General features: G+C 59.7%; 53 protein-coding genes, 6 pseudogenes and 2 other annotated features (2 of these 61 cut by a window edge). Of the genes and pseudogenes, 19 read left to right on the forward strand and 40 right to left on the reverse strand.

The annotated features are described in order from the left end of the window. The 6 genes from ACT2FV_RS16715 to ACT2FV_RS16740 form a co-directional block, all read right to left on the reverse strand. A protein-coding gene (locus ACT2FV_RS16715) for an error-prone DNA polymerase (protein ID WP_444504428.1) crosses the window boundary here: on the reverse strand, positions 1-732 show its start. Its footprint begins 2,418 nt before the window's first position; only the first 732 of its 3,150 coding nucleotides appear in the window; it begins with the start codon at positions 730-732; its stop codon lies beyond the left edge, outside the window. 192 nt (positions 733-924) lie between these two features. After that, positions 925-2,604 carry a phage integrase family protein gene (locus ACT2FV_RS16720; RefSeq protein WP_444504429.1) on the reverse strand — a complete coding sequence of 560 codons (1,680 nt, stop codon included), beginning with the start codon at positions 2,602-2,604 and terminating at the stop codon, positions 925-927. A 579-nt stretch (positions 2,605-3,183) separates the two neighbouring features. Continuing rightward, on the reverse strand, positions 3,184-4,344 hold the full coding sequence (locus ACT2FV_RS16725; protein ID WP_444504430.1) for an alpha-hydroxy acid oxidase: 1,161 nt from the start codon (positions 4,342-4,344) through the stop codon (positions 3,184-3,186). Continuing rightward, complete coding sequence (locus tag ACT2FV_RS16730; RefSeq protein ID WP_444504431.1) at positions 4,344-5,006, reverse strand: RraA family protein; 663 nt, start codon at positions 5,004-5,006, stop codon at positions 4,344-4,346. The genes ACT2FV_RS16725 and ACT2FV_RS16730 overlap by 1 nt, the downstream gene beginning before the upstream one ends. Positions 5,007-5,071: 65 nt before the next feature. Then, positions 5,072-6,430 carry an MFS transporter gene (locus ACT2FV_RS16735; protein WP_444504432.1) on the reverse strand — a complete coding sequence of 453 codons (1,359 nt, stop codon included), beginning with the start codon at positions 6,428-6,430 and terminating at the stop codon, positions 5,072-5,074. Positions 6,431-6,481: 51 nt separating this feature from the next. Further along, on the reverse strand, positions 6,482-7,135 hold the full coding sequence (locus ACT2FV_RS16740; RefSeq protein WP_444504433.1) for a 4-carboxy-4-hydroxy-2-oxoadipate aldolase/oxaloacetate decarboxylase: 654 nt from the start codon (positions 7,133-7,135) through the stop codon (positions 6,482-6,484). A 90-nt stretch (positions 7,136-7,225) separates the two neighbouring features. Between ACT2FV_RS16740 and ACT2FV_RS16745 the strand changes: the two genes are divergently transcribed. The 4 genes and pseudogenes from ACT2FV_RS16745 to ACT2FV_RS16760 form a co-directional block, all read left to right on the forward strand. Beyond that, positions 7,226-8,119: a LysR family transcriptional regulator gene (locus tag ACT2FV_RS16745; RefSeq protein ID WP_444504434.1), complete on the forward strand. Its 894-nt coding sequence runs from the start codon at positions 7,226-7,228 to the stop codon at positions 8,117-8,119. Between the two features lie 339 nt (positions 8,120-8,458). Further along, positions 8,459-9,696, forward strand: a protein-coding gene (locus ACT2FV_RS16750) for an IS3 family transposase (RefSeq protein WP_444504435.1) whose coding sequence is annotated in 2 segments (ribosomal slippage) — positions 8,459-8,750 and positions 8,750-9,696 — 1,239 coding nt in all. Because the reading frame shifts where the segments join, the coding sequence is not laid out codon by codon here. After that, positions 8,740-8,856: a sequence feature (AL1L pseudoknot), on the forward strand. (Overlaps the previous gene by 117 nt.) A gap of 713 nt (positions 9,697-10,409) precedes the next feature. Beyond that, positions 10,410-11,555 (forward strand): AI-2E family transporter YdiK, encoded by a 1,146-nt coding sequence (ydiK, locus tag ACT2FV_RS16755; protein ID WP_444504436.1) that lies wholly within the window; start codon positions 10,410-10,412, stop codon positions 11,553-11,555. A 314-nt stretch (positions 11,556-11,869) separates the two neighbouring features. Beyond that, positions 11,870-12,136, forward strand: a pseudogene (locus tag ACT2FV_RS16760) (transposase domain-containing protein); the annotation flags it as partial. 230 nt (positions 12,137-12,366) lie between these two features. Here the strand turns inward: ACT2FV_RS16760 and ACT2FV_RS16765 are convergent. The 3 genes and pseudogenes from ACT2FV_RS16765 to ACT2FV_RS16775 all read right to left on the reverse strand — a co-directional run. Further along, positions 12,367-13,194: pseudogene (locus tag ACT2FV_RS16765) on the reverse strand (glycosyltransferase family 4 protein); the annotation flags it as partial. Between the two features lie 341 nt (positions 13,195-13,535). After that, on the reverse strand, positions 13,536-13,847 hold the full coding sequence (locus tag ACT2FV_RS16770; RefSeq protein ID WP_444504437.1) for a BON domain-containing protein: 312 nt from the start codon (positions 13,845-13,847) through the stop codon (positions 13,536-13,538). Between the two features lie 151 nt (positions 13,848-13,998). Beyond that, a complete protein-coding gene (locus tag ACT2FV_RS16775; protein WP_111021768.1) occupies positions 13,999-14,157 on the reverse strand; it encodes a DUF3309 family protein in 159 nt (52 codons plus the stop codon). Positions 14,158-14,825: 668 nt separating this feature from the next. On the opposite strand from ACT2FV_RS16775, the gene ACT2FV_RS16780 reads away from it, so the two are divergent. Continuing rightward, complete coding sequence (locus ACT2FV_RS16780) at positions 14,826-15,278, forward strand: type II toxin-antitoxin system HicB family antitoxin (protein ID WP_444504438.1); 453 nt, start codon at positions 14,826-14,828, stop codon at positions 15,276-15,278. A gap of 146 nt (positions 15,279-15,424) precedes the next feature. After that, positions 15,425-15,643: a hypothetical protein gene (locus ACT2FV_RS16785; protein WP_444504439.1), complete on the forward strand. Its 219-nt coding sequence runs from the start codon at positions 15,425-15,427 to the stop codon at positions 15,641-15,643. 96 nt (positions 15,644-15,739) lie between these two features. Here the strand turns inward: ACT2FV_RS16785 and ACT2FV_RS16790 are convergent, their stop codons facing one another. The 4 genes and pseudogenes from ACT2FV_RS16790 to ACT2FV_RS16805 form a co-directional block, all read right to left on the reverse strand. Continuing rightward, the gene (locus tag ACT2FV_RS16790; RefSeq protein ID WP_444504440.1) at positions 15,740-16,459 is read right to left on the reverse strand and encodes a Crp/Fnr family transcriptional regulator; all 720 of its coding nucleotides are present in this window, start codon (positions 16,457-16,459) and stop codon (positions 15,740-15,742) included. Positions 16,460-16,870: 411 nt separating this feature from the next. Beyond that, positions 16,871-17,137: pseudogene (locus ACT2FV_RS16795) on the reverse strand (IS30 family transposase); the annotation flags it as partial. A gap of 187 nt (positions 17,138-17,324) precedes the next feature. Further along, on the reverse strand, positions 17,325-17,561 hold the full coding sequence (locus ACT2FV_RS16800) for a hypothetical protein (protein ID WP_444504441.1): 237 nt from the start codon (positions 17,559-17,561) through the stop codon (positions 17,325-17,327). Between the two features lie 166 nt (positions 17,562-17,727). Then, positions 17,728-17,862, reverse strand: a complete 135-nt coding sequence (locus ACT2FV_RS16805) for an entericidin A/B family lipoprotein (protein ID WP_444504442.1) — start codon at positions 17,860-17,862, stop codon at positions 17,728-17,730. Between the two features lie 508 nt (positions 17,863-18,370). Between ACT2FV_RS16805 and ACT2FV_RS16810 the strand changes: the two genes are divergently transcribed. From ACT2FV_RS16810 to ACT2FV_RS16840, 7 genes are all read left to right on the forward strand, one after another. After that, positions 18,371-18,973, forward strand: coding sequence for a J domain-containing protein (locus ACT2FV_RS16810; protein WP_444504505.1), 603 nt, complete (start codon positions 18,371-18,373; stop codon positions 18,971-18,973). Between the two features lie 1,356 nt (positions 18,974-20,329). Continuing rightward, positions 20,330-21,175 carry a hypothetical protein gene (locus ACT2FV_RS16815; protein WP_444504443.1) on the forward strand — a complete coding sequence of 282 codons (846 nt, stop codon included), beginning with the start codon at positions 20,330-20,332 and terminating at the stop codon, positions 21,173-21,175. A 54-nt stretch (positions 21,176-21,229) separates the two neighbouring features. Beyond that, positions 21,230-22,798 carry a tetratricopeptide repeat protein gene (locus ACT2FV_RS16820; protein ID WP_444504444.1) on the forward strand — a complete coding sequence of 523 codons (1,569 nt, stop codon included), beginning with the start codon at positions 21,230-21,232 and terminating at the stop codon, positions 22,796-22,798. An 86-nt stretch (positions 22,799-22,884) separates the two neighbouring features. Further along, positions 22,885-23,202: an SMI1/KNR4 family protein gene (locus tag ACT2FV_RS16825; protein WP_444504445.1), complete on the forward strand. Its 318-nt coding sequence runs from the start codon at positions 22,885-22,887 to the stop codon at positions 23,200-23,202. A 768-nt stretch (positions 23,203-23,970) separates the two neighbouring features. Continuing rightward, positions 23,971-24,252 (forward strand): hypothetical protein, encoded by a 282-nt coding sequence (locus tag ACT2FV_RS16830; RefSeq protein WP_444504446.1) that lies wholly within the window; start codon positions 23,971-23,973, stop codon positions 24,250-24,252. A 201-nt stretch (positions 24,253-24,453) separates the two neighbouring features. Beyond that, a complete protein-coding gene (locus ACT2FV_RS16835) occupies positions 24,454-24,786 on the forward strand; it encodes a barstar family protein (RefSeq protein ID WP_444504447.1) in 333 nt (110 codons plus the stop codon). Between the two features lie 213 nt (positions 24,787-24,999). Continuing rightward, complete coding sequence (locus ACT2FV_RS16840; protein ID WP_444504448.1) at positions 25,000-25,326, forward strand: hypothetical protein; 327 nt, start codon at positions 25,000-25,002, stop codon at positions 25,324-25,326. Between the two features lie 1,034 nt (positions 25,327-26,360). Here ACT2FV_RS16840 and ACT2FV_RS16845 read toward each other — a convergent pair. Next, positions 26,361-27,598 (reverse strand): IS3 family transposase gene (locus tag ACT2FV_RS16845; protein ID WP_444504435.1). Its coding sequence is split into 2 segments (ribosomal slippage): positions 26,361-27,307 and positions 27,307-27,598, totalling 1,239 coding nucleotides; the frame shifts between segments, so codons are not numbered across the junction. Next, positions 27,201-27,317 (reverse strand) — a sequence feature (AL1L pseudoknot). Its footprint overlaps the gene before it by 117 nt. Positions 27,599-27,657: 59 nt before the next feature. Here ACT2FV_RS16845 and ACT2FV_RS16850 point away from each other — a divergent pair. From ACT2FV_RS16850 to ACT2FV_RS16860, 3 genes are all read left to right on the forward strand, one after another. Continuing rightward, positions 27,658-28,683 carry an RHS repeat-associated core domain-containing protein gene (locus ACT2FV_RS16850; RefSeq protein WP_444504449.1) on the forward strand — a complete coding sequence of 342 codons (1,026 nt, stop codon included), beginning with the start codon at positions 27,658-27,660 and terminating at the stop codon, positions 28,681-28,683. A gap of 31 nt (positions 28,684-28,714) precedes the next feature. Beyond that, positions 28,715-29,122, forward strand: coding sequence for a hypothetical protein (locus ACT2FV_RS16855; RefSeq protein ID WP_444504450.1), 408 nt, complete (start codon positions 28,715-28,717; stop codon positions 29,120-29,122). A gap of 158 nt (positions 29,123-29,280) precedes the next feature. Further along, the gene (locus ACT2FV_RS16860) at positions 29,281-29,511 is read left to right on the forward strand and encodes a hypothetical protein (RefSeq protein WP_444504451.1); all 231 of its coding nucleotides are present in this window, start codon (positions 29,281-29,283) and stop codon (positions 29,509-29,511) included. A gap of 14 nt (positions 29,512-29,525) precedes the next feature. Here ACT2FV_RS16860 and ACT2FV_RS16865 read toward each other — a convergent pair whose 3' ends face one another. The 10 genes and pseudogenes from ACT2FV_RS16865 to ACT2FV_RS16910 all read right to left on the reverse strand — a co-directional run. Then, on the reverse strand, positions 29,526-29,669 hold the full coding sequence (locus ACT2FV_RS16865; RefSeq protein WP_444504452.1) for a PDDEXK nuclease domain-containing protein: 144 nt from the start codon (positions 29,667-29,669) through the stop codon (positions 29,526-29,528). A 378-nt stretch (positions 29,670-30,047) separates the two neighbouring features. Beyond that, positions 30,048-30,674, reverse strand: a complete 627-nt coding sequence (locus ACT2FV_RS16870; protein ID WP_444504453.1) for a helix-turn-helix domain-containing protein — start codon at positions 30,672-30,674, stop codon at positions 30,048-30,050. A gap of 463 nt (positions 30,675-31,137) precedes the next feature. Continuing rightward, on the reverse strand, positions 31,138-31,419 hold the full coding sequence (locus ACT2FV_RS16875; protein WP_444504454.1) for a hypothetical protein: 282 nt from the start codon (positions 31,417-31,419) through the stop codon (positions 31,138-31,140). Positions 31,420-31,871: 452 nt separating this feature from the next. Beyond that, positions 31,872-32,258 carry a hypothetical protein gene (locus ACT2FV_RS16880; RefSeq protein WP_217092525.1) on the reverse strand — a complete coding sequence of 129 codons (387 nt, stop codon included), beginning with the start codon at positions 32,256-32,258 and terminating at the stop codon, positions 31,872-31,874. A gap of 59 nt (positions 32,259-32,317) precedes the next feature. Then, positions 32,318-32,611 (reverse strand): hypothetical protein, encoded by a 294-nt coding sequence (locus ACT2FV_RS16885; protein WP_444504455.1) that lies wholly within the window; start codon positions 32,609-32,611, stop codon positions 32,318-32,320. 18 nt (positions 32,612-32,629) lie between these two features. Next, a complete protein-coding gene (locus tag ACT2FV_RS16890) occupies positions 32,630-33,064 on the reverse strand; it encodes a hypothetical protein (protein ID WP_444504456.1) in 435 nt (144 codons plus the stop codon). Between the two features lie 35 nt (positions 33,065-33,099). Further along, positions 33,100-33,276 (reverse strand): hypothetical protein, encoded by a 177-nt coding sequence (locus ACT2FV_RS16895; RefSeq protein WP_444504457.1) that lies wholly within the window; start codon positions 33,274-33,276, stop codon positions 33,100-33,102. A gap of 16 nt (positions 33,277-33,292) precedes the next feature. Then, positions 33,293-33,559 carry a hypothetical protein gene (locus ACT2FV_RS16900; protein WP_444504458.1) on the reverse strand — a complete coding sequence of 89 codons (267 nt, stop codon included), beginning with the start codon at positions 33,557-33,559 and terminating at the stop codon, positions 33,293-33,295. 628 nt (positions 33,560-34,187) lie between these two features. After that, positions 34,188-35,108 carry an AbiTii domain-containing protein gene (locus ACT2FV_RS16905; RefSeq protein WP_444504459.1) on the reverse strand — a complete coding sequence of 307 codons (921 nt, stop codon included), beginning with the start codon at positions 35,106-35,108 and terminating at the stop codon, positions 34,188-34,190. 161 nt (positions 35,109-35,269) lie between these two features. Continuing rightward, positions 35,270-36,282: pseudogene (locus tag ACT2FV_RS16910) on the reverse strand (IS3-like element ISBcen15 family transposase); the annotation flags it as partial. 66 nt (positions 36,283-36,348) lie between these two features. Here ACT2FV_RS16910 and ACT2FV_RS16915 point away from each other — a divergent pair. After that, entirely contained in the window at positions 36,349-37,368 is a 1,020-nt protein-coding gene (locus tag ACT2FV_RS16915; RefSeq protein WP_124906457.1) for an IS110 family transposase, read from the forward strand. Positions 37,369-37,593: 225 nt separating this feature from the next. On the opposite strand, the pseudogene ACT2FV_RS16920 reads toward ACT2FV_RS16915, so the two are convergent. The 6 genes and pseudogenes from ACT2FV_RS16920 to ACT2FV_RS16945 form a co-directional block, all read right to left on the reverse strand. Next, positions 37,594-37,710, reverse strand: a pseudogene (locus tag ACT2FV_RS16920) (IS3 family transposase); the annotation flags it as partial. Positions 37,711-37,867: 157 nt separating this feature from the next. Then, a pseudogene (locus ACT2FV_RS16925) lies at positions 37,868-38,047 on the reverse strand (IS110 family transposase); the annotation flags it as partial. 31 nt (positions 38,048-38,078) lie between these two features. After that, entirely contained in the window at positions 38,079-39,053 is a 975-nt protein-coding gene (locus tag ACT2FV_RS16930) for an NAD(P)H-dependent flavin oxidoreductase (protein WP_444504460.1), read from the reverse strand. Positions 39,054-39,168: 115 nt separating this feature from the next. After that, the gene (locus ACT2FV_RS16935; protein WP_444504461.1) at positions 39,169-39,957 is read right to left on the reverse strand and encodes an enoyl-CoA hydratase/isomerase family protein; all 789 of its coding nucleotides are present in this window, start codon (positions 39,955-39,957) and stop codon (positions 39,169-39,171) included. A 10-nt stretch (positions 39,958-39,967) separates the two neighbouring features. Then, a complete protein-coding gene (locus tag ACT2FV_RS16940) occupies positions 39,968-40,735 on the reverse strand; it encodes a 3-hydroxyacyl-CoA dehydrogenase (RefSeq protein WP_444504462.1) in 768 nt (255 codons plus the stop codon). Positions 40,736-40,752: 17 nt separating this feature from the next. Beyond that, positions 40,753-41,973: an acyl-CoA dehydrogenase family protein gene (locus ACT2FV_RS16945; RefSeq protein WP_444504463.1), complete on the reverse strand. Its 1,221-nt coding sequence runs from the start codon at positions 41,971-41,973 to the stop codon at positions 40,753-40,755. 230 nt (positions 41,974-42,203) lie between these two features. Between ACT2FV_RS16945 and ACT2FV_RS16950 the strand changes: the two genes are divergently transcribed. Together ACT2FV_RS16950 and ACT2FV_RS16955 are read left to right on the forward strand one after the other, a co-directional pair. Next, positions 42,204-43,778 carry an AMP-binding protein gene (locus ACT2FV_RS16950; RefSeq protein WP_444504464.1) on the forward strand — a complete coding sequence of 525 codons (1,575 nt, stop codon included), beginning with the start codon at positions 42,204-42,206 and terminating at the stop codon, positions 43,776-43,778. A gap of 164 nt (positions 43,779-43,942) precedes the next feature. Then, positions 43,943-45,490, forward strand: a complete 1,548-nt coding sequence (locus ACT2FV_RS16955; protein WP_444504465.1) for an acyl-CoA synthetase — start codon at positions 43,943-43,945, stop codon at positions 45,488-45,490. A gap of 173 nt (positions 45,491-45,663) precedes the next feature. Here ACT2FV_RS16955 and ACT2FV_RS16960 read toward each other — a convergent pair whose 3' ends face one another. From ACT2FV_RS16960 to ACT2FV_RS17005, 10 genes are all read right to left on the reverse strand, one after another. Further along, a complete protein-coding gene (locus ACT2FV_RS16960; RefSeq protein ID WP_444504466.1) occupies positions 45,664-47,142 on the reverse strand; it encodes an aldehyde dehydrogenase family protein in 1,479 nt (492 codons plus the stop codon). A 223-nt stretch (positions 47,143-47,365) separates the two neighbouring features. Beyond that, entirely contained in the window at positions 47,366-48,034 is a 669-nt protein-coding gene (locus ACT2FV_RS16965) for an OmpW/AlkL family protein (RefSeq protein WP_444504467.1), read from the reverse strand. A 280-nt stretch (positions 48,035-48,314) separates the two neighbouring features. Further along, entirely contained in the window at positions 48,315-49,499 is a 1,185-nt protein-coding gene (locus tag ACT2FV_RS16970; RefSeq protein ID WP_444504468.1) for an acetyl-CoA C-acyltransferase, read from the reverse strand. Between the two features lie 51 nt (positions 49,500-49,550). Next, positions 49,551-49,901, reverse strand: a complete 351-nt coding sequence (locus tag ACT2FV_RS16975) for a hypothetical protein (protein ID WP_444504469.1) — start codon at positions 49,899-49,901, stop codon at positions 49,551-49,553. A 91-nt stretch (positions 49,902-49,992) separates the two neighbouring features. Next, on the reverse strand, positions 49,993-51,135 hold the full coding sequence (locus tag ACT2FV_RS16980; RefSeq protein WP_444504470.1) for an acyl-CoA dehydrogenase family protein: 1,143 nt from the start codon (positions 51,133-51,135) through the stop codon (positions 49,993-49,995). Then, the gene (locus ACT2FV_RS16985) at positions 51,132-51,941 is read right to left on the reverse strand and encodes an SDR family NAD(P)-dependent oxidoreductase (RefSeq protein ID WP_444504471.1); all 810 of its coding nucleotides are present in this window, start codon (positions 51,939-51,941) and stop codon (positions 51,132-51,134) included. The genes ACT2FV_RS16980 and ACT2FV_RS16985 overlap by 4 nt, the downstream gene beginning before the upstream one ends. Positions 51,942-52,116: 175 nt before the next feature. Further along, a complete protein-coding gene (locus ACT2FV_RS16990) occupies positions 52,117-54,267 on the reverse strand; it encodes a 3-hydroxyacyl-CoA dehydrogenase NAD-binding domain-containing protein (RefSeq protein ID WP_444504472.1) in 2,151 nt (716 codons plus the stop codon). Between the two features lie 34 nt (positions 54,268-54,301). Beyond that, positions 54,302-55,510, reverse strand: coding sequence for an acetyl-CoA C-acetyltransferase (locus tag ACT2FV_RS16995; protein ID WP_444504506.1), 1,209 nt, complete (start codon positions 55,508-55,510; stop codon positions 54,302-54,304). Between the two features lie 82 nt (positions 55,511-55,592). After that, entirely contained in the window at positions 55,593-56,699 is a 1,107-nt protein-coding gene (locus ACT2FV_RS17000) for a 2Fe-2S iron-sulfur cluster-binding protein (protein WP_444504473.1), read from the reverse strand. A 16-nt stretch (positions 56,700-56,715) separates the two neighbouring features. Continuing rightward, a protein-coding gene (locus ACT2FV_RS17005) for a fatty acid desaturase (RefSeq protein ID WP_444504474.1) crosses the window boundary here: on the reverse strand, positions 56,716-56,918 show its 3' end. The gene runs 919 nt beyond the window's last position; only the last 203 of its 1,122 coding nucleotides appear in the window; the start codon falls outside the window, past its right edge — the gene reads right to left on this strand; its stop codon occupies positions 56,716-56,718.

A 56,918-nucleotide genomic window follows, 5' to 3' on the forward strand; every position in this document is an offset into this window, starting at 1 on the left:
ATGCCGCTCCGCGTTCGGAGCGAGCTCGTACCCGCACTCGGACACCGGCCGGCCGACCCGGATCCCGGTCAACACGTCCTGCAGCGGCTTGCGCGATCGAACGTGCATGAGCGGCCAGCTGGTGGCCACCACCGGCACGGCGTGGCGCGCAGCGACGCGTTCGACCACGCCGCGGTGGATGTCGTCCATCGCGCGGGCGTGCAACGTCAGCGCGACCCATGCGCGCTCGCCGAACACGCGCGCGATCCATTCGACCTGGGCGTCGAGCCGCTGCTCATTGGCCGGGAAGTCGGGCGACAGGATCGCGATGCAGTCGGGCAGGCCGCGGAGGTGGGTGTACGGCGCTTCCGGGTGCTCGATATCGAGCGGCGCCAGCCGGTACGTGCCTTTCTTGCCGCGCATGCGACCGAGCGAGATGAATTCGCAGAGGTTGCCGTAACCGTCCCGATTCATCGCGAGTGCAGTGAAGGCGAGCGCGGGCGCGCCGTCCGCGGCCGTCAGCCGAAAGTGCGAGCCGATGATCAGCGGCATGTTCGCGGCCTTCGCTTCGACGTGCGCGCGCACGACGCCCGCGAGCGAGCATTCGTCGGTGATCGCGATCGCGCTGTAGCCGAGCTGCGCCGCGCGCGCGACGTATTCCTCGGCGCGTGACGCACCGTGCAGGAACGAAAAATCGGAGGCGACTTGAAGTTCCGCGTAGGCGGGCAAGGCGCCGAAACTGCCGGCGTCCATGACAGATCAGCCGAACAGGCCGTGCAGGAAGAAGCGCGCTTCGCTTTCGTCGCTGGCTGGGGTGACTTTGCTTTCTGTGCCGTTTTACGGCTAGAGCGATCTAGGGGGACGAACAAGGTAAGCGTAAATTCCTATCATAAGCGCCGAAGTTATGAAAACTGATGGGCTTATGTGGAAGTCCGTATAAACGGTCTACCGCTTGAAGTCCCGTGCGGCAAACGCCCGATCGAACTGACGAGCTCGCTGCACTTCGTCGCTGTAAAGATAGGTTGACGTCGTCGAGATCGATGCGTGGCGCAGGTTGTCGCGCACCATGACCAGTTCGGCGCCTCGCGCCAGCGCATGCGATGCATGCGTGTGCCTCATCCAGTGCGGGCTCGCTCGGCGCAGCTTGTCCGCCGTCGCGGGCCGCTCGTCTTGAATCGCATCGGCCGCCAACACGAAGAACCTCCTCAGCACGCGCCACAGCCGCGTGCTTTCGATGCCCGCGCCGTCCTCGTCGAGACTCGCGACGAGCGGCGTCGCCGGGTTCCACCGCACGGGCGTGACCGGTAGGCCGCGCTGTACAAGATACTGGTCGAGCGCCGTTCGCGCCAGCGCCGGCAACGTCACCTTCCCGCGCTTGCCACCCTTGCCGAGCACGTGCAGCCAATGATCGCCGTGTTCGTCCCGGCGGATATCGGCAAGCGTGGCGCAGACCAGTTCGCTCGCACGCAGGCCAGTCGCATAGCCGAAGTCCAGCAGGAACCGCAGCCGCTGGGCGGCCGGTACGCTCCAGCCATAGGACCATTCGAGGCCGTCAGCCAGTGTGCGGATCAGCAGCCACTCGCCCTCGGAGAAGCCGCGCGACACATCCAAGCCGGCGCGCGGCGCCTGGCTCTTGACCTTCACACCGGCGAACGGATTTGCGAGCACGTAGCGCTGCTCGATCAGCCAGCGGAACAGTGCCGACAGGACGTTCAGCGCGTAGGCTGCGGATCGGGCGGACAGCGCGCCGGTGAACGGCCGCCATTCGATGCTGTGCCGCGGCCGCGATGGGCCAACCCAGCGCTCGCGCGGCGTCGGCCGCCGCAGGAAACCGCGATAGGCGATCGCATCGTCGGTGGTGAGTGACGACAGTGCGCGGCCGTGCTCGACAATCGCCCAGAGGATCAGGCGCTCCGCTTCCTTTCGGTACGCGCGCTGCGTGGCGGCCGACTCGTGCAGCGACAGCCAGGACTGGATCGCCTCGTAATCGTTGGACGCGTTCAGCAGGCAGGCGGCCCGCGGGGCGCGGAACTGTCCGTGCGAGCCGTCGACTTCGTGCGGCACGCGCAGTTGCTCCCACGGCACGACGTCCCCAGCCGGCGCCGCGACGATCAAAGCCCTTGCCCGTTCGGTCAGTGCGGGGTGTGTGGAGAAGAACGCCTCAATTCGGCGCGCGCCGGCGACGCCGAGTCCGTCGATTGCGGTCCACCAGCGGCGCCGACGCGGAATTCGCACGGTCAGGTCGGCCAGCGTCCGGATGCCGTGCGCCTGCAGGGCGACCACCACGCGCGGCGGCAACCACTGGTCGATGTTGTCGGCAATCTGTGGCACCGGCGCTGGCAGGCTGCGCAAAGTCTCAATCGCGCGCGCGAGGGTGTCGGCCGATGCAGCGGACCGCTCGCAGAATGCGTCTGCCATGTCATCGCGATGGCGGCTCCTCGCATACGCGATCAGCGCTCGTCGGATGCTCCCGAGCACACCGCGCGCGGAGGCTCCTGGCGCCTTGCGGTCACCCAGATAGCGGGCGACGGCCACCCGGGCGTCGAGCCCTGCGTACCAGGCACGCAGCGCGGCCAGTTCGGCATCATCGGGGAAGGCAACGGGTTCGGTCCGGCGCGTTTTCATACTCGCCAGTTTAGATCAAAAACGGATCAGGACAGATAATATTGGTTATCTGTCCAGACTCGTTCAAATACAAACGGCTACCATTCCGTCGATGCGGTCACTTGCCCGCTGCGGCGGCGATAGGCGAGCGCTTGCCCGCTACGATGTAGTCTTGCAGCCGTTCCCAGGCAGTCAGGTATCGATGCCACGGAATTGTGGCAAGCTGCTCGAGCGCCGGTTACTTCAACGCGGCGCACGCGCGAGCAATTCGCTTGCATCCATCAGAGTGCTGAAAAAAATCCCGCGACAGCGTTACCCCCCATCGCAGGCCTTATTGGAAAGACCACGCCGAGTGGCATGGTCCTCGAATCTGTCAAGTACCACATCGAAGAAGCAAAGGTGGCGACGCTGGACGGTAGTGCCTATGGACTGTCGCCTCATCTGCGCGTTTCCTCCGCGACCTCTGAAGAGGCGATTCGCGAAGGCCGTTGCAAAGTCACATTGAAACGGTGTGTCCAGGGAATCCTGGGAACTCCAGGCAGGTCAAGGAAGCTCTTTCATAGGTGAGGTCTATATCGATGCGGAATAGTCGTCGCGCTCTCACACGGAGACAAGAGCCTCGGGCTTCAAGTCCGCGATTCTGGTGAGGCCGAGTAACGCCATGTTTCGCGTGATCTCGTCGTGCAGCAATCGTGCCGCGTGGCATACGCCCGCTTCGCCAGCGAACGCTGCCGAATAGCCGAATGGTCGCCCGATAAAGACAAACTTTGCTCCGAGCGCAAGCGCCTTGAGCACATCGGTACCCCGGCGAATTCCGCCATCCAACATGACAGGCATGTCGCCTGCAGCTTCGACAATCCGAGGCAAGACAAGCAGCGGTGGTACTGCCGCATCGAGTTGCCGACCGCCATGATTGGACACGATGATGCCGTCGACGCCAAGCCCACGCGCTTGTGTTGTATCTGTCGGGTTCAGGATTCCCTTTACTATCAAGCGACCGCGCCATTGACTGCGAATGCGGTCCAGCGCCATCCAGTCCGTGCGCCCGCGATCGGAGAAGTCCCGCAATATGTGCTTCGAGAGAATGGGAGCGCCGCGGTGCGCATAGTTGTTCTCGAAATGCGGTAGTCCGTGCCGTATGCAGGTCTTGAGAAAGGTGCCGCACAGCCAGCGAGGATGCGTGATCCCTTCCCAGGCCAAGCGCACGCTGGGCCGCAGGGGTGTGGAGAAACCAGCCCGGATATTATTCTCGCGGTTAGCCGCAACCGGGGTATCCGCAGTGATGACCAGTGTGTGGAAACCTGCCTTCGCGACGCGTTTGATCAACGCGTCACGCTGATGTTCACCCCCAGGCAGATAGGCCTGAAACCATGTGTCTCTATTGACTTCGGCAACGGTTTCGAGCGGTATTAGCGACGATCCGCTCATAATCATCGGGATATTAGCGGACATAGCACCACGTGCCAGGACCACGTCGCCACGATACGCCGAAAGCGCGCTCAATCCCAAGGGCGCGATCCCAAATGGGGCGGCAAACTGTTGCCCGAAGAGCTCCGTATCGGGCTTTGTCGACGACACGTCAACGAAAACGCGCGGCACAAATGCGTAGCGGTCGAACGCGCTACGGTTCGCCTCTCGCGCGAGGTTCTCTTCCGAGCCCCCTGCAATGTACTCGTACACCGGACGCGGAAGGTGCCGTCGCGCAGCGTCCTCGAAATCCCGCAGGCTCAGAATGCGGGCGAGGCGCGGCCGTGTTGCCATTAGCCCCTCCTTTGCAGGTCGTGATAGCCGAGCATCGCGCGCACCTCGCTGAGCGTCTTGCCATTCGCAATATGCTCGCGGATCTCCGCCTCAATTGCTTCGATCCGCCGTGCGGCGGCGGCTACATCGTGAGCGTGACTACGGGGCACCACGACGACACCATTGGCGTCGGCGACAACGATATCGCGCGTCTCAACCCGAGCCGTGCCAACAGACACTGGTCCATTGGTGGCTTCAACCTGTACGCGGTCTTTGCCCGTGCGCATGAAGCGCCCACGCGTAAACAGCGGATAGCCGTCGGCCAAGGCGCGGGATACATCACGACATACGCCATCGATGACCGTGCCGGCAATCTCCCGTATACCCGCGTACTGCGTCATGATGTCGCCCCAGACAGTGCAATCCGTACGGCCATCGTTGTCGATGACCACGACGTCTCCTTGCGCCACGTCGTCGATGAAGTCGCCCACCGTGCCGGGAGGCGTGCTGGCGGGCGCATATTTCACCGTGAATGCTGGACCGACGATCGCCTTCGAATAATTATCCAGCGGGGCAATTCCCAGGCACTGCCCCGAAAGCCCCAGCTTGTCCATCGCATCCGATACCGCTGCCGTATCGAGCCCATCGAACAGTGATACGAGTTCCTTGTCTTCTTGCTTCATTTGGCTGTCTTGTGAGTGCTGCGTTCCTGGACGTGCCGCAATCGAGCTTGGCCCGGCCGGCTCCGCTATGCGTCGACCCGCTCGATCTTGAGCGGCTCGGATATTGTTAGCAGGATGAGGAACGTCAGGGCGGAGATCGATGCCATGAATGCGAACACCCAATCCCACCCATGGCTGTCCAGCAGCAAACCCGTAATGAAGGGTGTGGCTGCGCCGCCTAGTTGCCCGCCCATATTGACAATGGCATTCGCAACCGGGAATTTTTCCTTGGAAACGAAAGGCATGGGATAAGCCATATAAGCGGAATAGCCGATACTAAGCAGCATGCCTGTCGTAAAGATCAGCGCACTGTAGAGGACTGGGTCGGCTGGCGACCGGATGAGGGCATACATCATGCCGGCGGTGGCGAGTGCGGAGATCATCATCCCCGGCTTGCGTCGCTTCCCGACCAGGCGATCCGAAAGCAAGCCACCCAGGATGTTGCCGACCACGGCGCCAACCCACGGTGCTGCTGCGACAAAGCCCATGTTCATGATCGAGAACTTCTTGACCGTCAGCAGGTAGGTAGGAATCCATGCCAGCAAGACACTCGATATTCCTAGCTGAAAGCAGTAACCCAGCGCACATCCCCAGACATTCCACGATTTCAGCACGCTCGCGGTGGTGTCCAATGTCTTCTCGTCGCGCACCCGGATGATCCTGTCGAGCCACGGAATCGGTTTCGACTGCGTTTTCATCCTTACGCCGGATTTTCCATCAGGTGCTTCGGTAATATAAGCAACCTCTCCTTTATTAACGAATCGACTCGCATCTGGCTTATCGGTAACCAAAAAATGCCAAAAGAAGGAGAGAACAACCCCGGGTATGGCGAAGAAGATGAAAATTTCCCGCCACCCCCACGCCGTTACGATTGCGGCTCCCAGAATCGGCGTGATTACAGGCCCGAATTTGACGGCAGAAAGAAAGATGCCAGCAGCGGTACCCTTTTCTTTCGACGGAAACCAGTTGTTGATGGTCGTCGCGATGCCAATTGGCAGGGGCCCTTCTGCAAGGCCGAGAGCGATGCGGCAAAGCTTCAGCGGAAGAAGTGCTCCGACTAGACCAGTCAGCCCCGTCGCAATTGACGTGAGAATCATCGAGATGGAGAACGTTTTCCTCACACCAAATTTCGAGAGGAGCCATGCAGACGGCAATTGTGCGGCACCGTAGGCCAACAGGAATAGGCTAACCAATCCCCCCGCCTCGGCGTTGCTCATCGCGAACTCTTTTCTAAGGAAAGGCAAAGCGACGCCCAGGTTCGCCCGGTCGGCTGCCGCGATCGTATAGATCACAAAGAACAAAGTCGCGACGATCCAACGGTATTTCGTCGATTTCGTTTGCGCGGAGATTGCCGCGCCCTCCAGTTTTACGGATTGCGGTTCCATTGTCTCGCTCCACATACATCTTTTTATTTTTCTAAGATGAGTTGCTATTAATTAGACCAAATTCAGTTGATCCAGCATATCGCCGAGTCCTAACAGCTCGACTGTCGTGGCACCGTTCTTGATCCGCGCTCTGAAATCAGCTTCTTTCTCTTCGCGTGCCAGGCTATCTGCGAGGGTCCTATCGGCCAGCTGCCGAGGCACGACGACAACGCCGTCGCGATCTCCGACAATGATGTCGCCAGGATTAATTTGGACATCACCGATACAGATTGGCACATTCAATTTGCCGGGCTGATTCTTGCCTGTTCCTTTGATACTCAAGCCTCGGCAAAAAACGGGAAATCCCATGTCGGTGATCGTGCTTGCATCCCGGACTGCGCCGTTGATGATCAGTCCGGCGACGCCGATCTTCATCGCTTGCTCGGTCAGTACGTCTCCCCAAGGGCCCGCTTCAACGAACCCTTTCGCATCCACAACCAAAACATCCCCAGGTTTCGCCTTCAGCAACGCGTAGTGCAGCATGAGGTTGTCGGCGGGACGGACATCTACCGTAAGCGCGGGTCCGGCGATCCGCATGCTCTCGTGGATCGGCTTGATTCCGCTATCCAGTGCGCCTCTCGCGCCTTGCGCTTCGTAGACCGTCGCACTGCCGCAATCACCCAATGCGCGAACGATAGACTCTGATAGGACTTGAACTTGATCCACGCTGCGTCTCCATATATTGAGCTTGGAAACAGTATTGGATAAAGTAAAATTGATGACAACCATCGATTTCTTACTATTAGGTCAGAAAAAATGAACTTGAGGCAGCTTAGGTACTTCTGCGAAGTGGTGGAGGCGGGAAGTGCCGCACTGGCCGCCCAGAGACTTTTTGTGGCGCCCACTGCGGTCAGCATGCAGTTGACTCAATTGGAGGAGCATCTCGGGGGGGCGCTGTTCGATCGATCGAGAAGACCGATGGAACTGACATCACTCGGGAAGTACTTTTATCCGAGGGCGAAGGAACTGTTGTCCCAGGCGCGACGTCTGGATGAGGAGGCCCGCGGCATTGCAACGGGAAATAGGGGATGGTTAGGTGTCGGTTTTGTGCGGTCGGCGCTGTTTTCAATTTTACCGTCTGCCATCAGGAGATTTCGGGAGTCCTTTCCTGACGTTCATCTTGATCTCGTTGAGGTCCTATCGGAGTACCAGCCGGAGCAGCTACACCAGGGGCGTATCGACTTGGGAATCTCGCGGTTCATTGGCCGGTTTGAGCAGTCAACGGATCTGAATTACAAACTTGTGCTCGAAGAATCGTTCCTGGCTGCTCTACCGATCGGCCACCCACTCGCCCAACAGAGTTCAGTATCAGCTGTTGAATTTGCGAGCCTTCCCTTCATTCTTTATCCCAAGGATCCCAAAAGCCCATTTGGCCAGCAGATGGTCTCCGTGCTCAGAGAGGCTGGGGCCAGCCCAGTCGTGGCTCACGAGGCAATTGAGATCCATACTGCATTGGCGCTTGTCGGCGCTGGTCTTGGCGGCACGCTTGTTGGTCGCTCAATTGCCGTGAACAATCGAGGAGATGTGGCGTTCGTCCCCGTGCGCGACATTCAAGAGAGTGCTGCAGTTGTGGCAATCACGAGAAAGGATGAAGAGAACAAGCTGGTCGCTTCGTTCCTGGAAACACTGGTCTACTCGCAGTCGGTGTAAGAGGCGGCAAGGAGTTGGAGACAAAACTCGAGCATGTGCGATGATCGTTCGTGTCAGGATGCGAACGATGTGTTGATGTCCACGCAGAACTGTCCCACCGGGGGCGGCTACAATCTTGAACCGCGCAAGGCACTAAACTTCGATACGCCGGCTGAGCGATTTCATCAATTCGTTGCATCGACAGGTTGAATCCGCAACCCAAAGCAGACAATTGGCGCGTTGTGCACCTTGCCGGTAGTTGGTGGGAGCCGGCCATCCATCTGGAATCGATATTGATGAGCGCCACCGTTGAACCGCACCGGATTTTGTGGAGGCTCGTATTCTTGAGAGAATCGAGTCATGAACAAGAAGGCAAGCAAATTTTCCCCGGAAGTGCGGGGGCGCGCAGTGCGTCTGGTACGCGAACAGCGTAGCGAACACCCGTCGATGTGGGCAGCAGTCGAATCGATTGCGCCGATGATCGGCTGTACGCCGCAGACGCTGCTGGATTGGGTCAAACGCGACGAGGTCGACCGCGGGGAGCGCGATGGCGTGAGCACGGCCGAGCGTGAACGCATCAAGGCCCTGGAACGCGAGGTCAAGGAACTGCGCCGGACCAACGAGATTCTCAAGCTGGCGAGCGCGTTTTTCGCCCAGGCGGAGCTCGACCGCCGTTTCAAGTCCTGAAGGCCCTCATTGATCAGCATCGCGACACCTTCGGGGTCGGGCCGATCTGCAAGGTCTTGCGGATTGCCCCGTCGGGCTACCGACGCCATGCTGCGCAGCTTCGCGATCCGTCCAAACGCTGCGCCCGCGCCAAACGCGATGAGCTTCTGCAGCCGGAGATCAAGCGTATCTGGCAGGCCAACATGCAGGTCTATGGCGTGCCGAAGGTCTGGAAGCAGATGAACCGGGAGGGCATCTTGGTCGCACGCTGCACGGTCGGGCGGTTGATGAAGCTGCAGGGCTTGCGAGGCGCAGTTCGCGGCAAGCGAGTTCGCACGACGACTCCCGATTCGAGCGCGCCGTGCCCGCTGGATCGGGTCAACCGGCAGTTCAAGGCTGAGCGACCGAATCAGCTTTGGGTGTCGGATTTCACCTACGTCTCGACATGGCGGGGCTGGCTTTACGTGGCGTTCGTCATCGACGTGTTCGCCCGTCGCATCGTTGGCTGGCGCGTCAGTTCGTCGATGACCACGGACTTTGTTCTGGATGCACTTGAACAGGCGCTGTACGCTCGCCAACCGGGTGACGACGGGACATTGATACATCACTCCGATAGAGGGGCGCAATATGTCGGAATTCGGTACAGCGAACGTTTGGCCGAGGCGGGTATCGAGCCGTCCGTCGGCAGCCGTGGCGACAGCTACGATAACGCGCTGGCTGAAACGATCAACGGTCTGTACAAAACGGAACTGATTCATCGGCGCGCCCCTTGGAAAACGAGGGAATCCGTCGAACTGGCAACGCTGCAATGGGTGGCCTGGTACAACCATCATCGGTTGATGGAACCGCTCGGCTATATCCCGCCCGCTGAGGCTGAGGCAAACTACTACAGGCAACTCAGAAATGCCGCTGACTTGCCTGCATTAACTTAAACCAACCGGCCTCCACGATTCCCGGCGCGGTTCAGAGATGAATGTGCCAGGCACGTTCATCTCCGAAATCACGGTTTCGGTGGTGCCGTTCCAATGACGCCGAAGAACATCAATCGTGCTGCGCCACTGGCCATCCTGGCTGAAATTTGCAGAGACTCGATAGAAGTAGCCGCGATATGGCTTGAATCCGCCCAGGTCCATTGCTCACCCCCGCTCGCCCAATAGCGATCGTAGCACGTGACGGAGGCCGGGATTGCAGGAAGCAGCACAAGGGATATTGGAAGTGCCCCGAAAAGTGGGGACAGATTTGACCGATTCTTTTCCGTCGTCCGATGAGATAGCAAAAGTGACTGTATTCCGCATGTGGTTTGCAACCTTGATTTGCGTCAATCCGCCGCGGCCGCGGCCGCCCACAATTAACACCTGAGCGCAGCGTTTGCGGATTGCGTGCGTATTCCGGAAGCGATGATCACTCATTTCGGACTCCGTGATCGCTTTGAAAAGCGGTAATCGGTGATCATGGTCGGCGGAATAGCAAATTTTGCACGATGGCCGTCTCCCAAACGGGCCGGTACTTTCGGCGATTGCTGATTTACATCGGTGGCACCGGGAAGTGATCAGGCAAAGCCGAAGCACGCGATCATTCGGACCGAAATTTGCAGGTTGCGCAAGGTCAGCCGGGACAAGCCGGGGTAGAGTTTGGAGGCCGCGAATTGAACCGCCAACCTCATGCAACAGTTGTCAGAGCCCGGCAGATCGTGCACGTACGTCCGACCGTCGATCTCGTTCGCGTCATACTGGGCATTGTGACGCTGTCGCTGCTGATTTGCGGTAGCCTGTATATCCTGCGCCCGTTTCTGCTCGCGCTCGTCTGGGCCGCCACGATTGTCGTCGCGACCTGGCCACTCCTGCACGAAGTGCAGCGCCGTCTGCGATGTCGCCGTGGGCCGGCAGTGATCGTGATGTTGCTGGCATTGATGGTCGTGATCGTGCTTCCCATCTATGGCGCGGTGTCGACGCTGGCAGCTCATGCAGACGAGATCATGACGCTCCTGAACGGCTTGCCGAACTACACGCTGCCGCCGCCGCCGGGATGGCTCGCCAACCTGCCGCTCGCCGGCACGCATGCCACGCGCGAGTGGCAAACGCTGTCGGACGCAGGACCGGGCGGCGTCCTGGCGACGCTGCAGCCGTATGTGAGCCGCCTGGCGAGCTGGCTTCTCATACGCGCTAGCGCGATTGGCGTGCTCGTGCTTCATCTGCTGCTCACAGTCATCATATGCGGCATTCTTTTCGCGAAGGGGGAAGCGGTCGGGCTCACCGTGACCCGCGTTGCACAGTGCGTGGCACCTGCAAACGGTGCGGCCATGGTGCGGCTGGTCGAACACGCGATTCGCGCGGTCGCACTGGGCGTCATGGTCACGGCGCTAGCCCAATCCGCCTTGGGCGGCCTCGGCCTGTGGGGCGCGAACGTCCCGTATGCCGGCGTCCTGACAGCGATCTTGTTCATCTTCTGTCTTGCTCAGCTCGGCCCACTGTTACCGCTATTGGCTTGTGTTGCCTGGCTGTTCGTGCACGATGCAAAGCTCGCGGCGATCCTGCTGTTCGGCTGGTCCCTCGGCGTGACTGCACTGGACAACAGCTTACGTCCGATTCTGATCCGGCGCGCCATTGCGATGCCGATGATCCTCATACTCGCCGGCGTGCTGGGTGGCCTGATTGCGTTCGGCATGGTCGGGCTGTTTATCGGGCCGGTGATGCTCGCCGTCACCTACGCCCTTATGCAGGCCTGGCTCGACACTCAGGAGGCCACGCCCGACCCGCCTATCGCCGCGAACGATCCTGCGACCCATGAGTAACTCCCGCCGCTGTTCCTGATGGCAGCCGGCCTGGTTCGGCCGCCATTGAAGGCGCCGACTCTTGAGCGACTGTAAGGGTCGTTCAGAGTCGTTCGCGTCGCCCCGGAACCGCCATTCGCTGTCGAGTGCAGTTCCCGGCATCGGGATCGACGCGACAGCAAGATAGGGAACCTTATCACTATAGCCCGACGCGTGTTCAAACTCGGGTTTCGCAAATCGCGTGACAGGGGCTACCGGCACTGCAACGGCAGGGCGTGTGAGTTTGAGCAGCCCCCTGAAGCGCCGGACACAGTCACCCACTTACAATAACGGGTAACCTGATCGCCGAGCGAGCGTTGCGCGGCGTCGCCCTGGGCAGACGGAATTACTTGTTCGTTGGCGCCGACTCCGGCGGCGAATGTGCCGCCGCGATATATAGCCTGATTGGCACGGCGCGCATGAACGGCCTCGATCCCGAGGCGGACCTTGCCTATGTCCTCGAGCGCATCGCAGCCCATCCGATAACATCGCGAATCTCTCACCGTCAACGATCTACGCTACGGTCCTGGTCGAGTGCTTACACCTTCTCTGCCCCGCATTAGCGGAATAACGGGACACGATTAGCGCTCGAACGGACACCATTAGCAGAATCTACGAACTTCAACATCAACACATGCACATACGGCATGCCCCGGCGCTCGTCGACAGCCGCGATGATTCGAGCTTGGCGATCGACCACCGGGCATCGATGATCTACGTCAACAAATTTTCCAGCTGCGGATGCACATTTCGGTTCGAAGTGGCGAGGCATGTGGACGAGCCTCATATTGGCATCAACATACTTCCGCGTCATTAATTGCGCGCTGAAACGACTTTTGAAATGCTCGCGGATCACCGGGCGCGAGAGCGCATCGAGGCGTTTCAGGGCTTCGACGGCGCCATAGACATCATCGACGATATAGCCCGTTACCCCGTGTTCGATTACCTCAGGGACCGAGCCGCGGTTGAATGCGATAACCGGGGTACCGCATGCCAATGCCTCTTTCAACACTAGGCCGAACGGCTCCGGCTAATCGATCGGAAACAACAACGCCCTGGCACCTGACAGAAATGCGGACTTCTGTGATTCGCCGATCTCCCCGACGAACTTGACAGGCGGATGTGACAGCAAAGGCTCGATTACGGTCGTGAAGTACGCATGGTCGGCTTTGTCCACCTTAGCGGCAATTTGTAGCGGTAGACCTGCGAGCGCCGCGATCTCGATAGGCAGATCGCGGCGCTTTTCTGGACAGATGGATGCGACCGAGAAATGCTAGATAGTCCGGCTGAGCTTCTGGTTGCGGTGTCAGCAGATCGTCAGGCAGCCCATGATGGATCGTGCCAAGCCAATTTGCGAGCGGTAACGGCAAGCGCTGGGCATTCGAAATGGACACCAGCGGCGCATGCGGGAACTGACCAAACACCGGTCAGATCAAGTCCCGGCTAATACACATGACGGAATGAGATGCGCGGTCGTCTTCGAGTCACCCCTGGCGAACAGTGTGACGTCGTGGCCGAGATCGACCAGCGCTTCTGTAAGGTACGATACGACTCGTTCCGTCCCGCCATAGAGTTTCGGCGGAGCGGATTCATACAGTGGAGCAATCTGTGCGATGCGCATCGACGTAGCACTCCTTCTCGCGGCAGTCAGCAACATCTGGCGCCAACAGCGGGGGCAAGCCGTCGGCGATGCATAACAGGTGCTTCGCCGCTTTCACATGGCGGCCAATTCGACACATACAGATCTGGCACGCGGTATCTGTCCGACGAACGACAGCTTCAGCTAGGCCCGTCACGCGCGGTCGTGATAATAAGCATGCCGTTGCAATGTTCGTCATGTCGGCATGCGTTCTCATCAAAGCCATGACGGCTTCCTCGGCATGACAGATTATCGGGCCAACCGTCTCGCTCGCAGGAAGCCGTCGTACCGAACACGCGGTACGCGGCGTGATTGATCATTCATCATTTGAGCCGCATCTCGTTCTTAACGGATTTGACTCCCCCAACGCGTCGCGCCACCTCGACGGCCTTATCGATATCGGTCTGTGACCGGACAAAGCCGCTCAGTTGCACGACGCCCTTGAACGTCTCCACATTGATTTCGGCGGATTTTAGCGAGGGCTCATTCAGCACGGCCGCCTTCACCTTGGTGGTGATGACAGAGTCGTCGACGTATTCCCCGGTTCCTTCATGTATGCGAGAACCTGCGCAGCCGAGGAAGAACGTCAGAAGTAGCATCATGAAGAATGCAGAAATGCGGTTGAGTTTTGTCATTTCCTGCTCCGTATGTAAACGTGGGTTGTTGCGGCAACTCTGGATGCGGAGACGCCGGAAAGCTTTGCAGTCCGTCGGTCTGGCCAACCCAAGGTCCATGATCACGGACCGGACAGGCACGTTCCGCCGTGACTTTTCAACTTCGGTGCGCTCACAACCTGCCGAGCAGTAGCAGGATGACGACTACAACGAGAATGAAACCGAGGATGCCGCTCGGTCCGTAGCCCCATCCTCTGCTGTGCGGCCACGTTGGAACCACTCCAATGAGCAGCAGCACCAGAACGATCAGTAGAATTGTTCCTAGCGTCATGTTGTATCTCCTCGACTGGCCCGACTCGGGAATGCCGTGCGGAAGGCATGGTCTCGAGATTCCTCATCACAGATGCAGCAGAGACATGTTGCTGAACCCGTGTAATAATTTTTAGTGTGGCCAAGGGTGGCCCCGTTTGATCTAACGCAACTGTGTATTTCGGGCTCGGGTCTGTGCTTAGTAGTCAAGGATGCGGCGAGATGGCGGTCCAACGATTGGCTGAATTGCGATCCGTACGCGTCACACCGCACTCGATGTATGTGCCATCTGCCGCATTGTGCGTTACACGATATGGTTGCGCTTTTGTGCGGTGGCGGTGAACCTGACGTCATGCGGACGTGACCGGGTGGCATGGCGAATCCAGTCGGCAATGACATGACACATGGTGACAGGTTCGCGCGTCCCGGCGATCCATGACGTTGTCCGGACGGTGGCCAACGTCCGGACCATGCAGTCGCGTCAAAAAATCATACATTTCCGAACCACAGCGCCAGAATTTGCACGAAATATTCGAATACCCCGGGTAGCGGGGCATCGGACGATCCGGTGAGTGAACGGCGGCAGGGCATCGCGAAACGTGTCCGGAAGACTGTTCTTCAGCGTACCGACTCGTCGAGCCGCCGCGATGCACGATGGCGTTCGTCACATTCCTCTGTCGGGAGTGGTTCATGAAATATCCGATCTATATCACGCGGCACGAGAATCCCCGGTATCGCGGCGCGCTTCCGGATTTTCCCGAAGTCGATGTGGAGGGTGAATCGTATGGCGAGTTGCAGGCGGCCGCTGCGCAACGGGTCATGGCCCGCTATGACCGGTCCGTGCGTCTCATTCCGCCACCGACCACGGACATGTCAGTATTGCAAGCGTCGGATGTCGATACCGGCGACGGGATCTGGCGGTTCTTCGACATCGACCTGACCCAAATGACGTCGAGTTCCGTGCGGATCGAGCTATGCTTGCCGAAGCGCATCGTGCACGACATCGATCGGACGGCGAACGCGCTGCACACCACTCGCGATGCGTTCGTGTCGATGGTGTGCGAGAACGCCGCCGACCGATCCGCGCAGCACGGCGCGGTGCGTGGCGAACCCGTCACGAAATCGCTGTCGGAAGTGGTTTGACGGCTCGAGCACGGTGGACGGAGGAGTCAGCCGTGATCCGGGACTCGCGGATCTGGATGGCGCCGGGTTCGGCACGCCTGGCGACACCCGCGTGTCGAGAGCGTGAAGCCTGGGCGGATGGTGCGGATTATTTGGAAGTAGGTGTCTTGAAGATTCACATCGTTCGTGTTTCGCGACACCGGACGTCGCCATTGAGCAATGCCGGGCCGATTCGTGAGGAGATCGTCGGCGAGGAGCGACTTGTGCAGCATGTCAAGGGCAGCCCGGGCTTCGACGACGAGCATGGGCCGGTTATGACGCAATCGCAGTGGGGATTGTCACTTCATCACTACTACAACCGGACACCGCACTGGGTCGCCGGATGAGACGATGTCGGGTTGGGATTTCGGCGCACCAGCAGTCGCACGGTGACGGAACGGAGCATGCGGAGTCGTTCGCGCCACGCTGCGATGCAGTGGCGGCTAGAGTCGCTTCAGATCGGGAAGCAGGCGATCGAATTCACGTTTGACCACGCCATAGCATTCGCACACGCGCTTTTCGAGCCCTGGCCGGTCCAGCACCTCGATATGGCCGTAGTTGTAGCGAATGAGGCCCGCGTCCTGCAGCTTTAATGCCGCTTCCGTCACGCCCGATCGGCGCACGCCCAGCATGTTGGCGATCAGCTCCTGCGTCATGCGCAGCTGGTTCGAAGGCAGGCGGTCGAGGCTGAGCAGCAGCCAGCGGCACAGTTGCTGATCGATCGAGTGATGCCGGTTGCATACCGCGGTTTGAGCCATCTGCGTGATTAGCGCCTGGGTATAGCGCAACAACAGGCGCTGCATCGCGTTGCCGCGCCGGAATTCCTCTTTCAGGATGCTCGCGTCGAGCCGGTAGGCATGCCCCGCGCTTTGCACGACGGCTCGACTCGGTGTCGTCTCGCCGCCCATGAACAGCGATACGCCGATCATGCCTTCATGCCCGACGATCGCGATTTCGGCGGACGAGCCGTCCTCCATCACATAAAGTAGGGAAACGATCGACGTAGTCGGAAAATAGACGTGATGAAGCTGGCCGCCCGACTCGTACAGCACTTTTCCCAACTGCATCTCGACGAGCGTCAGGTGTGGGGCGAGGGTTGCGCGCTCGTTTTCCGGCAGCGCGGCAAGCAGGTGATTTTCGGTAACGGGCGGGTTGTCCTGCATGCATGGCTCCTACGCTTGCGCTCGGCTGACGATGGAGAATCCGGCCGATGTGGGCGCAGCGGGAATCGGCGAGAGCGTCAACCATCATATCTTACCGATCCGACCGGACGGGAGGGTGGCGGCAATATGTCCCTTTTCCCCGATGAGTTCGGAATGACCGTTCGAATGCGAATCACCCTTCGAAAATTATAGTGCCGGCACATGTCTCATCAAGGTGTGCGCAATGACGCGCGCTCGATACGGAGCCGATATTTCACGGCGCTATTGACGGGAAATCGAGGTCGCCAGGCCGGTGCGGCGTCGACTGCGCAATGATGCGAACCAGTGACTCGCGTGCGTTCGGTATGTTGGCGGACAAGCGCCTAGCACGGGCACGCCGACGTGCGGATCAGGCGAGTTTAGTTCAGATCCGCCACCGTGCCGTCGGATCGACGCGTTGGCCGACTTGCTCGCCCGGCCGGCTTCGAGCGAGGCCCGTTCAGCAAAGGTCAGTGCCAATCTCGAACTCTGCCGTTGCCTCGGTTGTATGCCGCCTGTTTCGGCCAGGATCCCTTGTACCGAAGAATGGTTCCGATCAAACAACTGGGCGATCTGCTGCGGCGATTCGCCCTTGCGCCAGCGCTCCCACATTAACGCCTTCTGACCGTCTGTATAGTAGATCCGTCGATTCTGTTTCATTGCAACACTCCTCGCTGCTATGCAGCCTCAAGTGTGTTGCATCGACGTTGAATCTGCAGCCAACTGCAGACGTCGGCTCGCGCTCTTACTCGGACATTCGAACGTCGGCTTTGCACCGTACAACGTACCTCCGTACACGGTTCCGTACTAAGACCACAAACAGCAAAGAGCGCCCCGAAGTCTGCGCCTACTCAGCGGGACCAAGAATCACATCGATAGCGGCTTGGCCGGCGATCTCCGCGACCAAATACGCCCAACGACGAGAAAACGGCCCACCTCGCATCTTGATGCGTTCACCCAGCGCTGCTACGCCGGGAGTTTTGATTGGCCCTTTGATTCGAAACCAGACGTCGAACATGTCCTTTGATGTGGACTGCAAATCGATGTGAATCTCGAATCCGCGATATTCGATCGTTCGTTGCACGAAAACCTCCAGTTCCCGCAGCGTCACCACCCGAACATAGCTTCCGCTTGCCGATGTCATCCGGTGAGTTCAGTTCGTCGCGACGAGCGATGGAATCGGATTTCGATCCCGAGTCAAACGACATAGTGGACCATGTTGGACGATTCACCCGTAGCGCCCGCGTCGGCTATTTGGCTTGTTCGGCCGTGTTATGGATCGCCTGACCGCCCTTCGAAATGTCTTCGCCCGCACCCGCAACGGTGTTGCAGCCCGCGAAGAGTGCGGTACCAGCGATCAGAAACAGAGCGATGAGTCGCGTCATATTGTCCTCCTCCCACAGATGTTTGGCGGCGGAATACGGTAGCGAGCCGCAACATGCGCGGCCGTCGCGCACCTATCCGATCCGGCGCGGACATCCGTACGAGTCTTATTGTAGGGGAGAGTCCGCCAACTACGCGTCGAATCCGTGCTCGCTTCGCAATCCCGCCTGAACTGAGCCACGAATGTGTGCTTCATCTCGGACGCTGCCGTGAGATGGCGCTTGAACGAACGGCCGCAGTCGGTTTCAGCCTGTCGCGGACCGCCGGGACGGCCACCGACCGGGTTCGGCCATGAAGCGCCGTTCGCCTGCATGCACATTCGGACAGTCGAGCGACCGCTCCAGTCGGCAGACGGCCGTTCCGATGAGAATGATTCAGACTCCGTCATCTGCCAAAGCGCTCCTGAGCTGCACTCAGGGTGTTCAGAACCCGGTGAATTCTCAACCCGACGGATTGGCGCTGCGGCGACATGCTACGATCAACGCGATCCGACTTTCATCCCGACGCACAATGACGACAATGTATGAATTGCTCGGTGTGTGCGAGAACGCGACCAACGAGGAAATCAAGCGAGGCTACCGAAAGGCGGCGATGAAAGCGCATCCCGACCGCAACGTCGGGTGCGAAGCGGACGCGCATGCGCGATTTCAGGAGATCAAGGAGGCATACGCGATTCTCTCGGACCCGGAGCTGCGCCGCGTCTATGACACCGCTTACGCAGAGGAAATGCTCCGTCACGCACGGCTTCGCGAAGAAGAGGAGCGCTTGAACGCGGAGCGCGAAGCGGAATATGCGCGGTTCGTGGCATGGGCGATGCGCTTCGCCGAGCAAGGGCACAACCGCGACGTCGTGTTCGGTGTTCTGCTCGGCCGTGATTGCGATGTTCAACTCGCCGAGCGCATTGCCGGTAGCGTGGTCGAGTTGCATGCGTCGCGCCAGCCGGGCGCATCGTGGGACGGGGAGCGTGATGAGCAGATGCCGCAATGCGACGAGAGGGCGACACAGGCGGCATCGGCGCAGCCGTCAAAGAGCGACGCGCGAAGGAGTGGCGAACACGCGCATACGGACTTTTTCAGCGCTCTCTGGCACGGCGTGTTCGGGCTGCGCCGGTGAGCCTTGGTGTGTGACCAGTTCTGCGAACGCAGAACTCGAATGCGATCGGTGCCAACTTCGGGGGAGGTTTTTTGATCGACTGCTTCATGAATTGACGGCTAATTGGGCAGTATTCGGCCAGTTGCGGTCAGTCGACGGGGGCGCCTATATTGATGACAATCGATCAGGTCCACCTTGCACTCGACATCCCCTACCAAGTTGAACAACATCCAAGATGAAATCGCCCATAATAGTCAAGCCACTTGAACATCCCTTGGCTACATTCTCGTCGAACATCGATTCCGCGCGCGACGTCGCTGTGGCTGGACTACGCTGGCCAACTCCATATTGGTGTGATCTTGCGATCGGTTGGTTGGAACAAGGCTTGGCCGTTGACGACGAGATAGGCGACATACTGCAAGAAATTTCCCGGAACCGACGTTTTCCGCAGAGGCTGCGACATCGCGCGTTTGCGCTACACGTGCGATTCACGAGGAACAGGGAAGCTGGATAGTCGGTAGATCTGCAGTGGACCGATTTTTTTTGGGCGGAGGCGCGGAGGCCCCGTTCTGCGTTGGATGCAACGGAATGTCTAGGTCGACAGTCTGCCAGTTCAGGTCGTTCGACACGATTGCCTAGACCGCCGACAATCCGGGGAGGCAAGCGAACAACCCTGATCGACGCACGTGAAAACGCTACGTTCAACGGACACGAGCCACCTATGCTGATTTGGGTGCCAACACAGAAATCCCTTGATGGCCGCAGCGAAAGTAAAGGCACGACCGCGAAGGTCGAGATCGAGCGGAGTCTTTCTACTTATGCGGTACGAATCCACGGACGCATCATTTCCGACTTCGGATCACATATTTATGTCACTCGAAGAAGCATACGATGAATGTGATCGCGTCTACGGCATCGGTCGCGGATTGGCTTCAACGGTGACCGCGTAATTTCACCGTCGCGGGCAGTCATGGGACGCAGTACGGCCATGAAGCGTCGTTCACGCGCGCCGTCGGTTAGACATTCAGGCATCGGTTCCACTTCGTGAACCGCCCATTCATTTCGCGATCTGGTAGTGTTGCTCGTCGGCCTTTGCGGACTGTCGGATATCGTATCTAGCGGACAGAGTTTTACGCGTGCCGTGAGAATTTTGATTTGGCGCTCCAGCGCCACTAGAACAGGTTACGAGCTGGTGTGGTTGACGCACCATCAACATCGATCGCATATGACAATCGTTGACCTTCGCTAAGACAATGTGACGTTTCCCTGGGTTGAATTTTCAAAACCCGTGGGAACGTCAATGCAACAGCCACAACATTCTGATTTCAGCCAGAACCCGGTGACCGGGCACGGCACGCCTAACTCTTCAGCAGCATCATGATCAAAAGACCTACTGCACTCTACGTGATGATCCTCACATCGATCCTTCAATCGACCATGTCGCTCATCTCGCTCGCCTCGTTCACGCGTTTTTTCTGGCAGGAATCGGCCGCCATTGCTGCAACATATACACTTCAGCAGCGCGGCGCCTGGGCCGTCGCAGCGCTATGGTCAATTGCGTCCCTCGTCGCAGGTATAGGGATGCTTCGCCGGCGTCCGTGGGCACGCAAGCTCTACGCGGCTGGTGGTGTGACAGCACTCCTAGCATGGTTCGCGTTGCTCCCCTGGCCGCTCGTTATTGTCGCGCTGGGACCGATCGCAGCCACGATCGCGGTGCTCTATAGCAGCGCGGCAGACTTGCACTTGCAAGCCGCCCCAGCCGACGCCCCGACAGGACGGCGGACGGTAACTGCCCGGGTGCTCTTCGCATTGGCTAACGCGCTGCTGTATAGCACATATCTCGGCATGATTCTCCGCCACGGCTGGATGTACGCTCAGTTCGGTGAACACGCCCCGCTGTACCACTTCATAGTCTGGTTGGTCGTCCTTGTCGCAGCGACCCTTGTTTCGCCACCTGGCATACGTGCATGGCAATGCGGTGTGACCTTGATGGTGAGCGTTGTTTCTCTCACTGCGGCTCTAATTGGACTTCTCCCATACACGGTTGTGTTCTCCCACTATCTCGGCGCCACATTCAACCCGTTTGAAGTCCAGTGGGGTCCCGCTGGCGTTGGCGTTGGGGTGATTGCCGTGGTCGCTTGGTTGCTGCTTTTCATAGCGACGATTGGGCAAGGTCCGAAAAGGCCACTCCCTCCGCATGGCGACCTGCCGGATTTCGCCTGAACCGTGCTGTCACGACACAACGTACTGCCACACCCATCATGCGGCCGAATCCCCATGACCTATCGAACTGTCCTTCGCCTCGCAGGAATTTTCCTTGCCGGCAATCTTGCCGCCACGACCAGTCTCTCTCTCGCTGCCGACTCTGCGTCGAGCAATTCCTCGAGCGTAAGCACCGCAGAACTGGCCATCAACCAACAGCGGTACCGAGCAGCTGCGATGCTGTTGCAACCGCTTGAGCGCGGCGGCGATGCGCGCGCGCAGGCCGACCTCGGGATCCTCACATTGGCCGGTTTGGGCGTGCCGCGCAACGAGGCCGTCGCACGGGCGATGCTCGAGAAATCGGCTCGACAAGGTAATCCATACGGCGAACTTGCCCTGGCTGCGCTAGACATGTCAAGCAACCCTGGGGCCAACTCGACCGCGAAGGCCCTCGCAGTCAACCGCAAATACGCTGAGAAAGGCAACGCATACGCCGAGTACGGACTTGGTGTGCTCTATCTTAACGGTCAGGGTGTGGAGCAGGATCCTGTACAGGCCGCCGCATGGTTTCAGCGCTCCGCCGATCAAAACAACCCTTGTGCCCAGAGCGCGCTCGCGTACCTCTACGCTAACGGGATCGGCGTTCCACGTGACGGTACGCGCGCGGCTCGACTCTACGAAAGGGCCGCAGACCAAGGGTTCGCCATTGCACGCAATAACCTCGGCGATCTGTACGAAAATGGGCGCTACGTCCCGCTCGATTATAAGAAGGCACTCGACCTATACAGGCAGGCTGCCAGCCAGGGGGTGGGACAGGCAAACTCGAACCTTGGCCGAATGTATCTTTACGGACTAGGGGTGCCTGTTGACGAGAAGACCGCCCGAGATTGGTTGCTCAAAGGTATGCGCGCGGGAGACACGCATGCCTATGTCGAGCTCGGCAATCTTGCGTTCCGCGGAAAAAACGGCAAGCCTGACTACGAAAGCGCGCTTGGTTTGTACCGCAAGGCCGTCGCAATGAATGAACCAGCCGGCATGGCCGCGATGGGTTTCATGTACGAGTGGGGCTACGGGGTGCCGAAGGACTACAACGAAGCATTCCGATGGTACAAGCAAGGCGCGGAGGCCGGCAACGGACCGTCAGCGTCTGCGCTCGGGCGGTTCTACCTACTCGGGCGGGGCGTTTCCCAGAGCAATGCTGAAGGCATGCGCTGGCTGGAGCGCGCCGCTTACCAGGGCGAACACGATGCTCAGCGCAACGTCGGCTGGGCATATCAGTTCGGCATGTACGGCGTGAAGGTCGATTACAAGACGGCGCTTCGCTGGCTCATGCCAGCAGCAACGGCCGGGGACTCGGCAGCACAATACGATCTCGCCCTGGCTTGGTACTACGGTCAAGGTGTCCAGCTCGATCAGCGCCGTGCGCTTGCATGGAGCTGGCTTGCGGTGCGCAACAAATATCAACCGGCCCGAGAGCAATTTGCGGAGATATCGAGGTATGTGACCTACGATGAACAAGTTCAAGCCAAGCACGCAGCAGAACAGTGGCAAATCGGCCACGACATCGTACTCCCTAATAGGCCGCCTGGTTATATTGGGCTCTCCGCCTTCAATCTGAACGCACCTTTCTCTCCAGGTCACTAAGTGGCGGTCGCCTGTGGTCACTCGGGACCGCCACCTGAATCGTCGACAATCAACAGTGAAATCTTCGAATAACCGAGGACGCGCACATGCCGCCACCCATCCCGATTCAATACATCGACTATCTATCCGCACACGGGATTTTTGAAGGATTCACACGGGATGGATCTGAACCAGGGTACATAGTGCTTTGGCCGGTCAATGAAATCTCTCAAAACAACGTAGACATGGAGATCGCAACGCTCGCACCAGGGTACCTGGCATTTGCAACGAACGGTGGCGGAGAATTGTTGGTCTTTGACTCGACCGGAGCCGTGTTCATGCTACCCATGATCGGTATGGCATCAGAAGGCGCTATGCGAATCTCGGACAGCTTTCTAGATCTGGCTGCGCAATTCGAGACTTAACGAACGGTCAAAACGAAGGCCCTCACACACGGGGCGCGGCGGGCAAACGGAAGCGGTATTTGTTCGAACGAAAACCAGCGTTTGAAGTGCCAGCGATGGTCTGTACGGCGTCGCCAAACAGTACTCGCCATTTGACTATTGTTGACAGCATCATACTCGCTCTCGAGCTACTGTTACATTCCATATCTCACGGATAGGCATGATTTTCATATCCGTCGCCTGCACCTCGATTGACGGCGCTGCTAGTCGATCTGGCTCACTCCATAAATCGCACCGGAAGTTTATGCCGCTTCTAACCTTCGAAGGTCGAACGCTCTTCTAATCGAAGCGGACACACATGCACATTCGAACCAAATCATGGTCGTTGGCGATAGCAATCAGCGCTGCAACTGCGGTTATCGTGGCATCGCTGAATCTGGCGCTTGCGGTCCCGGGACTGCCACAGCCGCCTTGGTTGATTGAATGTCATGTAGCGTGTGCGTTCGTCGGCGCGCTTGCCGCCACTCGCTTCATTCAAGGGACTCCGTCCGCACTTCAGGGACCGACTTCCTCTACTACCACGGCACAAGGCGTTGTCATGGGTAACAGGACGGGCGTTGTAAATTTCGTTGTACCAGGAAATAGCAAATTCTTCTCGCCGACTCGCTGCGTCATGATCCTCAGCTTTGTGTTGTGTCTCATGGCGCAATTCATCCAAGTCGGCACGGTTGCTGACGGTGCAAAAGCTTCGCCCGCAGCTGACGGCGGGCAAATACGACGGTTAAGCACATGATGCCAATCGGTGCGCGACGCCAGGAATCATCGGCAACTATCGACGCTCCCAAAGCAACAACCGATGTACGCAGCAGATCGATTCGCCAGACATCTGCCGTCGCATCCCTCGCCCTTGGTGTCGTGTCAATCTGCATAGGGCTCTACAGCCTGGTTCAAGCTCTCGATGTGCTGGATATTCCGATGGCATTCAAGGTGTGGTTCTCGCGTGCAGCAGTTTCTTTGGTGATTGGCTGGATTCTCCTGCACATCGGTGGCAAGCACATTGAAGCCCTTTAGCAGTGAAGCATCTTGATCCGGAGACCGGCGCAACGCAGTCAGGCCGTGGTCGTGCACGAGCATGGATCAAGGATGCCAAGAATCGCGATCGCTTTCCGATTCAGGGGTATGACAGCGCAACTTGCCGGCTCACCGCAATGAATTCGGGATCGTCGAGCAACTGATGCAGAAGACTCTGAAAATGGAATTCGGAGTAGCGCGATGACGGAAGTGTTCGTAGACACGACTAAAATTACGGACTGGCCTTCATTCCATCGGGTCTTCTCACAGATCTTTGGTTTTCCCTCGTTCTATGGCAACAACATGGACGCGTTGGTTGACTGTTTGAGTTACCTCGATGAGCCCGAGGCCGCGATGACGAGCTTGCATGTCAGGCCGGGAGAGACGTTGGCGATACAGCTTGGCGCCGTCATCAGTTTCAGGAGGCGCTGTCCAGACCTATTCGAGGCTTTGCAAGACGCGTGCGCTTTCGTGAACTGGCGTCGTACGCGCGAGCATGGAGCCGCTTTGGTCGCACTGTCGTACTACGATTGATTCGAAGGTCAACCACAGGCGCACTGCGGCCAGAAGCAGACGGTCGACACCTCAGTGCGGATCGCTGACAATCGAACACTGGCGTGTTTGCATTCTTGGCCGGATTCAGACCGAACGGAGACAGTTCGATATCCAGCAAGTCACGAGGCAAATAGCCTCATCGAAGCTGATTCAGACTGTCCGCGAACAACGAACCCATGAGAGGTGGCCGCCTTGACAACGCAGTTCAATCGGTTGCTCGAGCAAATCGCTTCACTGCAACGCCAGTTGAATGACAAGCGCTTTCTCGAGCTTCGTCTGTATCGGCGCGACGCGACGATCTATCAGTTGTCCAGTGCGGTCAATCACACGATTGCTTGCTGGTTTAGCGAGAATTATCGACCGATCAGCTTCCTTATCGACCGCGGCAGAAGCTTCATGCACGAGTTCCCGGCCGGGAGACCCGAAGCTGCGGAGTATTACGCGCTTGCGGAAGAGTTCTTCAAGGTCGTGCTATCCGCACTTGAGGATATCCCGGACGCGGAAGCTTGCGATGACTGAAAATTATCGACTCAGACTCACGTTCGAATGGGGGCGGTTGTATTTGGGCGGGAGACGACACTACTCGCAGCGCATACGGGGTTGGTCCGATTGAGGACTCGATGCCGCTAGCTGATGAAACGCGCAGAAAGTTTGCGGAAATGACGGCGTGGCATGACCTATCGCTCAACGGGGAATACCCTCTAGACCCGGGACCATGGGACGCGCCTGAATACGAGCGCTTTGAAGTGAGCGCGGCCACGCTTCAGAGAAGTACCACTGTCCCTTGTGGGTCGGGCGCTGCCCCTTACATCGGGCGGGATTCGGCTATCAGCGGACGGTCGATACTTGCGCTTAGATCGGCGACAATCCGTAGCAACGGATGTGTACGTGAAGTCACCAACCGCTCGACCATAAAATGTCACACGAGTATCTCGTCATTTTTCAGTACCACGAGCCTGGACCGCTAGAGCTGTTCGAGCGCGGAGCGATCGAAGTCTACGAGTCGACGACTGGAGTTTTCATCAAAGCAGAGGCGGCAGAAGCTGCTTTGACTTGGTGCGAGGTAATCGCACAACATATTCTCCGGCGTTGCAACGGCGACATGTCATTGGATTGGAAGCGTCTGGGATATGCGTGTTGGATTGAGCCACATCCCGAAAGATCACCTTGGGGCCATTGTTTGGGCTTCTTTCAACACATTCAGGTTGGTGAAATGCCCAACGTCGACGCGATGGGTACCACTGGGTACGTCACTTGGCAGGACGGTCAACGCAGTTAGGCCATCTGAGGTGGAACGCGCGCTCAATTGCCGCGCGCTACCCAACAGGCCGCCGCTAGATGGAAGCCTCCCACTCGCGGAACCGCTCAAACACCCGAAATCCAACGTAGTCGCGTTTTCGCTTGTATAGCCAGCGGTAGTAGCAATCCCAATAACTGATCATGCGATCATGTGTCCGTTCCAGGAAGACCGGGTTGTCACGGAAGAACGCCCCGTAAACTTGCGGGTCAATCGACGACATGAACCGCGCCGGGAATCGTGGAGGCCGGTTGGTTTAAGTTAATGCAGGCAAGTCAGCGGCATTTCTGAGTTGCCTGTAGTAGTTTGCCTCAGCCTCAGCGGGCGGGATATAGCCGAGCGGTTCCATCAACCGATGATGGTTGTACCAGGCCACCCATTGCAGCGTTGCCAGTTCGACGGATTCCCTCGTTTTCCAAGGGGCGCGCCGATGAATCAGTTCCGTTTTGTACAGACCGTTGATCGTTTCAGCCAGCGCGTTATCGTAGCTGTCGCCACGGCTGCCGACGGACGGCTCGATACCCGCCTCGGCCAAACGTTCGCTGTACCGAATTCCGACATATTGCGCCCCTCTATCGGAGTGATGTATCAATGTCCCGTCGTCACCCGGTTGGCGAGCGTACAGCGCCTGTTCAAGTGCATCCAGAACAAAGTCCGTGGTCATCGACGAACTGACGCGCCAGCCAACGATGCGACGGGCGAACACGTCGATGACGAACGCCACGTAAAGCCAGCCCCGCCATGTCGAGACGTAGGTGAAATCCGACACCCAAAGCTGATTCGGTCGCTCAGCCTTGAACTGCCGGTTGACCCGATCCAGCGGGCACGGCGCGCTCGAATCGGGAGTCGTCGTGCGAACTCGCTTGCCGCGAACTGCGCCTCGCAAGCCCTGCAGCTTCATCAACCGCCCGACCGTGCAGCGTGCGACCAAGATGCCCTCCCGGTTCATCTGCTTCCAGACCTTCGGCACGCCATAGACCTGCATGTTGGCCTGCCAGATACGCTTGATCTCCGGCTGCAGAAGCTCATCGCGTTTGGCGCGGGCGCAGCGTTTGGACGGATCGCGAAGCTGCGCAGCATGGCGTCGGTAGCCCGACGGGGCAATCCGCAAGACCTTGCAGATCGGCCCGACCCCGAAGGTGTCGCGATGCTGATCAATGAGGGCCTTCAGGACTTGAAACGGCGGTCGAGCTCCGCCTGGGCGAAAAACGCGCTCGCCAGCTTGAGAATCTCGTTGGTCCGGCGCAGTTCCTTGACCTCGCGTTCCAGGGCCTTGATGCGTTCACGCTCGGCCGTGCTCACGCCATCGCGCTCCCCGCGGTCGACCTCGTCGCGTTTGACCCAATCCAGCAGCGTCTGCGGCGTACAGCCGATCATCGGCGCAATCGATTCGACTGCTGCCCACATCGACGGGTGTTCGCTACGCTGTTCGCGTACCAGACGCACTGCGCGCCCCCGCACTTCCGGGGAAAATTTGCTTGCCTTCTTGTTCATGACTCGATTCTCTCAAGAATACGAGCCTCCACAAAATCCGGTGCGGTTCACTCGCCAACATGAACCTCCCGGCCGCGCTAGCGAGTGCGACTTACGACGCCGATAACCGACTGACCAACTGGTCCGGAACTACGCTGACCTATGACGCAAACGGCAGCCTCACCGGCGATGGAAGCCTCACGTACGGGTGGGATTCGCGTGGCCGGCTCGCCTCGTTGGCGGGGACGGCGACTGCAAGCTTTACCTACGATGCGATGGGGCGACGATCCGCCAAGACAGTGAACGGCACGGCGACCAATTTCCTCTACGACGGACCGAACGCGGTGCAGGAATTGGCGGGTGCTACGCCCACTGCGAATTTGCTGACCGGGGTCCGCATCGACGAAATCTATAGCCGGACGGATGGCCTCGGCGCTCGGAGCTTCATCACAGATGCGTTGGGTAGCACGGTCGCGCTCACGGATACGAGCGGAGCGCTCAAGACGAGTTACGCTTACGACCCGTATGGAAAGTCGTCGGCGGCGGGCGAAATTAGCAGTAACAGCGCTCAATACACCGGACGGGAGAACGACGGCACAGGCCTTTTCTACTACCGGGCGAGGTATTATCAACCCGTTTTCGGACGCTTCTTGAGCGAAGACCCGATCGGCTTGAATGGAGGCGCGAACTTGTACGCCTATGTGGATGGGGACCCGATAAGCTACATCGACCCGCGTGGATTACAGGCTTGGCGGCCGGGAATGGTGCCGCCATCGAACGTCCCAGGTGGACCATGGACCCCTGCAGGAGCCGGTCAGCGGCCCGGGACATTTTTTGGTCCGAAGCCGCCATCGGGTGGCCGGGAAATATGTCAATATGTTCCAGACAAAGCCAATGGTGGGCCTCCTAATGCTGAGAATGGGTATTGGAAAACGAATACCCCTGGCGAAAGGGGCTGGTATCGTTATGACCTTAACGGCAATCCTATCACGGAGGATGAAGCGCATCCCAAACCGAATTCGGAGCCGAGCTCACCGTCGATCCCGCAATTGACACCTTGGGGTATCGCCGTATTCCTCGGGACGTACAGCTCTCCGGCGTATTGAACTTGTCCAGTGAAATTTTTTTGCCACCAATATGACAAATGAACCCGATAGCGACGAACTCACCCCAGAGGAACAATTCGCCAATTCCTACCTATATTTTATAAAGGCGATAGAGACTCTCGCGGCAGACGCAGATAAACAATGTGCAATAATGGGAAATTACAACGTGGCGTGGGAAATTAAAGATAACGTCTCGGCAGGGATGTTTTTGTTGGATATTCCAGGCCCGCTTACCGAGCCCGAAAGGGATGGCATTGCACGGATAGTAGCTGCACTCGATCAAATTCCGGCTTCAGTGTTGGAAGGAGCCACCAACGCAGCGGAAAATAGGCGTGTGATGAATGATACATGTTGGGCTCCGTTGCGTAGGCGTGCAGCTGAACTATTGGTTTTGCTTAGCAGCGCAACCAGGCGCAACGAAGCGTATTTGAAAAAATAATAATTCAGGCGCAGGCACTTGAAGGTGCTGGTCACGGACCGCTGCTTCTGGACGGTGACCAGCTGATGATATTTATAAGCCCGCGCGGCGTGCTCGGATCTTGCTCGCGCATTGTTGGCAGGCACTAGAGTTGCGTCCGAAGGCAGCAAGGAATTATCATGCACCCTTTATATGAACTGCTTAATCGCCTCGAAGACAGAAAAATTTATTACTCTCTTTCACGGCATCGGTCCGACACAGTTTTGGTCAGCATAACGCTTCCAGGTCTGCGGATCGAAGTTGACGTGTTTGCTGATGGAAACATGGATGTTTGTCGTTTTTCTGGAACGGAGGAAGTCGAGGGGTTTTCAGATCTTATTTACGAAATCATCAGCAAGGCAGACATTTGATTTTTTGTTATAACTCATTCTGACCGTTGGGTAGAAAACAGGTCCCCGCATACCTCCAGTCGATACTGACACCCAACGGAAGCAAATCCGGCGCCCAGCTCGAGAACGAGGTGCCTAATATGCTGCGTAAGCGAGCGCTCGATATCGCTCCTGGGCATTTTCGGTCAAGCCGAGGAAGTCGAAAATATAGGGCCGTGAGCGCGCCTCGTGCGGAGATTGGACTGCGGAGGTGGCAGTTGGGTTAGGCTGCCGTTTTGATCTGCATGGTCAATGCGCTTCGAGCGACTTTTCCGCATACCGAAGGCGCTGGCGTGTCGTCGAGATAGGCGAGCAGTGTCGCAACGTGCGACGACCAGGATATTCACAATTTATCTCGGCGCAGCCGGCGGCATGCGCGTCGGGACAACATCTCTATTAAGGAACTGTCCCCATGTCTGTCATGTCTGTCGTAGCCATTTCAAGATGTCGTGGCGCCAGCTAAATAGAAATGTCGTGTTTTCAGGGGTTCAGGATTTGTTTCTCATGGGGGCTGCAGATCACGCCGTGTCGAAGAGCGGATCCTGAACGGGCAGGGTGCTTACGCTTGCGTCATTGCCCCTTGCAGACCGACGGCTAGGTTTGCGCGCGGGCTGTTGCGGCTGTCTGCGTTCGGCGAGATCCACGATCACTTTCTCGACATCGGCCTGCGTGAACTCACGCTGCTTCTTTTTGTTCGGCTGAGTGGTGTTGCGATTCGTCTTGGTCGAGTCGCCTCGATGTGTGCGGGACGGTGCCTTACCGATCCTGCTGTTATCGCGTTGCGCCTGGATCGCCTGCGCAACCAGGAGTACGTGACTCAGACGCTTGTGTTCGATAACGGCGGCTTGATCAATCTCGGCCAGCGTCGGGCCAAAGTCCGCGTAGCGCTCGCGAATGATCGTCAGCGCTCGTCGAGCCAGTTCCTCGTCCAATCGCCGGTTCCCCGGACGACCACGCTTGCGCGACGTTAGTCCAGCCGCGCCAGATTCCCGGTACCGAATCACCAGCCGTTCGATCTGCCGGACCGTTAGGCCCAGTCGTTCGGCCGCGCGGCCAGGCCTCAGGCCCAAATCCACTACAGCCTGGATTACCTTCAGACGATCGAGTTCTCGCATGTTCAATGTCACCAGTGCTGTTCGGTGCATCGCCGGCTCCATGATCTGACGGGGAGCTGGCAAGCTTACCGAGGTCCAAACGCGACATTTCTAAATGGCTAGAACACGACATTTCTAAAAAGCTACTACAACCAAAAACGTTGATCATGTTAATTATGTTAAATTGCACTCCTAAGCAATTAAAGCGCCGCTTGCAACGTTGGACGATGCCGCAACTCCATCGCTTGGTAGGGTATCCCACTGCATCTACAGGCCGATGCTAACTCGCTCACTGGATTCCAGTGTCAAAGGACAGTCATGCGCCGAGCTTCAAATTGCAGCTTGCTACCGTCCGCAAACACGCAAATGTCTATGCACACGTGCGGCGCTTCTATCGACACTGCGAGGTCACAAGCGGTGTCATAAGCTCTGGACACGTCAACGTCCATGCTGACGCACTCCGCGGTCGTGTATTGCGGGCGGTCGATCATCTTTCTTCTGTTTTCCGGGGCCGTTACGCAACAGGGGCCGAATCCAAGCGGGCACGCTTCGCGGCAAGCTCCAGTTCCTGCTGCGTCAGCTGCGTACGATGCAGATATCGCCCCGGGACAGCAGCAACAGCGGACAGCGAAGGCGTTTCATTATTGCGACCTTGTTCGCGACCGAATGCGCCAATCAAGCCGACGGTTTCACCAGTTTCTTTCAGCCCCCATGCCGCCAGCGGCCATACGACAGGCTCCTGATGGCCCTCGTGAACAAAAAACCAGTCGGTTGCGGGAATAATTGTCTTGTACATTCTCTTCGTTCACCCTTCGGCTACCGGCCGGTGCGGAGCGCTCGCGCGCCATTGTTTTCCTATCCGTTTAGCGTGCAACCCATCGCTTCAATGGTTGTGCGCTCCGCTTCGTTTATGTCTTCCTCCGCCCCCACGTTCCGCAGCAAGGTCAATGTGATCCGATCGCCTTTCAGAACGGCCATAGCCAGCGCCCGATGGACCATTCGGAAGCCGCCCGGGTTACCTTTTCGATACGGTAAGCTGGCCAGCAGCCGTCGAACATTACGCACGTAGTGATTGCGCGGTCTCCGGCTTCCGCGCACGGCCTTACCGACGTATCGGCCCCGCAGCTCTGCCGTTTGTGCATCGTGTATCTCCCACATGTAGAGCAGCGGCCGTGTCCCGTCCGTACCGTTCGCGTCCAAGTGGAATTCCATCTCGCGCCCTGTTTTCCTCTGTCTTCGAGGCCGTCGTCAGCTATGGTTCTGGCAAACGGGACACGTCCACTGGCCGAAGTGCGCGTGTATGCCGACAGAGCGAGGCAGGCGAATTTTTTTGCCCGATGTTTCGTAGCAACGGGCGCAGTAAGGACCCTCTCCGCCGAACTTGTATCCGCCAGACATCATCTCCGGCTCTTCGCGCGATCGCGACTCGAGTTTCGATGCTAGTTCGGTGTTCTTTTGAGTCAGCGCGGCAATCTGCTCCTTCAGCCCGGCGGCTTCGACCTTGGCGTCAGCGAGTTCGCTTTGCAGATCGGCAAGTAGCATCTTAATTTCCGCATCCTTGACCTTCTCGTTGAGCGTGCGCAACTGCTTGGCTATTTCTAACGCCACCTGAAGCGACGACACAATATCTGCCATAACATCCCCCGAATTTTTGGTGGTCTGAACTTTCGAAAGCGTTGGCGCCGTTTTCCTGTCTATGCTGCTGAGAGCTTTTCGCCAAAGAGGTCAAGGCTGTTCAGGCACTTCTCGACCACCGCATCAGTCGACCCCTCATCCGCAAGCGTCACCACGGTCACGTAGCTCGAGCTGGGGTCAGCTTGAATCTGCGGTGCTTCAATCGAAGCATCCCGGTCCAAGAATAGCTCCAAGGCACTTGGGAACCGAGCAAGTGCTTCCGCCACTTCCTGATCAGACTTCTCGCTTCGAAAGGGATTGGCGTGTGACGGTCCGTTGTACTGGTAGTAGGCGCGGTACGTGAATCGGTTCATGGGTTTTCCTTTCTATCTCTACCTGGCTGACGGTGCCTGCTGTCGATAAATCCACGGATACTGCCGTTGTAACTGCTCTTGATACTCGGGCTCGTCTTTGGCCCAAGTCTCCGCATCTTGCTCATTAATGAACAAGGTCGTCGTCCCGTCGCCCCATTCCTTCGTATGGCCACCCTGGCGGTAGCCGTCGTAGTCGTTGTAGAGACACGTAAGCAAATGGTTCGCATCAGCCCTCGGAAAGTGCTTGGCGACAACAGCAAGATATCTCTGTTCAGCTTGGCGCAATGGGATCGGGTGAGGAGACTTTGCGAGGTAGAAGCGGGCAAGAGCCTTTTCGACTTCCACGAGTTCCTTTTCCGCGTGATCGCTGACGCCAGGCTCGGTCCGATTGGCCCTGCGCGTCCAGACCAAAATTCCCAAAACCGCCAACACGACAATCACAATGTATGTCACCGCGCCCCCTTACGCCCGATGTTGTCCCTGTTTTTCTATTCGTGGTCGCGCAGCTGCTCGAGCGAATCACCGAGCCCATCCTCGGCATCGGCGTGCAGCGCGGCCGTTGCGCCGTCGAGATCGATTTCCGATGGCATCTTGCGCGACTCCACCGAGTCGCGCAGTACGTTGATCGCGAGACGAAGTGCGTCGGCGACGGTTACGTCAGCCATGATCGTTTTCCGAGAGTTACGCGGGCAGCTTCGACGGCACCGCCGACATGCCGTAGATCGTCTTGCCGATTGTGAAGTGATGTCCGTTGCGCGCGAGAACGGCGCCCTCTACGGCTTCCGTGGCGGCGATGGACGCAGCGAGTCCATCGCGCAGCTTCACCGCGTCAGCCAGCGTCAGTTCGATGGCTATGCCATCGAGCGTTATCACGACCGGATGCTGGACGATGCCCCCGGCAACCGTCCGTGCCTTAACTCCACCTTCAAATGTCTGTTCGTTGTACATGTTGATTTTCCTTGGATTCAGCGCTTGTCGCGAACGCTCTCATGGTTTTGCCGTAATGCATACTGCGTCGCGACCGTCCGCGTCTACACCCAACCTCACAGCAGCACTCGCTGGCACGGCGCCAGCGCCGACCACGTAAAGCACCTGGCTCGCGGTTTTCGGCTGCTCGGCCTGTCTAACTGCGCTCACTGGAGGGCCCAGCATGTCCGTGAGCCTCCATACGACGAAGCAAACGCCGCCTAAAACGAACAGCTTGAACTGCCATCGACTCGCCCGCGTGCTGCGTCGCGCCGCATCATGAAGCAGGCTTTCAAGAGCCGCATAGTCATACGACGAGCCTCTCGCAAGAGTCAGTTGAGTGTGGTTGTACTTCAGACTATGTTCATTGTGTTGAACCGCCCAACACCCGAAACAGAAGCTTGCGGCCCATGCGATCAACGCTACCGCTACGAGGGAGAGCGCCCATTGAACAGCCGGATGACCGGCAACTTTCTCTGTCGCGTAGCCAATGCAAGCCCCAGCAGCCGTGAGGAGAAAGTACGTATATTTTTTCCGGCTCGCTTGGACTAGCTGATGCAGTTCATTCGCGGGGTTGCTCATTTCTTCCCTTTGTTTTCCGATCCATGGCTCAGTGAGTGAGCTTGGTAATTTCCGTGAGAAGCCACGGCATGGCTCCGGCGAGCGATCCCCCAGCAGCATTCTCAAGGACACTGCGAATACTTTTCAGCGCTTCTTTAATGATCGCCGACCGTGGCTTCGGGGACTTTCCCTGGACCTCAACGGTCACAATATCGGCTTCGATCTCTTGTCTCGCGTCGTCAGACAGCCCCAGCGTATCAAGTTGTTTGCGCAGCTCGGAGATGAAACTTGCGATCGCGGTTTCCTCTCCCCCCTGATGCTGAGCAAAGGCTTGGCTCGAATGGTTCGTACCCTGCTGCACTTGCGAATTGCTCATGCCGTGGATCACCGTCTGATTCTCGACGTTATACGTTACGGTGACCTCATTCGCCTTCGCTTTCTCCTCGCTGCTAAAAGTCATGTTTTCCCCTAATACACCGGCCTTTTCGAGGCGAAGCGCCCAATCGAGAATAAGGTTCCTGACACGCTCAACAATACCCGCGATTTGCACCCGCGACACTTCTCTGGCTGGGCGCATCGCGACTTCCATGTTCTGCATCAGCCTCCTTTCCAGATCGGGGCTGAAGTTGCTGTAGAAGCTTTGCGACTTTCCACAAAGCAATGTTTCGAGCTCGACGATCGATTGGCTCATGTCCGATCGCGCAAGTTGTTCGTGCATCTTCGCATCCGCCGTGAACAGGGGCTGCCAACCGTGATACGGGTTCCACACCTTCAGCGCGGCTTGTAACTTTCGGTATTTCGGAACGTCATCGTCGTGATCCGCGTAACCGTTCAGTTCAAGAATCACCCACGCTTCAAACTCAGTGACGTCCAACTTACGGGCGACGATGAGGGCCGTTCGGAGGAGATCCGAAACCGTTGAGCTACTGTTCAACACCTTACTCTGAAGTTCAAAAACGAGTGATTTCACGTTCCTCCCCGACGGTGACGATCGGAATTTTTACGGTTTTCCTACAGTTCGTGGTTCGCGAGCCACATCAGCGCGCCATCGCGCTCGCTGCCCGCGATGGTCGTCCACATGCGGCCTCGTTCGTCGATCGCTATGAGGCTGGCCCAATTTCCGTCCCAGTCTTAGCTGGAAAATTCCGGCTCTTCGGGGCGGGCCGAACCGGCCCGATCGATGCACTGGCGGGCGAATTCCGCCGGTGTCATCCACTGCAGCGCAGAGTGAGGACGCGCCTCGTTATAGTACTCGCGCCAGACCTCGATTTTGCGTCTGGCGTCTTCAAGCGACAAGAACCAATGTGCATTGAGGCATTCCTCTCGAAAGCGTCCGTTGAAGGATTCATTCTTCGCGTTGTCGGTCGGCTTGCCAGGACGCGAGAAGTCAATCTCCACGCCGTTCTCGTACGCCCATTTGTCGAGCGTCTTCGAAATGAACTCGCTGCCATTGTCTGCCTTGATATAGCGTGGAAGCGGACGATGCTGCGCAAGCCGGGTCAGCGCGGCGACAACGTGTTCGCCACGCAATGAGCCGTCGACTTCAATCGCCAAGCATTCCCGCGTGTAGTTGTCCACGATCGTGAGCGTGCGCAAGCGTCGACCATCAAACAGCGCATCAGCGACGAAATCCATACTCCAGATTTCGTTGATTGCACTTACTGACTGCTTCGGCTGGCGGCGGCGAGCCGACTTGTTCCGTCGAGGTCGCTTGTGGCGCAACGAAAGACCCAGTTCGCGATACACGCGTTCTACTCTCTTGTGGTTGTCTCTCCAGCCTTCCCGGCGAAGCATCACATACACGCGGGGCGCACCGTAATGCACCCGCACTTCCGTGATCTCCTTGATGCGCATTTCCAGTGCGCTTTGATCCCGCGCGACCGACTCGTAACGGTAGACCGTGCGGGACAATTGCAACAACGCGCACGTCTGCCGCTGGCTTGCGCCGAAACGCTGCATCAAGTCCGTGACAAGCTCACGGCGCCGAGAAGGCTTCAGAGCTTTTTTGACAGCACGTCCTGCAGCATGGCCTTGTCCAGCGACAAATCTGCTACGAGCCGCTTGAGCTTCGCGTTCTCTTCTTCAAGCTGCTTCAGCCGGCGCAGCTCCGATGGCGACAGCCCGCCGTACTTCGTGCGCCAGTTAATGGTATGGACTGCTCCGGCAGGCGTATCGTAACTGCTGACGTTACCGTTCATAGGAGTATCGTCATGGAAATCATTCGGTTCCTTGCCATCGATCTTGCAAAGAATGTCTTCCAACTGCACGGCGTGGATGCCGCAGGCACGCTTGTGCTGAGACGTCGCGTCGGCCGCGCCCAACTGACTGAACTGGTTCTTCGACTTGCACCATGCACTATCGGGATGGAAGCCTGCTCAAGCGCCCATCATTGGGCACGGCAGTTTCAGCAGCAAGGCCACACGGTAAAACTCATCAGCCCGCAATTCGTGAAACCTTTCGTGAAGGGCAACAAGACTGACGGCAACGATGCTGAGGCGATCTGCGAGGCATTGCAGCGACCATCAATGCGGTTCGTGCCAATCAAGTCCCTCGAGCAACAAGATGTTCAAAGTCTTCACCGCGCTCGTAGTCGGCTCGTGAGCAATCGGACCGGGCTGGTGAGCCAGATGCGCGGCATTCTCGCAGAGCGAGGCATCGTATTCGCGCAATCTATCACGCGTGCGCGCCGGGAGATTCCGGCCATCGTCGCTGACACCACGAACGCCCTAACGCCACTCGCGCGCGAGATACTGGCCGATCTGATGGACCAGTTGCGCGAACTGGACAAGCGCATCACCGGATTCGACAGGCGTATCGATGCAGTGTTCAAGGCCAGCAAGACCTGCCAGCGCATTGCGCAGATTGAAGGAGTTGGTCCCAAAACGGCGACCGCCATCGTTGCTGCCGTATCCGATCCAAAGGACTTTAAGAACGGCCGTCACTTTGCTGCCTGGCTCGGCCTCGTTCCCCGTCAGAGCTCAAGCGGGGATCGAACACATCTCCTCGGCATCAGCAAGCGAGGCGACCGACATCTACGGACCTTGCTCATACACGGTGCACGCGCAGTACTCCGAACCGCTCCAACCAAACACGACAGAAAGCACGCCTGGGCTCTTGCGTTGCAGGCCCGGCGAGGCGCAAATCGAGCCATCGTGGCGATCGCGAACAAGATGGCCCGTGTCATCTGGTCGATGCTTGCAACCGGCCAGTCGTATCAGAAAGCAGTGTAGCAATGTCACCAACGATGCGTTGACGAATTGACGAATGGCACTCCGGTCGATCCGGCGAGCAGGGAACCTGATTTTTATAACGGCCCCCGAGGTCTTCCAGTTGTTGAGGCCTGCACGCGCGGAATTCCAGTTGGGCGCTGGGCTCTGCCCTGACGCCGGATATATGTACGCAATCGACTTCCGTGTCCGTCAACTTCCGTTTGCTATTGGGAGCAGTCCATATATGTAAAACGTCGCGTCGCTGATCCCCATCTTGCGGCAGACCTCCGCGACCGGCGTGCCCAACTCGGCCTGCTTCAACGCGTATGCGATCTGCTCTTCGGTGAACTTGCTCTTCTTCACGGCATGACCTCCAAGTCTCGATGACATCGTCATGCCGGAATTTTCCACTTCCAAGTGGGACAGTTTTGTGGGCTAGGGTCAGTGCTACCCGCGATTTATGCAGGCGCGCGGATAACGCGCTGTTCAACCGCCTCACCCACAAAAATGCGGACAGGTTCTGCTCGACCGATTTGACCGTGACGAAACGCATTGCAGGCCGGCTGGCGGCCTCGACAATTGCCTCGGCATCGTTGCGGTCGTTCTTGTTCGTCTTGACGAACGGCGCGACGTATTGCGGGCTGATCAGCCGGACTTCAATGCCGAGCGACTGGAAACGCCGCGCCCAGTGGTGAGCGGTAGGTCCCGAGTCAGCCGCCGACGAGCAATCTTCATGCGTCACAGAAACGGCGCCCACGCTCCATAACCACGAGGCAGTCGGCCACGATACGCTCGACCAACTCGGCACACGTCGGGATGTCACGAATAAGCCCAACCACCTGGCTTGCCCAGACGAGCCCACCGTCAACCTCGCCGCTCTCAAGCGCTGCGCGCCCCCGTGCTCCAGCAACCAGCGGCTGAATATCCATGAATTCGCACCCGCCCGGTCGCCGTTCCATCGCGACGACTTCATTCGAAATCGCGTTCTTCAGCACCCGGCCACTGTTGTGGAGTGTGCGGAAGATCAACTGAGTGTCTCGCTCGCTGGCCGCGACCAACGCTTCCTTGATAGTGCGGTGGATCGGCGCCTCCTCGGTGGCACAAAAGCGCGTACCCATGTTGACACCCTCTGCGCCTAGCATAAGTGCAGCGGCCAGGCCCCGACCGTCGGCAATCCCGCCCGACGCGATCAATGGTATCTTCACTTGGTCTGCGGCGGCTGCAAATAGCACGAAACCGCCCACGTCATCCTCGCCAGGGTGCCCCGCGCACTCAAATCCATCAATCGAGATGGCATCCACGCCGTTGCGCTCCGCGGACAACGCATGCCGTACCGACGTGCACTTGTGGACGATTTTCACGCCCGCCGCCTTGGCCTTCTCGATAAACGTCTTCGGATTATTGCCTGCCGTTTCCAGAACCTTCACACCGCTATCGATCGCCGCATCAAGATAGGCCTCGTAAGGCGGGGGATTGGACGACGGCAGAATCGTCAGGTTCACGCCGAATGGCTTGTCCGTCATTTCGCGGCAGCGCCGGATTTCGGCAGCAAGCGCCTCCGGGGACGGCTGAGTCAGGCTCGTCAACACGCCAAGGCCGCCGGCATTGGACACTGCGGAAGCGAGCTCGGCGCGTCCCACCCATTGCATGCCACCCTGAATGATCGGATAGCGAATCCCCAACAGTTCGGTAATTCTGGTCTTCATATCGTTCCTGCCTGTTCAAAAATGCCCGGCATTCATGTTCCGGGAACATGCTCCCTTCGCCACCGGAAATCGGATGCGCCGAAAGCTGTCTATCGCTGCATGTCAAGCGGCATGCCTATCGCCCTGCAAAGACCGCTGGCCGTTTACCGAAAAACGCTGAAATCGCCTCCTGAAAGTCCTCGGTCTCTGCGCTTGCCTTGAAGCCGTCTCGTTCAGCATCGAGGTGCGTCGCGAAATCATGGTCGAACGAGTCGCGCATCAACCGCTTCATCCGGCCGTATGCCAGCGTCGGCCCGGCCGCCAACTTGCGAGCAATCGCGAGTGTCTCTTCACCGAGCCTGTCTTCCGGTACAACGCGGTTGACAAGGCCAAGGCGCAATGCCTCTGCGGCGTCAAACGTCTGCGACAGCAATGCGATTTCCATCGCATGTCGCAAGCCGACCATCCGCGGCAGGCTCCACGAACCGGACACATCACAACTGGCCGCCACATTCGCGTAGGCAAGATTGAAGCGCGTTCCTTCCGCGGCCAACACAAGATCGCATGCCAGAGAAAGGCTCAAGCTGCCGCCTGTCACCGCACCGTGCACACTGGCGATGACGGGCGCATCAAGCGCAGCGAGTATCTTGATGCCGTCATGCATACAGCGGATGAGTTCCTCCGCTGCAGCCACCCCGCCGTCCCGCAGTGCCGTGAGATCACCGCCAACACCAAACGCGCGCCCTTCGCCACGGATGACGACCGCCCTGATGCCCTGATCGCTCGCCACCGCCTCGCAGACTGCGAGAAATGCAGCGGCGGTGGGAACGTCCAATGCGTTCATAGCACTCGCGCGGTTGAATACGATGCTCGCCACTGCGCCATCACGTGCAAGCACGACCCGTTCCGTTCCATAAGCATTCATGTCGTGCCCCCTATCTCGCCGCCATCCGGATCGCGCCGTCGAGCCGGATGACTTCACCGTTGAGCATCGGGTTCTCGACAATGGACTGCACGAGCTGCGCAAACTCGCTCGGACGACCCAGCCGCGAAGGGAAAGGCACCTGGGAACCCAGTGACGCCTGCACGTTCGGCGGGAGCCCCATCAGCATCGGCGTCTCGAAGATGCCCGGTGCGATCGTCATCACACGAATGCCGTGAACGGCGAGTTCCCGTGCGATAGGCAGTGTCATGCCGACCACGCCGGCCTTCGACGCCGAATATGCGGCCTGCCCGATCTGCCCATCAAATGCAGCGATCGATGCGGTACAGATCGCAACGCCGCGTTCGCCGCCGCCGTCCGGCTCGTTCTCGCGCATGGCCGACGCGGCAAGGCGGATCATGTTGAAGGTGCCAACCAGATTGATTTCAAGCGTGCGGACGAAGCTCGACAACGCGTGCGCCCCCTGCTTGCCCAGCACCTTCTCGCCCGGTGCGACGCCTGCACAGCAGATGACGCCGTGCAGGCCGCCGAACGCGGCGACCGATTGCGTCACCGCGTTCTGTACCGATGCCTCGTCAGTGACATCGGTACGTACGAACCGTACGTCACCGCCCAGCTCGGCGACGTGCGCATCGCCTGCCTCGCTGTTCAAATCCGCCAGGACGACATGACCGCCGTGAGCCAGGATCACCCGCGCGGTCGCAGCTCCCAGCCCGCTTGCTCCACCGCTGATCAGGAAAGTTTTGTCTTGAATTTTCATGTGAGATCTCCAGGCGGTCAGCCCGTATAGGTACGTCCAAAAATATTGCGCGCGATCACCCATTTCTGGATCTCGTTCGCGCCCTCGTAGATCTCGCCGATCTTCGCGTCGCGGTAGATCGATTCCAGAGGCATCAGCTCGGCCGTCGCAGACAGCTCGCGCACGAAGCCGTATGCGCCACACACCTGGATTGCGTCGCGCGCGACATCGACGGCCAGCCTGCTGCCGGTGAGCTTGGCCATCGCGGCCTCCACTTCGGCGCCGCCTTCCGCGTCGTAGCGGTAACCAGCCTTCTGATAGAGCGTGCGCGCCTGCTCAATGCTGACCGCGTGCTCGGCAAACAGGTACTGCCAGTGCTGCATCTTCGCGAGTTCCTGCCCGAACACCTTGCGCTTGCACATGTAGTCGACCGCAAAATCGAATGCCGCCTGCGCCATTGCAACACCGATCGCGCCGATCCCCATCCGCCCGAGCGCGAGCGCGCCCAACGCCACCCGCAGGCCACCGTTTTCCGCGCCAATCACGTGGTCGTCGGGAACGAATACGTTGTCGAACACCACGTCCGACGTCAGCTGCGCGTGATTGCCCATTTTGAGGTCCGGCCGGCCCACCGAAATCCCCGGCGCGCGCATGTCGGCCATCAGCATCGTCAGACCGTCGCCGGTACGGCACAGCACGAGGATCCAGTCCGCCACCGCCGAATTGGTGATCCAGCGCTTGCGGCCGATGATCCGCCAGCCACCCTCGACCTTCGTCGCGACCGTTTGCATCGACTTCACCGACAGATCGGTACTCGCCTCCGGCTCGCTCGTCGCAAACGAACCGACAAACTCGCCGCGGATCAGCGCCGGCAGATACTTATTGCGCACCGCAGCCGGAGCCTTTTCCAGCGTCTTACCCACCAGGATCGCCTGCCCGTCGTACAACGCCGACGCGAGACCCCGCGCGTAATAGCCGAGCTCCTCGAGCACGGTCAGCGTCGCGAGTGTCGGAAACTCCAGCCCGCGCCCGCCAACGTCGGCGGGATACGGAATCGCATAGAGTCCCGCGCGCGCCATCGCCTTGAACGGCTCCCACGGAAACGCCTCCCTGGATTCCGCCGAGGTGTTGAGTTCGTGTGCGACCGGACGAATGACGTCCTGCGCAAACTCACGAACTTCGCTGCGGATGCGGCGCGTCTCGTCGGGCAACCAGGTGTCGTGGAATAACGTATCCGCTCTGCGGACCGGCTGGATCATGGGACGTCTCCTGAAATAGTGAAATTCGCTCTTCACCGCGCGACGGCGTTACGTCAGGCTTGGACGTGGCTGCGGATGTCGCGAAGAGGTGCTTTCCGCTAAGTTAAAGAGTTCCCGCCAAACGCCCCCCATACTTTGGTGTTGTCCCAGGGCGGTCGGCCACGGCGATCCTTGGAACTGAGATGAGCCGGGTATACACCGGCGTCACAACATTCTTAAGGAGACGAAAAATGACCCATACGATGATTGATCGGCTAGCCGCAGCAGCGCAGCGCGCCCCGGATATGCCCTATTGCTCCTATGAAAATCGGGTCACGACGTTTGGGGAACTCTGGACGCGGTCGCGCCGCGTGGCGGGCGCATTGCGCCAAATGGGCATGCCGCACGGGCAACGGGTTGCCTATCTGGGCAAGAACACCGACCGTCTGTTGGAAATCATCTTCGGCGCAGCGATCGCCCGCAATACCTGCGTCGTGCTGAACTGGCGGCTCGCCATGCCCGAATGGCGAGACGTACTCGTCGACAGCGGCGCCACCGTGATTTGTGCGGATTTTGAATTCGTCGAGCAAGCGCGGCAGCTCGCCGATCAGGTCGGCGCGGTAACGCGGATTGTCTCGATCGATCTACCTGAGGTACCGGACGACGCCCGCGTCGTCGACTACGACACGATAGTCGACCGCGCCCCTACCCTTGAACCAGTAGGCATCGACCCGGATGACGATTTCCTGCAGCTCTACACGAGCGGCACCACTGGCAAACCCAAAGGCGTACCGCAGACGCACGCAATGCACCTGTCGCAGCTCACGCAATGGGAGTCTCGCCTCGGGCCGTTCCCGGCGGGTGACCGCTTCCTCGTGTTCATGCCGCTCTTTCACGCTGCCGGCATTACCTATCCGCTGTTTGCGCTCAACTACGGCACGCAGGTGGAGATTCACCGTGCGGCCGTGCCCGACAAGATCTTGGAAGCGCTCGCGTCGGGGCGCATCTCGTCAATGGTCGTGGTACCGACGATTCTCGCGACGCTGGTGCCCAAGCTGAAGCCCGGCGCATTTCCGGCGCTCAAGCGAGTGCATTACGGCGCGTCAGGCATCAGCCGTGAATTGTTGCAACAGACGATGGACGTGCTGGGCTGCGACCTGGTGCAGATCTATGGTGCGACTGAAACGACGGCCGCATTGACCATCCTCACGCCGGAGGATCACCGCCTCGACAACGGCGCGTTGTGGTCGTCGGCTGGCAAGCCCGGCGACGGCGCGCAACTGAAGATCGTCGGAGTCGACGACGGCCGCGAACTGACGCCGGGTCAGACCGGCGAAATCCTGATCAAGTCGAATTCGGTTTTGCACGGCTATTGGCGAAACGATGCGGCTACGCGCGAGGTCCTGTGCGACGGCTGGTATCGGACCGGGGACCTGGGTTATCTCGACGCCCGCGGCTACTGCTACGTGGTCGATCGCTTCAAGGACATGATCATTTCGGGCGGCGAGAACATCTACTCATCCGAGGTCGAGAACGTGCTCGCGCAACTCCCTGAACTAGCCGAATTCGCCGTAGTGGGCATGCCCGATCCACAGTGGGGCGAGATCGTCACCGCGTGCGTGACCTACAGGAACGACGCCGCTCCGTTGACGCTGGAAGAACTGCAATCGCGGTTGCGCACGAAACTCGCGGGCTACAAGGTTCCGCGCCGACTCGAGGTCTTCACCGCGCTGCCACGCAATCCGATGGGAAAGCTGCAAAAGCACACGTTGCGCGACGAGGTTCGGAAGCGGGCAACACAATCGGCCGCGGAGACGAGGCACTAAAGCGTTGCATGAGACCACCGCATCGGCAACAGTTCCTGAAGCCGGTGCAGCGCGCTGAACTTGCCCGAGTCACGCCCCGCCACCGTCGCGGCGCGGAACGACACGACCGGACAAAACTTCCCCACATCCGGCCGCAACACCCTTGCTACTAAAAGGAGTAACCGATGACCACCCGCAGCACGCGCCAAACGCTGGGCGACCTGTTGAGACGAACGAGCATGCGCTTTCCTCAAAAGCTCGCGATCCAATGTGGGATGACTGCATGGACATATCGTGAGTTCGACGAGATCTGTAACCGGCTCGCGACAGGGCTCGCGAACCATGGCATCGAAGTCGGGGACCGCGTTGCGATCGTCGCGCGGAATTCACACGCTTACGCTGCGCTGCGCTTCGCGCTTGCACGATTGGGCGCGGTGTTCGTGCCGATCAATTTCATGCTGTCAGCCGACGAAATTCACTACATCCTCGCCAATTGCGGTGCCCGGATGCTATGCGTCGACTCCGAGTTCGCGGAGAACGGCCGCATTGCGAGCGCCGGAACGGCTGTCACCGAGTACGTATGGCTGCCGGGCGAACTCAATAGCTCGCCCGCCGACGGGATGTCGACATTCGAGGAATTGCTGCAACCGGGCGTACTCCCGGAGCGTGAATTAGCGGGCGCGATGCCCGCGCAGATCATCTATACGAGCGGTACCGAATCGCGGCCCAAAGGCGCGGTCCTCACGCACGACGCGATCATCGCCGAGTATGTTTCCTGCCTCGCGGACATTGGCGTCACCGAAAACGACCGGATGCTGCACGCAATGCCGCTGTATCACTGTGCACAACTCGACGTCTTTCTCGGACCGTGCATTTACGCTGGGGCGTCGAATGTCATCACGAGCCGCCCAACCGCAAGCAACCTGCTCGGGCTCCTGTCCGCGCACCATATCAACTCGTTTTTCGCACCGCCGACTGTCTGGATTGCGCTACTTCGATCCGAACAGTTCGATGATGCCGATCTTTCGGTACTCAAGAAAGCCTACTACGGCGCATCGATCATGCCGGTTGAGGTTCTCAAGGAGATGCTGCGCCGCCTGCCCGGCGTGCGGCTCTGGAACCTTTACGGCCAAACGGAGATCGCACCGCTTGCCACGGTCCTGAAGCCGGATGACCAGCTACGCAAGGCCGGAGCGGCCGGGCGCCCCACGCTCAACGTAGAGACGCGTCTCATCGACGACGACATGCGGGACGTGAAGCCCGGCGAAGTCGGCGAAATAGTACACCGCTCGCCGCAACTGCTATCCTGCTACTACAACGATCCGGAACGCACTGCGGCAGCATTCCAGGATGGGTGGTTCCGCAGCGGTGACCTCGGCATCATGGATGATGAAGGCTACATCACGATCGTTGACCGCAAGAAAGACATGATCAAGACGGGAGGGGAAAATGTCTCGAGCCGAGAGGTCGAGGAAACGCTTTACGGCATTCAGGGCGTATCCGAAGTGGCCGTGATCGGTCTGCCCGATCCGAAATGGATCGAGGCCGTCACCGCAGTCGTGGTCCTTGTGCCTGGCAGCGGCCTGACCGAAGACATGCTGATTGCTGCCTGCGCAAGCCGGCTCGCGCATTTCAAGGTGCCGAAACGGATCATCGTCACGGAGAACCTCCCGAAAAATCCGAGCGGCAAGCTACTCAAGCGCGAATTGCGCTTGCGGTATACCGAATCATGACGTCGGAACTGGGCTCACTCAAATGCCCGCATGTACGGGCGAATACCAACATCCGCTGACCGCCGCATCGCACACCGCCCGGGAAATGGATGTTCGATCCGGGCGGCATGCTCGGCTCTAGACAGCGGCCAGCGGAATCGGCGTGATCCGGCGGGCCGCGAATGCCTGACCGCTTAGGTGATCTTCACGATCACCGATTTCGTTTCGAGATAATGGTCGAAGACCTGCTCGCCGTTCTCGCGCCCCCAACCTGACTGCTTGAATCCGCCAAACGGAATCGCCGGGTCCGGCGAGAGTTGCGTATTGACCCATACCGTTCCGGCGTCGATACGCTGAGCGAGACGGTGTGCCGCCGACAGGTCGCGCGTATAGATATGCGCGGCGAGACCGTATTCGCTGTCGTTGGCGAGCGAAGGCAGTTCGTCGAGGTCGTCATACGGGGTCGCCGTCAGCACCGGGCCGAAAATTTCCTCACGATAGGCGGGATTGTTTCGATCGCTTGTGAGCAGGATCGTCGGTTCGACGAAGTAGCCCTCGCGGGAAACGCGGCCCCCGCCCATCACGACCTCGGCCCCTGCCTGAACACCCGCGTCGACGCGACCAAGTACGCTGTCAAGCTGACGCTGGCTCACGACCGGTCCGAGCAGGGTTTCCGGATCGCTTCCCGCGCCGATCTTGAAGCTTCTCGCCACCTGCGACACGCCTTCGAGAATCTGATCCATCGCGTGGCGCGGTACGAACAACCGGGTGCCAGCGAAGCAGATCTGACCGGAGTTGAAGAACGCGGCTTGCGCCGCGCCTGGCACAGCCGTCGCGAAATCCGCGTCGGGCAGGATGATCGTTGGAGACTTGCCGCCAAGCTCGAGTGTCAGTCGCTTGAGATCGTGCGCGGCAGCGCCGATCAGACGCTTACCAGTAGCGGTCGAGCCGGTGAAGCTGACTTTCGCGACACCCGGATGCTCAACCAACGCCTGTCCAGTCCGACCGTCGCCGAGGACAACGTTGAACACACCGGGCGGGAATCCCGCTTCGTGCACAAGCTCGGCCAGCCGCAATGCCGAATAGGGCGTGGCCTCGGCCGGTTTCAGCACGACAGTACAACCCGCAGCAAGTGCCGGCGCGATCTTCCACACCGCGAGCACCAAAGGGTAATTCCACGGCACGATGGCGGCAACGACGCCCACTGGCTGGCGAAGGGTGTACGCATGATGCGAGCCTGTCGGTTGCAACGCGGGAGCGACCGACTTGCCACCAAGCTTCGAAGGCCAGCCGGCCATATAGCGCAGCCACATTGCGGCAAGCGGCACATCGACGGTACTCGCGAATGCAATCGGCTTGCCGTTGTCGAGCGCTTCGATCGCCGCAAGTTCGGCGGCGTTCGCATCGATTAGCTCGGCGAGCCGGTGCATCAACCGTTCACGGCCCAGTGGCGGCAGGTCGCGCCATGCCGGCGCGGCGAACGCAGCCTGGGCGGCCTGGACGGCCTGATCCACTGTTGCTGCCGTGCTGCAAGGTATGTCGCCGAGCACGGCTTCGGTGGCGGGGTCGTAAACCGGCAAACGCTCGGCGGCAGCGTCGTCGAGCCACGTCCCGCCGAGGTAGTTGCGGCCGCCAGGAAGTCTTACGTGCGGGATGAGACTGGGTGATTTCATGATCGGTATTTCCCTTTACAGAACACATTCGGAAATGCAATCGCCGCTTCCAGACTAGGTTTCACGGGTTGTGCGCAATACAGGTTGCGCTCACTCCATCAAAACAGTGGCTCGGGCGCTTGGCGCTGTTCCTCGATCACCCGGATACGTATGTTTTGAACGGTCGAAGAAGAACCATATCTGCCTATTGAGACGATTGCGTCAAACTGAAGGGTGGTGCACGTCAGAAGCGGTAGCTCACGCCCACGTGCGCGATAATCGGATCAAGCCGAATGTCGAGATGAGCAGGGGGCCCACCCAACGCCGGAATCGAACCGCTCCCAGATGTCTTGACGAAGATTTTGCGTACGTCCGCGAAGACCGACCATCGCTTGTTGATCGGCACGTCGAAGCCCGCCTCGATCACGGCGCCCCACGCACTATGCACTTTCAGGTTGGCCACGTCGCCGTCGCTGGTGCTGATGACCCACGTGTAATTGACGCCTGCGCCAACATACGGCCGGAACGGCCCCCAGTTGCCAAGTCCATACGTGAGAGACAATACGGCCGGCGCATACGTCACCTTGCCGAGATTGCCGGTCAACGGCGGCACGAAATTCCTGAGTGATCCCTCCGCCGACAGCCTCGTGGTCGGCGGTACGCCGAATGCGAAACGGGCCGTCCAGCTCGGCGTGATCGAATAGCCGATTTCCGCCCCGAACGAACCGTTGTTTTGCACTCCGATGTCTGCACCCGGCGCTGGTTGTCCGGCGAGCGTCGCCTGGGTATGGCTGTTGAAGAACACGCCTACCGGGCCGACACGCACGGTCCATGGCGATGTCTGCGCTATCGCGCTCGAGCTCGATATGAGCACAGCGGCAAAAAAAATAGGGATTGGGGTGGTGAATCGCATCGGGATGTCTCCATCTTGACTAGTTATAAGGCGCCACGAGGGGCGCAATTCAATCTTCGTCATCCGGCTTCGAACGTGCACACAACCTAAGTATGGTTTGGCAATCCATCCACGTTGCGTCGTGAATACTTCGAAAAACGATCCGATTCGGGAAACGCAAATGAAAAAAGCATCACGCCATCGCCCTACGACCTGAGAAGGCCCGGGGGCGATGGCGCAATGCGCGTTGAAAACAGGAAGTCAGGCGTTCAGTGGCGCATGAACGCTCCATCGATTGCAATCAATAGCGCTCGACCGCAATCGCCGTTGCTTCACCGCCGCCGATGCAAAGCGACGCCAAGCCTCGTTTCAGCCCCTGGCGGCGCAACGCATGCAGCAGAGTGACCAGAATGCGCGCGCCGCTCGCGCCGATCGGATGACCTAGTGCGCATGCGCCGCCATTGAAGTTCATCTTCTCGTGCGCGACGCCGAGTTCCGACATGACGACCATCGGCACCACGGCAAATGCCTCATTGACTTCGTAGAGGTCGACATCGTCACTCTTCCACCCCGCTTGCGCGAGCGCCTTCTGGATCGCCCCAACCGGTGCCGTCGTGAACCATGCGGGTTCCTGCGCATGCATCGCTTGCGCCGTCACACGCGCAAGCGGCTCGACGCCGAGGCGGTTCGCGGTACGCTCGCGCATTAGTAGCAGTGCGGCCGCGCCATCGTTGATCGACGAGCTGCTCGCAGCCGTGATCGTGCCGTTCGGATCGAACGCCGGACGAAGCCTCGGAATCTTGTCGACGTTGATCTTTCCGGGTCCCTCGTCGACCGAAATCGTCTGCGTACCGACGCGCTCCTCGACATCGACGGGCACAATCTCGTCGTCGAATGCCCCCGTCTGGATAGCACGCCGTGCGCGTTCCACCGAAGCAATCGCAAATGCGTCTTGCGCGTCGCGCGTGTAGCCATATCGGGCGGCGCACTGCTCACCGAAGGTGCCCATGCTGCGCCCCGCCTCATAGGCGTCTTCCAGACCATCGAGCATCATGTGGTCAACGGTACGCGCATGTCCCATCCTGTAGCCGCCGCGCGCCTGCTGAAGCAGATACGGTGCGCGACTCATGCTTTCCATGCCGCCCGCCACCACGATCTCGGCGCTTCCGGCCAACAATGCATCGTTACCGATCATCACGGCTTTCATGCCAGAGCCACACACCTTGCCCACGGTCGTGCATGGTGTCGACTTGGACAGGCCCCCGCCGATCGCCGCCTGCCTTGCAGGCGCCTGGCCGAGACCAGCTGTCAGCACGCAACCCATCAGCACTTCGGACACCGCGTCGGGCGACACGCCCGAGCGCTCGAGCGCAGCGGCGATCGCAACGCTGCCGAGTTGAGGTGCCGACATCGCCTTCAGCGCCCCCTGAAACGCACCCATCGGCGTACGAACGGCACTGACAATCACGACTGGATCATTTTTCATTCGATATCCTTATTGACCAAGATGGATCTTCACATCAAAGGCACCGATCCTTTAGACTTTCACGACGCTATACAGCAGCGCCAAGCCCGCGATGCCGATTCCGCCATGCAGCAACACCACCGATAACGGTGCTTTCGATCTGTACAGCACGCGCAATAGAACCAGCCCCCCAATGAAGCCCAAGAGCAGCACGCCAAATGCCCACCACGCGCGTACCGGCGTCGCCGCCTCGCCATGCAAATTCATCGCGAACAGTGCAATAAGTGCCGCTAGCCCCGCAAGACCGTGGGCATTTCGGAGCCAAGGCGGCACCCACCGTCCTATTACCACACGAAACGCCATCAGCAGCCCGCCACATGCGACCGCGCCAAATGCCACCGCCAGCCATTGCTGTGCACTCATTCGGGTTTATCCTCCTGTTATGGTGCAGTACGCACACGAACCCATCGCACGTACCGCATCCGACAAAAATTCCAGCTTGTGCGTTTCGGCGTCAGCGGTGGCCCGCCGTCAAGCTGCGACCGACAATGACACGCTGGATGTCCGACGTTCCCTCATAAATCTGGCACACTCGTACGTCCCGATAGATGCGCTCGACCGGAAAATCCTCGACATATCCATACCCGCCGAGCGTCTGCAACGCGATCGAGCAGACCCTCTCGGCGGTCTCGGACGCAAACAGCTTCGCCATGCAGGCCTGCTCCAGGCTCGCTCGACCACTATCCTTGAGACAGGCCGCTGAAAGCACGAGCTGTCGCGCGGCCTCAAGTCGAGCCTTGGCATCGACGAGGCGGAAATTCAAGGCTTGGTGGTTGAGGAGAATCTTGCCGAACGCACTACGCTCGCTCGCATATGTGATCGCGTGATCGAGTGCGGCCTGCGCCATCCCGACGCTTTGCGCCGCAATCCCGATTCGGCCCGCTTCGAGGCTCGACAGCGCGATCCGGTAACCTTCACCCACACCGCCGATCAATGCCTCTTCGGGCACTTCGAGATCGTCGAAATTCAGGCTGCAGGTATCGCTCGCCTTTTGCCCCAGCTTCGCCTCGATCTTGCTGACCGAATAGCCCGGCGTGTCTGTCGGCACGAGGAATGCGCTGATGCCATGTTTCGGATCATCCGGATTTGTCACCGCGAATACGATCACATAGCGGCCGATCTTGCCGCTCGTGATGAATTGCTTGCTGCCATTGATCACGAAACGCGACCCGACGCGGCGCGCGCGCGTGCGGATCGCGCTCGCGTCGGAACCGGCGTGACTTTCCGTCAGCGCGAACGCGCCGATGAATTCGCCCCGCGCGGCCGGCCTCAAGACCTCGTGTTTCTGCCTGTCCGAACCATAGCGTTCGAGAATCGCGCAGAATGGCGCGTTATGCACGCTCATCACGGTCGAAACCGCGCCGTCGCCTTCGGCAACCGCCATCAGCGCGAGCGCGTAGCCCACGTAGTCGGATCCCGCGCCGTCATAGTCGGGCGACACCGTCATGCCGAGCAGGCCCAGTTCGCCCATCGCCTTGAACACGTCCGGTTCGATCGTCTTTTCGTGCTCGCGACGCGCGGCACCCGGCGCGAGTTGTTCGCGGGAGAATCGGCGTACCGACTCATAGATCAATTCATGCTGCTCGTCCATCGTCATACTGCGGTATAGCCACCGTCGACCGTGAATTCCGCTCCGGTCATCTGCTTCGACATGTCCGAGCACAGGAACAGGATCGCGTTCGCGATGTCCTCCGGTTCAGTCAGACGGCCATTCGGGATCAGACCGAGCACGTGCGCCGCGGCCTGCTCCGGCGATGCGAAGAGCCCTTCCTTCAGCAACTCCTGGAGCCCATTCGCCAGGAGCGGCGTATTGCCGGGTCCTGGATGCACCGAGTTGACGCGCACGCCACTGCCCGTCCGCGCGAATTCGGCGGCCATCGACTTGGTCAGCACCGTAATCGCCCCTTTGGTCGCCGAGTACGCGGCCTGCGCGACCGCCGCCACCTGACCGAACACTGACGATACGTTGACGATCGATGCACCACCGTGTGCCTTCGCGGTTCGCTCGAGCAGCGGATACGCAACCTGGCTTCCGATCCACACACTTTCGAGATTGATCGCCAGCAACTGCCGTAACTCAGTCACGCTCGTGCGCAGAAAAGGCTTCGTCAGCATCTTGCCTGCGTTGTTGACGAGGCCGTCGAGGCGCTCGCCCGCCTGCTCCGCTACCGCGGTGATGACACGCTGCCAGTCCTCCTCCGACGTCACGTCATGCGAATGGCTCCATGCCTTCGTGCCGATATGCGCGCATTTGCTCGCCGTTTCCGCTGCGCCAGCACGATCGACGTCGGTCGCGACCACCCACGCGCCAACCTTCGCGAGTTCCTCGCATGTGCGCCGGCCGAAACCGCCCGCTGCTCCCGTCACGAGGATGACCTTGTCCTTCAGAATCAGATTGCTCATGTCTCACCCATTGTTGTAGGCCGAAGCCAATATTTGGATCGATGGCATCCGATCGGCGCATGATTGCGCCGATTAGCCGTCGATGTGCTTCTGCGCACTTCCGCACCGGCCGATGCGTACGGATTTGCGTGACGCCTGCTGGTCAGCCGTGCGCAGGCGACCGGCAGCTTCATTGTTATGCCCGGTGAAAGCGGTAGCCGGTGCGGGCTACGTCGGCGAGTTGCACCGGCGGCGTGAAGCGTGGACCGAGCTCGGCAACGAGTTCGTGGCAGCGAGCGACGAAACGGTCGATGCCGATATCGTCGATTGTCGACGCAGGACCGCCGAGATAGCTCGGGAATGCCCAGCCGAGAATGGCGCCAAGGTCCATTTCGCCAGCGTCCCCGATCACGCCATTGGCCCAGCATCGCGACGCTTCGAGCAATTGGGCGTACAGCAGGCGCTCCTTGATCGCGACTTGCTCCGGCTGGCGGACCTCCGGCAATGAGTCCGCCAACGAAATGAGCAGCGGCAAATCGAGATGCTTCGAAGCCCCCTCGGGATATGCGAAAAAGCCCGCGCCACGCTTGCGGCCGAACCGCTTGGACTCGACGAGCGTGTCGATCAGTGCGTTGACGCGCTCGTGACGGTCATCGGCCCAAGTACCCTCTTCGTTACTACGGAAGAAGTGCGCGATGTGATGCAGCACGTCCAACCCGACTTCGTCGGCGAGCGCTAGCGGCCCCACTGGCATGCCGAGCGCGACTCCGGCGTTCTCGATTCGCACCGGATCCACACCGTCGGCGAACAGGCGAATCCCCTCGCGGATATAAGCATCGACGCAACGTGTCGTGTAGAACCCATAGCCGTCGTTCACGACGATTGGCGTCTTGCGGATCTGGCGGATGTAGTCGAGCGAACGCGCCAACGTTTCGGCCGACGTCTTCGCGCCCACGATCACTTCGACGAGCGCCATCCGCGGAACGGGCGAGAAGAAATGCAGGCCGATGAGGTTTTCGGGCCGCTTGCACCCTTCGGCGAGTCCGTCGATCGGCAGCGCCGACGTGTTCGTCGCGAAGATCGCGTTTGAGCCCAGAACCGCCTCTGCCTGTGCGATGACCTGTTTCTTCACGTCGACATCTTCGATGACCGCCTCGATCACGAGATCACAGTCTTCGAATGCCTCATAACTGCTGGCGGTAACGATGCGCGCAAGCAATGCGTCGCGCGCATCGGCCGAGAGCCGGCCTTTGTCGACATCCGTCTGCAACGATGCCGCAATCCCGGCCCGGCCGGCGTCCGCAATCTCCTGAGAGCGGTCGAGCAGCACCACGTCGATGCCTGCTTGCGCCGACACCTGCGCAATTCCCGCGCCCATGAAGCCCGAACCGAGAATCCCCAGCTTGCGCACGCGCGTTGCAGGCACATCGGCCGGGCGGCGACCAAGCTTATCGGCCGTCTGCTTCGCGAAGAACATCGTACGGATCAGATTCTGCGCCGGACGGCCTTGGACCAGCGTCGCGAACAACTTCTGCTCAAGCGCGAGCGCCTTGTCGATCGGCAGCTTTGTGCCTTCGTACACCGCGCGCAGGATCGCGTGCGGCGCCGGATAATTGCCGCGTGTGCGCGCATGCGCGGCCGCATTCGCGGCCGCCCACGCCGCCGAGTTGGCGGGCGTGTACGAGTCGCCGCCAGGGATGCGGTAGCCTTTGCGATCCCACGGGGCAACCGGGTCCACCTTGCCGTCGCGCAGTGCTTGACGTGCCGCATCGAGCAGATGGTCCGGCGGCACGACTTCGTCCACCACGCCAGCTTGCTGAGCCGCGGCGGCGCTCAAGTCGCGGCCGTCGACGAGGAGCGCAAGGCTCTTCGCAACGCCGATGAGGCGCGGCAGCCGCTGCGTTCCTCCCGCACCAGGCAGCAGGCCAAGCTTCACCTCGGGCAAGCCGAGCTTCGCGGACGGCACGTCGGCAACCACACGGTAATGAGTGGCGAGCAACAATTCGAGGCCGCCGCCGAGCGCCGTTCCGGGCGCTGCGCCGACGACCGGCTTGCCCGCCGTCTCGATGTGCCGGAACAGATCACCGTAAAGCGCAATTCGCCGTGCCGCTTCGTTCGAATCGACGCCTGGCGCCGCAAACTCGGCCATTTGCGCGAGGTCGGCGCCGGCGACGAAGCTCGCCTTGCCGCTCGTTATGACGATGCCGTCGACCGTGTCGTCGGCAATCACTGCATCGAATGCGGTTCGCAATTCGGCTGCCAGCCCCTGCGTCAGCACGTTCATCGAGCGCTCGGGCATGTCGATGGTAAGAACGGCGATGCGCTCGCCAATAGTCGTTGTGATCATGATGTCTGCACTTGAATAAGGTCGATAACGCGCGTCAGACGCGCTCGATGATCGTCGCCACGCCCATTCCGGCACCGATGCAAAGCGTCGCGAGCGCGGTCGAGGCTCCGGTACGTTCGAGTTCGTCCAGCGCGGTGCCAAGGATGATCGCGCCCGTCGCGCCCAGCGGATGGCCCATCGCAATCGCTCCGCCGTTGACGTTGACGCGTGCCTCATCGATTCCTAGCGCATCGATGAAGCGAATCGGCACTGCCGCGAATGCCTCGTTGATCTCGAACAGGTCGATGTCCTTCGCCTGCATGCCGGCGCGCTTGAGCGCCTTTTCCGCCGCGAACGACGGGGCGGTCAACATGATGGTCGGTTCCGAGCCGATCTCGGCGAACGCGCGGATCCGTGCCCGCGGCTTGAAGCCCGCGGCCTCGCCGGCCTCGCGGGTGCCCAACAGCATCGCGCACGCACCATCCACGATCGCCGACGAATTACCCGCGTGGTGGCGGTGTTCGACGCGCTCGATCTCCGGATAGCGTGCGATCGCGAGGGCGTCGAACCCCGCCTTCGCGCCGAGATCAGCGAACGAAGGCTTCAGGCTAGCGAGCGCTTCGACCGAACTCGTCGGCCGCACCATTTCGTCATGCGCGAGCAACACGTTGCCGAGCACATCGCGAACGGGCACGATCGAGCGCGAAAAACGCCCTTCGGCCCACGCACGTGCGGCGCGCTGGTGGCTGCGTACCGCGAACTGGTCAAGCTGTTCACGGCTGTAATGCCACTTGCTCGCCATCAGGTCCGCACTGATGCCCTGAGGGATGAAGTGCGTGACGAAGGCGATATGCGGATCGACGCTCCACGCACCGCCGTCCGAAAGAATCGGCACTCGCGACATCGCCTCGCAACCGCCCGCCACGACGAAGTCGGCCCCGCCTGCAGCGATCTTGCCCGCCGCCATGTTGACGCTCTCCAACCCCGACCCGCAAAAACGGTTGACCTGCACGCCCGCGGTCTCCTCGGCATAGCCGGCCGCCAGCGCCGCGACGCGCGGCAAGCATTGGCCCTGCTCGCCCACCGGGCTGACGATGCCGAAAATGACATCGTCGACGCGGCGTGTATCGAGCCCACTTCGATCACGCAGGCCGGAGAGAACCGTGCTCGCGAGGTGAACGGCGGTCGCCTCGTGCAGCGAGCCATCCGGCTTGCCGCGTCCACGCGGTGTACGGACATGGTCGTAAATATAGACAGTCGACATTTGAGTTCCTATGCACGTCTGCGGCGCTCGCAAAACCGGCCGCAGAAAATTACGGTGAGTGATTCGCCCGGGCGAAACAGGATCAGATTCCCGAGGGTTCGAATTTGTCTGCGTGAATGCGATCGGCATCGACGTTGAACCCGCGCAGGCGCTTCTCGACCGCTTCGACCATCGGTAGTGCGCCGCACACGAATGCCGACAAAGAGCCAAAGTCGACGCCCAGTTGATCGTTGAGCGCCGCCGTGACGAGTCCTCGCAGGCCTTGCCACGCGCTGCCGTCAGGTTCGTGCGACAGGATCGGCACGATTCGCACGCGCTCGGCGCCGCCGATCTCCTTGAGCCGTTCAAGCCGGTCCATCGCGAACAGATCGGATGCCGTTCGCACGCCGAAGACGATCGTGACGGGGTGATCCGGGTAGCGTTTCAGGCGATCCTCGGCAATCGACAGGATCGGCGCTATGCCGGTGCCGCCCGCAATGCACAGCGACTCGCGCGGCGTATCGTCGATGCCCATCTGGCCGAACGGCCCTTCGAGCCAGATCCTGACGCCGCGCCGGTCCTTTGCCGCGAGCCATTCGGAGAAGCGGCCGCCCGGCAAGCGCTTGATCAGGAAGCCGACCTCGTCGTTGCCTGCGCCGCCCGACGGCGCGTCGTAGAACGAGAACGAGCGCCGCACGAACGACCCCGCCACCGCGAGCGCGGCGTACTGGCCAGCCTCGAACACGAGCGGCGCCTCGAGCCTGATACGCAGATCGACAACCCCGCCGGGCAGCGATGTCCAGCCGCTGACCGTGCCGGGCACCGATCGAGGCAGCACGACCTGATGATCGACCAGGTCGACATCGATCACCAGATCGCTGCGCACCTTCGCCTGACACGCCAGGATGTAGCCGTCGCGCAGCTCCTCATTGGTGAGCGGCGACAGCGCGAAGTCGACAAGCGGGCTGATCTTGCCCGACACGAGCCGCGTCTTGCAGCGTCCGCAGGTGCCCACGCGGCAGTTGTGGGGATAGTTGATGCCCTGCTCGAGCGCCGACATCAGCAACAAGTCGCCGCGGTTGACGTCAAATCCGTCGGCGCCGCTGCTTAGCGTGATGCGGCAATGCCGGGCGCCAGATCGGCCGGCGATGGCGTCAGTCGATTCAGGTTCGACGGCAAGAGTTTCATTGCACATGGTGTCCTTCCGCATTTGTATCGAGCCTCACTCAGACGGCATACGCATAGCGAACCCGCGCGGCGTCGGGATGCTCATTGAGTTCCTCCCACCCGGCTCGAACGTTCTCGGCCTCGGCGATCTCGCGCTCCTGCGGGCTCGCGTAACGACGATCCCAGTCACGCAGCAGCGGCTTGATCATCCGGAACCAGAGCGGCGGAACGAACGCAAGCAGCAGGCACATCAGGAACTGCG

Source organism: Burkholderia sp. PR2 (assembly GCF_052372875.1).
GTDB lineage: Bacteria > Pseudomonadota > Gammaproteobacteria > Burkholderiales > Burkholderiaceae > Burkholderia > Burkholderia diffusa.

What these genes read in the sequence shown, in the direction of transcription:
- ACT2FV_RS16720 (WP_444504429.1), bottom strand. Translation starts at nt 2,604, where the DNA reads ATGAAAACGCGCCGGACCGAACCCGTTGCCTTCCCCGATGATGCCGAA.
- ACT2FV_RS16725 (WP_444504430.1), bottom strand. Translation starts at nt 4,344, where the DNA reads ATGGCAACACGGCCGCGCCTCGCCCGCATTCTGAGCCTGCGGGATTTC.
- ACT2FV_RS16730 (WP_444504431.1), bottom strand. Translation starts at nt 5,006, where the DNA reads ATGAAGCAAGAAGACAAGGAACTCGTATCACTGTTCGATGGGCTCGAT.
- ACT2FV_RS16735 (WP_444504432.1), bottom strand. Translation starts at nt 6,430, where the DNA reads ATGGAACCGCAATCCGTAAAACTGGAGGGCGCGGCAATCTCCGCGCAA.
- ACT2FV_RS16745 (WP_444504434.1), top strand. Translation starts at nt 7,226, where the DNA reads ATGAACTTGAGGCAGCTTAGGTACTTCTGCGAAGTGGTGGAGGCGGGA.
- ACT2FV_RS16770 (WP_444504437.1), bottom strand. Translation starts at nt 13,847, where the DNA reads ATGACAAAACTCAACCGCATTTCTGCATTCTTCATGATGCTACTTCTG.
- ACT2FV_RS16775 (WP_111021768.1), bottom strand. Translation starts at nt 14,157, where the DNA reads ATGACGCTAGGAACAATTCTACTGATCGTTCTGGTGCTGCTGCTCATT.
- ACT2FV_RS16780 (WP_444504438.1), top strand. Translation starts at nt 14,826, where the DNA reads ATGAAATATCCGATCTATATCACGCGGCACGAGAATCCCCGGTATCGC.
- ACT2FV_RS16790 (WP_444504440.1), bottom strand. Translation starts at nt 16,459, where the DNA reads ATGCAGGACAACCCGCCCGTTACCGAAAATCACCTGCTTGCCGCGCTG.
- ACT2FV_RS16805 (WP_444504442.1), bottom strand. Translation starts at nt 17,862, where the DNA reads ATGACGCGACTCATCGCTCTGTTTCTGATCGCTGGTACCGCACTCTTC.
- ACT2FV_RS16810 (WP_444504505.1), top strand. Translation starts at nt 18,371, where the DNA reads ATGACGACAATGTATGAATTGCTCGGTGTGTGCGAGAACGCGACCAAC.
- ACT2FV_RS16815 (WP_444504443.1), top strand. Translation starts at nt 20,330, where the DNA reads ATGATCAAAAGACCTACTGCACTCTACGTGATGATCCTCACATCGATC.
- ACT2FV_RS16820 (WP_444504444.1), top strand. Translation starts at nt 21,230, where the DNA reads ATGACCTATCGAACTGTCCTTCGCCTCGCAGGAATTTTCCTTGCCGGC.
- ACT2FV_RS16825 (WP_444504445.1), top strand. Translation starts at nt 22,885, where the DNA reads ATGCCGCCACCCATCCCGATTCAATACATCGACTATCTATCCGCACAC.
- ACT2FV_RS16830 (WP_444504446.1), top strand. Translation starts at nt 23,971, where the DNA reads ATGATGCCAATCGGTGCGCGACGCCAGGAATCATCGGCAACTATCGAC.
- ACT2FV_RS16835 (WP_444504447.1), top strand. Translation starts at nt 24,454, where the DNA reads ATGACGGAAGTGTTCGTAGACACGACTAAAATTACGGACTGGCCTTCA.
- ACT2FV_RS16850 (WP_444504449.1), top strand. Translation starts at nt 27,658, where the DNA reads ATGAACCTCCCGGCCGCGCTAGCGAGTGCGACTTACGACGCCGATAAC.
- ACT2FV_RS16855 (WP_444504450.1), top strand. Translation starts at nt 28,715, where the DNA reads ATGACAAATGAACCCGATAGCGACGAACTCACCCCAGAGGAACAATTC.
- ACT2FV_RS16860 (WP_444504451.1), top strand. Translation starts at nt 29,281, where the DNA reads ATGCACCCTTTATATGAACTGCTTAATCGCCTCGAAGACAGAAAAATT.
- ACT2FV_RS16865 (WP_444504452.1), bottom strand. Translation starts at nt 29,669, where the DNA reads ATGCCCAGGAGCGATATCGAGCGCTCGCTTACGCAGCATATTAGGCAC.
- ACT2FV_RS16870 (WP_444504453.1), bottom strand. Translation starts at nt 30,674, where the DNA reads ATGCACCGAACAGCACTGGTGACATTGAACATGCGAGAACTCGATCGT.
- ACT2FV_RS16875 (WP_444504454.1), bottom strand. Translation starts at nt 31,419, where the DNA reads ATGTACAAGACAATTATTCCCGCAACCGACTGGTTTTTTGTTCACGAG.
- ACT2FV_RS16880 (WP_217092525.1), bottom strand. Translation starts at nt 32,258, where the DNA reads ATGGCAGATATTGTGTCGTCGCTTCAGGTGGCGTTAGAAATAGCCAAG.
- ACT2FV_RS16885 (WP_444504455.1), bottom strand. Translation starts at nt 32,611, where the DNA reads ATGAACCGATTCACGTACCGCGCCTACTACCAGTACAACGGACCGTCA.
- ACT2FV_RS16895 (WP_444504457.1), bottom strand. Translation starts at nt 33,276, where the DNA reads ATGGCTGACGTAACCGTCGCCGACGCACTTCGTCTCGCGATCAACGTA.
- ACT2FV_RS16900 (WP_444504458.1), bottom strand. Translation starts at nt 33,559, where the DNA reads ATGTACAACGAACAGACATTTGAAGGTGGAGTTAAGGCACGGACGGTT.
- ACT2FV_RS16915 (WP_124906457.1), top strand. Translation starts at nt 36,349, where the DNA reads ATGGAAATCATTCGGTTCCTTGCCATCGATCTTGCAAAGAATGTCTTC.
- ACT2FV_RS16930 (WP_444504460.1), bottom strand. Translation starts at nt 39,053, where the DNA reads ATGAAGACCAGAATTACCGAACTGTTGGGGATTCGCTATCCGATCATT.
- ACT2FV_RS16935 (WP_444504461.1), bottom strand. Translation starts at nt 39,957, where the DNA reads ATGAATGCTTATGGAACGGAACGGGTCGTGCTTGCACGTGATGGCGCA.
- ACT2FV_RS16940 (WP_444504462.1), bottom strand. Translation starts at nt 40,735, where the DNA reads ATGAAAATTCAAGACAAAACTTTCCTGATCAGCGGTGGAGCAAGCGGG.
- ACT2FV_RS16945 (WP_444504463.1), bottom strand. Translation starts at nt 41,973, where the DNA reads ATGATCCAGCCGGTCCGCAGAGCGGATACGTTATTCCACGACACCTGG.
- ACT2FV_RS16950 (WP_444504464.1), top strand. Translation starts at nt 42,204, where the DNA reads ATGACCCATACGATGATTGATCGGCTAGCCGCAGCAGCGCAGCGCGCC.
- ACT2FV_RS16955 (WP_444504465.1), top strand. Translation starts at nt 43,943, where the DNA reads ATGACCACCCGCAGCACGCGCCAAACGCTGGGCGACCTGTTGAGACGA.
- ACT2FV_RS16960 (WP_444504466.1), bottom strand. Translation starts at nt 47,142, where the DNA reads ATGAAATCACCCAGTCTCATCCCGCACGTAAGACTTCCTGGCGGCCGC.
- ACT2FV_RS16965 (WP_444504467.1), bottom strand. Translation starts at nt 48,034, where the DNA reads ATGCGATTCACCACCCCAATCCCTATTTTTTTTGCCGCTGTGCTCATA.
- ACT2FV_RS16970 (WP_444504468.1), bottom strand. Translation starts at nt 49,499, where the DNA reads ATGAAAAATGATCCAGTCGTGATTGTCAGTGCCGTTCGTACGCCGATG.
- ACT2FV_RS16975 (WP_444504469.1), bottom strand. Translation starts at nt 49,901, where the DNA reads ATGAGTGCACAGCAATGGCTGGCGGTGGCATTTGGCGCGGTCGCATGT.
- ACT2FV_RS16980 (WP_444504470.1), bottom strand. Translation starts at nt 51,135, where the DNA reads ATGACGATGGACGAGCAGCATGAATTGATCTATGAGTCGGTACGCCGA.
- ACT2FV_RS16985 (WP_444504471.1), bottom strand. Translation starts at nt 51,941, where the DNA reads ATGAGCAATCTGATTCTGAAGGACAAGGTCATCCTCGTGACGGGAGCA.
- ACT2FV_RS16990 (WP_444504472.1), bottom strand. Translation starts at nt 54,267, where the DNA reads ATGATCACAACGACTATTGGCGAGCGCATCGCCGTTCTTACCATCGAC.
- ACT2FV_RS16995 (WP_444504506.1), bottom strand. Translation starts at nt 55,510, where the DNA reads ATGTCGACTGTCTATATTTACGACCATGTCCGTACACCGCGTGGACGC.
- ACT2FV_RS17000 (WP_444504473.1), bottom strand. Translation starts at nt 56,699, where the DNA reads ATGCGGAAGGACACCATGTGCAATGAAACTCTTGCCGTCGAACCTGAA.